The organism is Pseudomonas sp. PvP100 (assembly GCF_017833055.1).
In the GTDB taxonomy this organism is placed as follows: domain Bacteria; phylum Pseudomonadota; class Gammaproteobacteria; order Pseudomonadales; family Pseudomonadaceae; genus Aquipseudomonas; species Aquipseudomonas syringae.
Genome location: NZ_JAFIBO010000001.1, coordinates 1,833,366 through 1,888,727, shown reverse-complemented (window position 1 = coordinate 1,888,727; position 55,362 = coordinate 1,833,366). Strand labels below are relative to the sequence as shown.

The 55,362-nt window shown below is 60.6% G+C and carries 54 protein-coding genes and 1 tRNA gene (2 of these 55 running past the window's edge); 37 read left to right on the top strand and 18 right to left on the bottom strand.

The annotated features are described in order from the left end of the window. Positions 1–616: the 5' portion of a hypothetical protein gene (locus tag JOE39_RS07710; RefSeq protein WP_210077567.1), read on the bottom strand. It extends 50 nt beyond the left edge of the window; only the first 616 of its 666 coding nucleotides appear in the window; the start codon lies at positions 614–616; its stop codon lies beyond the left edge, outside the window. After that, positions 591–1,844, bottom strand: a complete 1,254-nt coding sequence (locus JOE39_RS07705; RefSeq protein ID WP_210077569.1) for an AAA family ATPase — start codon at positions 1,842–1,844, stop codon at positions 591–593. The genes JOE39_RS07710 and JOE39_RS07705 overlap by 26 nt, the downstream gene beginning before the upstream one ends. A gap of 240 nt (positions 1,845–2,084) precedes the next feature. On the opposite strand from JOE39_RS07705, the gene JOE39_RS07700 reads away from it, so the two are divergent. Genes JOE39_RS07700 through JOE39_RS07685 form a run of 4 tightly spaced genes read left to right on the top strand, consistent with a single transcriptional unit; the run spans position 2,085 to position 4,608 of the window. Beyond that, the gene (locus JOE39_RS07700) at positions 2,085–2,618 is read left to right on the top strand and encodes a glycoside hydrolase family 19 protein (protein ID WP_210077571.1); all 534 of its coding nucleotides are present in this window, start codon (positions 2,085–2,087) and stop codon (positions 2,616–2,618) included. Next, entirely contained in the window at positions 2,615–3,142 is a 528-nt protein-coding gene (locus JOE39_RS07695) for a DUF2514 domain-containing protein (RefSeq protein WP_210077573.1), read from the top strand. The genes JOE39_RS07700 and JOE39_RS07695 overlap by 4 nt, the downstream gene beginning before the upstream one ends. Positions 3,143–3,154: 12 nt before the next feature. Then, on the top strand, positions 3,155–3,367 hold the full coding sequence (locus JOE39_RS07690) for a hypothetical protein (protein ID WP_010439676.1): 213 nt from the start codon (positions 3,155–3,157) through the stop codon (positions 3,365–3,367). Beyond that, positions 3,364–4,608 carry an SGNH/GDSL hydrolase family protein gene (locus JOE39_RS07685; RefSeq protein WP_210077575.1) on the top strand — a complete coding sequence of 415 codons (1,245 nt, stop codon included), beginning with the start codon at positions 3,364–3,366 and terminating at the stop codon, positions 4,606–4,608. The genes JOE39_RS07690 and JOE39_RS07685 overlap by 4 nt, the downstream gene beginning before the upstream one ends. Positions 4,609–4,622: 14 nt before the next feature. Here JOE39_RS07685 and JOE39_RS07680 read toward each other — a convergent pair whose 3' ends face one another. From JOE39_RS07680 to JOE39_RS07650, 7 genes are all read right to left on the bottom strand, one after another. After that, positions 4,623–4,967, bottom strand: a complete 345-nt coding sequence (locus JOE39_RS07680) for a hypothetical protein (protein ID WP_029573082.1) — start codon at positions 4,965–4,967, stop codon at positions 4,623–4,625. A 185-nt stretch (positions 4,968–5,152) separates the two neighbouring features. Then, positions 5,153–5,238: transfer RNA gene (locus JOE39_RS07675), tRNA-Leu, on the bottom strand. A gap of 167 nt (positions 5,239–5,405) precedes the next feature. Further along, a complete protein-coding gene (locus JOE39_RS07670) occupies positions 5,406–6,476 on the bottom strand; it encodes a DNA topoisomerase IB (protein WP_210077577.1) in 1,071 nt (356 codons plus the stop codon). A gap of 89 nt (positions 6,477–6,565) precedes the next feature. Continuing rightward, a complete protein-coding gene (gene modC / locus JOE39_RS07665) occupies positions 6,566–7,654 on the bottom strand; it encodes a molybdenum ABC transporter ATP-binding protein (protein WP_024665319.1) in 1,089 nt (362 codons plus the stop codon). Positions 7,655–7,657: 3 nt separating this feature from the next. Next, positions 7,658–8,338, bottom strand: a complete 681-nt coding sequence (gene modB / locus JOE39_RS07660; protein WP_003314826.1) for a molybdate ABC transporter permease subunit — start codon at positions 8,336–8,338, stop codon at positions 7,658–7,660. Then, positions 8,339–9,106: a molybdate ABC transporter substrate-binding protein gene (gene modA / locus JOE39_RS07655; RefSeq protein WP_032661937.1), complete on the bottom strand. Its 768-nt coding sequence runs from the start codon at positions 9,104–9,106 to the stop codon at positions 8,339–8,341. A 101-nt stretch (positions 9,107–9,207) separates the two neighbouring features. Continuing rightward, complete coding sequence (locus JOE39_RS07650) at positions 9,208–10,287, bottom strand: nitronate monooxygenase (protein ID WP_210077579.1); 1,080 nt, start codon at positions 10,285–10,287, stop codon at positions 9,208–9,210. A gap of 135 nt (positions 10,288–10,422) precedes the next feature. Here JOE39_RS07650 and JOE39_RS07645 point away from each other — a divergent pair, with 135 nt between their 5' ends. Further along, positions 10,423–11,082 carry a TetR/AcrR family transcriptional regulator gene (locus JOE39_RS07645; RefSeq protein ID WP_210077581.1) on the top strand — a complete coding sequence of 220 codons (660 nt, stop codon included), beginning with the start codon at positions 10,423–10,425 and terminating at the stop codon, positions 11,080–11,082. A 49-nt stretch (positions 11,083–11,131) separates the two neighbouring features. Next, positions 11,132–12,115, top strand: a complete 984-nt coding sequence (locus tag JOE39_RS07640; RefSeq protein WP_210077582.1) for an MDR family oxidoreductase — start codon at positions 11,132–11,134, stop codon at positions 12,113–12,115. Between the two features lie 5 nt (positions 12,116–12,120). Here JOE39_RS07640 and JOE39_RS07635 read toward each other — a convergent pair whose 3' ends face one another. Next, the gene (locus JOE39_RS07635) at positions 12,121–12,585 is read right to left on the bottom strand and encodes an antitoxin Xre/MbcA/ParS toxin-binding domain-containing protein (protein WP_024663626.1); all 465 of its coding nucleotides are present in this window, start codon (positions 12,583–12,585) and stop codon (positions 12,121–12,123) included. Between the two features lie 223 nt (positions 12,586–12,808). Between JOE39_RS07635 and JOE39_RS07630 the strand changes: the two genes are divergently transcribed. From JOE39_RS07630 to JOE39_RS07580, 11 genes are all read left to right on the top strand, one after another. Next, positions 12,809–13,774, top strand: a complete 966-nt coding sequence (locus JOE39_RS07630; protein ID WP_065087758.1) for a tyrosine-type recombinase/integrase — start codon at positions 12,809–12,811, stop codon at positions 13,772–13,774. Between the two features lie 334 nt (positions 13,775–14,108). Continuing rightward, complete coding sequence (locus JOE39_RS07625) at positions 14,109–14,501, top strand: cupin domain-containing protein (protein WP_198705894.1); 393 nt, start codon at positions 14,109–14,111, stop codon at positions 14,499–14,501. Further along, positions 14,494–15,993: a methionine--tRNA ligase gene (locus tag JOE39_RS07620; protein ID WP_210077584.1), complete on the top strand. Its 1,500-nt coding sequence runs from the start codon at positions 14,494–14,496 to the stop codon at positions 15,991–15,993. The genes JOE39_RS07625 and JOE39_RS07620 overlap by 8 nt, the downstream gene beginning before the upstream one ends. Before the next feature lie 14 nt (positions 15,994–16,007). Then, on the top strand, positions 16,008–17,162 hold the full coding sequence (locus tag JOE39_RS07615; protein ID WP_198710815.1) for an FAD-dependent oxidoreductase: 1,155 nt from the start codon (positions 16,008–16,010) through the stop codon (positions 17,160–17,162). Further along, positions 17,159–18,139: an ABC transporter substrate-binding protein gene (locus JOE39_RS07610; protein WP_210077586.1), complete on the top strand. Its 981-nt coding sequence runs from the start codon at positions 17,159–17,161 to the stop codon at positions 18,137–18,139. The genes JOE39_RS07615 and JOE39_RS07610 overlap by 4 nt, the downstream gene beginning before the upstream one ends. A gap of 44 nt (positions 18,140–18,183) precedes the next feature. Further along, the gene (locus JOE39_RS07605) at positions 18,184–19,503 is read left to right on the top strand and encodes a SidA/IucD/PvdA family monooxygenase (protein ID WP_210077588.1); all 1,320 of its coding nucleotides are present in this window, start codon (positions 18,184–18,186) and stop codon (positions 19,501–19,503) included. Between the two features lie 5 nt (positions 19,504–19,508). After that, a complete protein-coding gene (gene sbnB / locus JOE39_RS07600; RefSeq protein ID WP_210077590.1) occupies positions 19,509–21,569 on the top strand; it encodes a 2,3-diaminopropionate biosynthesis protein SbnB in 2,061 nt (686 codons plus the stop codon). Beyond that, complete coding sequence (locus JOE39_RS07595) at positions 21,569–23,317, top strand: FAD/NAD(P)-binding domain-containing protein (RefSeq protein ID WP_210077592.1); 1,749 nt, start codon at positions 21,569–21,571, stop codon at positions 23,315–23,317. Before sbnB ends, JOE39_RS07595 begins: the two co-directional genes overlap by 1 nt. A 15-nt stretch (positions 23,318–23,332) precedes the next feature. After that, complete coding sequence (locus JOE39_RS07590; RefSeq protein ID WP_210077595.1) at positions 23,333–23,977, top strand: LysE family transporter; 645 nt, start codon at positions 23,333–23,335, stop codon at positions 23,975–23,977. Between the two features lie 23 nt (positions 23,978–24,000). Then, complete coding sequence (locus JOE39_RS07585; RefSeq protein ID WP_198701742.1) at positions 24,001–25,155, top strand: iron-containing alcohol dehydrogenase; 1,155 nt, start codon at positions 24,001–24,003, stop codon at positions 25,153–25,155. Positions 25,156–25,158: 3 nt separating this feature from the next. Beyond that, complete coding sequence (locus JOE39_RS07580) at positions 25,159–26,352, top strand: serine hydrolase domain-containing protein (RefSeq protein ID WP_210077596.1); 1,194 nt, start codon at positions 25,159–25,161, stop codon at positions 26,350–26,352. Here the strand turns inward: JOE39_RS07580 and ftrA are convergent. After that, a complete protein-coding gene (gene ftrA / locus JOE39_RS07575) occupies positions 26,312–27,265 on the bottom strand; it encodes a transcriptional regulator FtrA (protein WP_003314848.1) in 954 nt (317 codons plus the stop codon). The two genes, JOE39_RS07580 and ftrA, sit on opposite strands and share 41 nt — an antisense overlap. Before the next feature lie 142 nt (positions 27,266–27,407). Here ftrA and JOE39_RS07570 point away from each other — a divergent pair, with 142 nt between their 5' ends. From JOE39_RS07570 to treS, 4 genes are all read left to right on the top strand, one after another. Then, a complete protein-coding gene (locus tag JOE39_RS07570) occupies positions 27,408–28,013 on the top strand; it encodes a DJ-1/PfpI family protein (protein ID WP_003314850.1) in 606 nt (201 codons plus the stop codon). 229 nt (positions 28,014–28,242) lie between these two features. Continuing rightward, positions 28,243–28,542 (top strand): LysR family transcriptional regulator, encoded by a 300-nt coding sequence (locus JOE39_RS07565; RefSeq protein WP_003314851.1) that lies wholly within the window; start codon positions 28,243–28,245, stop codon positions 28,540–28,542. Further along, the gene (locus JOE39_RS07560; RefSeq protein WP_229621122.1) at positions 28,539–29,108 is read left to right on the top strand and encodes a LysR substrate-binding domain-containing protein; all 570 of its coding nucleotides are present in this window, start codon (positions 28,539–28,541) and stop codon (positions 29,106–29,108) included. The genes JOE39_RS07565 and JOE39_RS07560 overlap by 4 nt, the downstream gene beginning before the upstream one ends. Positions 29,109–29,272: 164 nt before the next feature. Next, positions 29,273–31,336 (top strand): maltose alpha-D-glucosyltransferase, encoded by a 2,064-nt coding sequence (gene treS / locus JOE39_RS07555; protein WP_198705902.1) that lies wholly within the window; start codon positions 29,273–29,275, stop codon positions 31,334–31,336. 50 nt (positions 31,337–31,386) lie between these two features. Here treS and JOE39_RS07550 read toward each other — a convergent pair whose 3' ends face one another. Beyond that, a complete protein-coding gene (locus JOE39_RS07550; protein WP_198705903.1) occupies positions 31,387–33,150 on the bottom strand; it encodes a sigma-54-dependent Fis family transcriptional regulator in 1,764 nt (587 codons plus the stop codon). A gap of 279 nt (positions 33,151–33,429) precedes the next feature. Here JOE39_RS07550 and JOE39_RS07545 point away from each other — a divergent pair, with 279 nt between their 5' ends. From JOE39_RS07545 to JOE39_RS07535, 3 genes are all read left to right on the top strand, one after another. Beyond that, on the top strand, positions 33,430–34,911 hold the full coding sequence (locus JOE39_RS07545) for a benzaldehyde dehydrogenase (RefSeq protein ID WP_024682651.1): 1,482 nt from the start codon (positions 33,430–33,432) through the stop codon (positions 34,909–34,911). Positions 34,912–34,997: 86 nt separating this feature from the next. Beyond that, entirely contained in the window at positions 34,998–35,765 is a 768-nt protein-coding gene (locus JOE39_RS07540) for a coniferyl-alcohol dehydrogenase (protein ID WP_003426464.1), read from the top strand. An 84-nt stretch (positions 35,766–35,849) separates the two neighbouring features. Beyond that, positions 35,850–36,797, top strand: coding sequence for a transporter (locus JOE39_RS07535; RefSeq protein WP_016568247.1), 948 nt, complete (start codon positions 35,850–35,852; stop codon positions 36,795–36,797). A gap of 449 nt (positions 36,798–37,246) precedes the next feature. Here JOE39_RS07535 and mhpT read toward each other — a convergent pair whose 3' ends face one another. Next, positions 37,247–38,467: a 3-(3-hydroxy-phenyl)propionate transporter MhpT gene (gene mhpT, locus JOE39_RS07530; RefSeq protein ID WP_017279161.1), complete on the bottom strand. Its 1,221-nt coding sequence runs from the start codon at positions 38,465–38,467 to the stop codon at positions 37,247–37,249. 328 nt (positions 38,468–38,795) lie between these two features. Here mhpT and JOE39_RS07525 point away from each other — a divergent pair, with 328 nt between their 5' ends. Continuing rightward, positions 38,796–40,118 (top strand): OprD family porin, encoded by a 1,323-nt coding sequence (locus JOE39_RS07525; RefSeq protein WP_032661898.1) that lies wholly within the window; start codon positions 38,796–38,798, stop codon positions 40,116–40,118. Between the two features lie 30 nt (positions 40,119–40,148). Here JOE39_RS07525 and JOE39_RS07520 read toward each other — a convergent pair whose 3' ends face one another. Next, positions 40,149–40,637 (bottom strand): MarR family transcriptional regulator, encoded by a 489-nt coding sequence (locus JOE39_RS07520; protein WP_003314860.1) that lies wholly within the window; start codon positions 40,635–40,637, stop codon positions 40,149–40,151. Between the two features lie 212 nt (positions 40,638–40,849). Between JOE39_RS07520 and JOE39_RS07515 the strand changes: the two genes are divergently transcribed. The 5 genes from JOE39_RS07515 to JOE39_RS07495 all read left to right on the top strand — a co-directional run bounded on the left by JOE39_RS07515 (position 40,850) and on the right by JOE39_RS07495 (position 46,972). After that, on the top strand, positions 40,850–41,680 hold the full coding sequence (locus JOE39_RS07515; RefSeq protein WP_003394128.1) for a p-hydroxycinnamoyl CoA hydratase/lyase: 831 nt from the start codon (positions 40,850–40,852) through the stop codon (positions 41,678–41,680). Positions 41,681–41,746: 66 nt separating this feature from the next. Next, complete coding sequence (locus JOE39_RS07510) at positions 41,747–43,195, top strand: aldehyde dehydrogenase (RefSeq protein ID WP_017279159.1); 1,449 nt, start codon at positions 41,747–41,749, stop codon at positions 43,193–43,195. A gap of 169 nt (positions 43,196–43,364) precedes the next feature. Further along, positions 43,365–45,251 (top strand): feruloyl-CoA synthase, encoded by a 1,887-nt coding sequence (locus tag JOE39_RS07505; protein WP_210077598.1) that lies wholly within the window; start codon positions 43,365–43,367, stop codon positions 45,249–45,251. Further along, positions 45,248–46,498, top strand: coding sequence for a thiolase family protein (locus JOE39_RS07500; RefSeq protein ID WP_210077600.1), 1,251 nt, complete (start codon positions 45,248–45,250; stop codon positions 46,496–46,498). Before JOE39_RS07505 ends, JOE39_RS07500 begins: the two co-directional genes overlap by 4 nt. 132 nt (positions 46,499–46,630) lie before the next feature. Continuing rightward, the gene (locus tag JOE39_RS07495) at positions 46,631–46,972 is read left to right on the top strand and encodes a hypothetical protein (RefSeq protein WP_210077602.1); all 342 of its coding nucleotides are present in this window, start codon (positions 46,631–46,633) and stop codon (positions 46,970–46,972) included. A 19-nt stretch (positions 46,973–46,991) separates the two neighbouring features. Here the strand turns inward: JOE39_RS07495 and JOE39_RS07490 are convergent, their stop codons facing one another. Beyond that, positions 46,992–47,396: a RidA family protein gene (locus tag JOE39_RS07490; RefSeq protein WP_003394156.1), complete on the bottom strand. Its 405-nt coding sequence runs from the start codon at positions 47,394–47,396 to the stop codon at positions 46,992–46,994. A 157-nt stretch (positions 47,397–47,553) separates the two neighbouring features. On the opposite strand from JOE39_RS07490, the gene JOE39_RS07485 reads away from it, so the two are divergent. After that, entirely contained in the window at positions 47,554–48,489 is a 936-nt protein-coding gene (locus JOE39_RS07485; RefSeq protein ID WP_017279154.1) for a LysR family transcriptional regulator, read from the top strand. 12 nt (positions 48,490–48,501) lie between these two features. Here JOE39_RS07485 and JOE39_RS07480 read toward each other — a convergent pair whose 3' ends face one another. Further along, a complete protein-coding gene (locus JOE39_RS07480) occupies positions 48,502–49,419 on the bottom strand; it encodes a LysR family transcriptional regulator (RefSeq protein ID WP_003346362.1) in 918 nt (305 codons plus the stop codon). Positions 49,420–49,574: 155 nt separating this feature from the next. Here JOE39_RS07480 and JOE39_RS07475 point away from each other — a divergent pair, with 155 nt between their 5' ends. The 3 genes from JOE39_RS07475 to JOE39_RS07465 all read left to right on the top strand — a co-directional run bounded on the left by JOE39_RS07475 (position 49,575) and on the right by JOE39_RS07465 (position 52,261). Beyond that, positions 49,575–50,330 carry a 5-oxoprolinase subunit PxpA gene (locus JOE39_RS07475; protein ID WP_003426487.1) on the top strand — a complete coding sequence of 252 codons (756 nt, stop codon included), beginning with the start codon at positions 49,575–49,577 and terminating at the stop codon, positions 50,328–50,330. An 87-nt stretch (positions 50,331–50,417) separates the two neighbouring features. Further along, positions 50,418–51,290 (top strand): allophanate hydrolase subunit 1, encoded by an 873-nt coding sequence (locus JOE39_RS07470; protein ID WP_210077604.1) that lies wholly within the window; start codon positions 50,418–50,420, stop codon positions 51,288–51,290. Then, positions 51,287–52,261, top strand: a complete 975-nt coding sequence (locus JOE39_RS07465; RefSeq protein ID WP_016568240.1) for a biotin-dependent carboxyltransferase family protein — start codon at positions 51,287–51,289, stop codon at positions 52,259–52,261. The genes JOE39_RS07470 and JOE39_RS07465 overlap by 4 nt, the downstream gene beginning before the upstream one ends. Positions 52,262–52,266: 5 nt before the next feature. Here the strand turns inward: JOE39_RS07465 and JOE39_RS07460 are convergent, their stop codons facing one another. Further along, the gene (locus JOE39_RS07460) at positions 52,267–52,848 is read right to left on the bottom strand and encodes a TetR family transcriptional regulator (RefSeq protein ID WP_210077606.1); all 582 of its coding nucleotides are present in this window, start codon (positions 52,846–52,848) and stop codon (positions 52,267–52,269) included. A gap of 66 nt (positions 52,849–52,914) precedes the next feature. Between JOE39_RS07460 and JOE39_RS07455 the strand changes: the two genes are divergently transcribed. The 3 genes from JOE39_RS07455 to JOE39_RS07445 are packed head-to-tail and all read left to right on the top strand — an operon-like array spanning position 52,915 to position 54,646. Further along, entirely contained in the window at positions 52,915–53,163 is a 249-nt protein-coding gene (locus JOE39_RS07455; protein ID WP_010404844.1) for a hypothetical protein, read from the top strand. Beyond that, entirely contained in the window at positions 53,127–54,311 is a 1,185-nt protein-coding gene (locus JOE39_RS07450) for an L-dopachrome tautomerase-related protein (RefSeq protein ID WP_096113737.1), read from the top strand. The genes JOE39_RS07455 and JOE39_RS07450 overlap by 37 nt, the downstream gene beginning before the upstream one ends. Positions 54,312–54,337: 26 nt before the next feature. Next, on the top strand, positions 54,338–54,646 hold the full coding sequence (locus JOE39_RS07445) for a putative quinol monooxygenase (RefSeq protein ID WP_024665393.1): 309 nt from the start codon (positions 54,338–54,340) through the stop codon (positions 54,644–54,646). Positions 54,647–54,697: 51 nt separating this feature from the next. Here the strand turns inward: JOE39_RS07445 and JOE39_RS07440 are convergent, their stop codons facing one another. Continuing rightward, positions 54,698–55,362 carry the end of an OprD family porin gene (locus JOE39_RS07440; RefSeq protein ID WP_024665394.1) on the bottom strand. The gene runs 667 nt beyond the window's last position, so only the last 665 of its 1,332 coding nucleotides appear in the window; the start codon falls outside the window, past its right edge — the gene reads right to left on this strand; the stop codon is at positions 54,698–54,700.

Sequence of the window (55,362 nt, the reverse complement as noted above, 5' to 3'; positions counted from 1 at the left end):
CAAGAACATGCCACCGCCAAAATACCGAGTATGGGAAGCCTATTTGCAGCATGGGCTCTATTTTATCCATGGCTTGCGCAATTTCATTAGTGCCGGAACTTTTGCTTACAATTATTTTGCGATATGTCAGCCAGTCTGTCCAAAGGTCAAACAGCTGATTGATCATATTTGATCTTGTTATTCCCCTCAGCCCTGTGTTGCTGGAGTTGTAGCACTCATTCAATAGCGCGATAGTATTAGTTGTTTGCTTTGTAGGAGCACTACTACCTGGTGTGACAGATATTTCGCCAGATGTGGTTGCTGTCATCAAACACTTAATTTCACTAAATACATTGATTGATGCGTCACAGCAGTCAAGAAGATCTACGTGGTGTGCTCCTTTTATGCTATTGCAGCGACTGCATGAGTAGTATAAGTTCAACCAGTCGTATTTCTTTATCGGATCATCTTTGTGAGGGTTGAAATGCTCGATTTCTGGGTCTGTCAGGTCAGCTCTTTCACACAGGTAGCACTTCCCATGAAATATCTCGTTGAGCGCATCTACTATTTCCTGTGTGTTATAATTTTTCGAGTGTGCACTTTTTGGTGCGCTAGTCGGTCGAGTTGCTTTGAACATCAGACTGTTCCTTGTCTTGTAAGATGTTGAGTCCCAGTTCGTGTATGGCTTTGACCTGCTTGTCGAGCATTAATCTTGAGTGTTGCATCTGTTTTAAAAGAAATCTGAGTTTGTCTTCGTTTAAATCGGGCTCGTTTAATAGACCTACTATTTCTGACAGCCGGTTGTCGGAAATTAATGAGCGGGGAGGTGTGCCTAATAGTCCCTCTAGTATAGATGTGTAGGAGTAAAGTGATACGTCCTCCTGAATGCATGTGTTACTTGTTAGGTCATAGATGACGCTGTCGGTTGTAGAGGTAATAACAAATGGGGAGTGCGTGGTTATTATGAACTGAATACTTGGGAAAGATCGCTCAAAAAATGGCAGTATGAGCCTTTGAAGAGATACGTGAAGATGTGACTCTATTTCATCTATAAAAACCACGCCTCTTAGCTCGTTAGGTGTGATATCAAAGTATTCGGTACGCATAAGCAATTCGCTGAATATGCTAAAGATTGCAGAGTATCCTGAAGAAAGCGATTGAAAGTCTGTAGTTGGTTTATTATCTCTTTTTATTGTGTATTTCAAAGTGTCTGGATTGAAGGATAGCGCTGTGCTTTCGTCCTCCATTAGTAATTTTAAGTTGCTATCGAAGTTTGCTAGCCAGGTGTCGATGGAGTTTGCAATATCGCTCTTTTCACTATTGGCCACAGCGTACGAGCGCCTGTTTATCATATTGACTAAATGTTGCTCTAGATCGTTGCCAAATCTGCTTTCAAATCCAAATCCTTGGTTTGCATTTTTAGTGCTTTCCAGACCTTTGGCGCCATCGGCATGAGAGATATTGGCAACTCTCTCAGCTTCAAATAAAATTAGAACTGCTTTCTTTTCGTGTATCAGGCTCCATTCCTCATTGCTTAGGTTGTTGTATATGTTGAGCTTTCCTAGTCTTGCCTGTAGCTCTGATTCGATGGAGGCTATTTCCGATGTGGTGGAAGAGCGTGGAGGAAAATGAGAGTTATGTAACTGCTCCTGAAGCATGTTGAGTCTCCACGTTAACTTATCTATCGAGGATGCTCCAAAGGTTTTTTTTAGCGCGTCTAGCTCTGTAAAAATTTTTTTTAAAAAGTAAGTTTTTCCAGATCCGTTTCTTCCGGTTATTATGAGATTTTTACCTTGGAGTTTTATATGTATAGGCTCTTTTACAGATTCTATGTTGCCTATTATTGATTCAATAAAGTTACCCAATTTTAGATTCCTATTCTGTGGGCTATCTTAACGGTTTTCTAATCCTACGCTTATGGCTATGCAATCCGTGAGAGTAGTCAAACCCTGCGTTCATGTCTACGTCTGCATACGATAGCCCAAAGCCTAGGTCATAGCCTGCTGCAAAAAAAGACTTAAAAAATGGGTGGTCCGTAGATCTACTCTTTATAAGCAGCTTGGTCCATGAGCTTTCATCAAGTTAACTATTTTTTGGAGAAAAATATGTCGATCACCGTACATCAGCTGCTGCAGACCCTCCCGAACGCCGGCCAGAGAGCCGGCGTTTTTGCACCTGTCCTGAACACCGCTATGAGCAAGTACCAGATCGTGACACCGCTGCGCATCGCGGCATTCATTGCCCAGGTCGGCCATGAGTCTGGTCAGCTGCGTTACGTGCGCGAGATATGGGGGCCGACTACGCAGCAGCTGGGGTACGAGGGACGCAAGGACCTTGGCAACACCTTTGCGGGTGACGGCTCAAAATACCGTGGCCGTGGCCTGATCCAGGTGACGGGCAGGGCCAATTACGAAGAGTGCGGCGAAGCGCTCGGCCTGGACCTGATCGACTACCCCGAATTGCTCGAGCTACCGCAGCACGCAGCGATGTCGGCGGCGTGGTTCTGGCACCGTGCCGCGCTCAATACGCTGGCCGACAAGGGTGACTTCCTGACCATCACCAAGCGGATCAATGGCGGTACGAACGGGCTGGCTGATCGGCAGGCGCTGTACGCCCGAGCGCTTGAGGTGCTGGCGTGAAGGCCCTGCCGTGGAAGGCAGCCGGCCTGCTACTGATCCTGTTGGCGCTGGCCGGTGCGTTGTACAGGGCATACCTGCACGGCGTGACCGTCACCGATCTGGCCTGGAAGGCAAAGTGGGCGGAGGAAGTCAGCACCCAATTCGAAGCGGTGGCCACCACGACCACCGAGTACCGAACCGAAGAGCAACGCCGCCAGAAAGCGGCCAACCAGGTGGCGAACGATGCAAGACAAGAACAGACCGCTGCGCTTACTGATGCTGCTGTCGCTGATGCTGCTGGCGACCGGCTGCGCGTCGAAGCCAGAAAGCTGGCAGCCGCCACCAGTTGCGCCCCCGGCGATACCGGCGCTGCCGAACGAGGCAAGGCAGCCAGCCGCGCCGCCATGGTGCTCTCCGACCTGCTCGGCCGGGCTGACGCGCGAGCGGGAGAGTTGGCAAAGGCTTATGACGAATCCCGAATAGCCGGCCTGGCGTGTAACCGCTTTGTTGATGCGCTCCCCAAGCCCCTGATTACCTCCGAGTGACGGAACAATAAAATGGCAAATACCCAGCTGATTCAAAAATACATGGGCCAGACGATGCTGATCGTCAAGGCGAACGGCGGCAGCGTGACTGTCGAAAAGCAGGCCGGCGGTAGCTGGGTTGTGACTGACACCTTCACCAAAGATGGCGGGTACCTGCTGCAGCTCGGCAATTCTTCGACGCGCATTACACCCAATGGTGGCGCTGTCTTCGAGGTGACTCGATGAGCCTTCTGGTCAACCCGATCCTACGCCGCCAACCGATTCGGCGTGGCTTGGGCCTGCTCGGCGATAGCTTCTCGGGCAACTGCCATACCATCGCCGCGACAGCGTTCGGCACGGAGGCCTACGGCTATGCGGGCTGGATCGCGGCGCGCACCGGTCTATTCCCCAGCTACCTCGACAACCAGGGCAAGCTCGGCGACCACACCGGGCAGTTTCTGGCCAGGCTGCCGGCCTGCATTGCGTCATCCACTGCCGACCTGTGGCTGCTGCTGTCGCGCACCAACGACAGCACCACGGCAGGTATGAGCCTGGCCGACACGAAAGCCAACGTGATGAAGATCGTCACCGCGTTCATGAACACGCCCGGCAAGTACCTGATCGTCGGCACCGGCACGCCGCGCTTCGGCAACAGGGCAGTGACCGGGCAGGCGCTAACCGATGCGATCGCTTACAAAGACTGGGTGTTGAACTATGTCAGCCAGTTCGTGCCGGTGGTGAACATCTGGGACGGCTTCACCGAAGCCATGACCGTGGAAGGCCTGCACCCGAACATCCTGGGTGCCGAGTTCATCAGTTCGCGGGTGGTGCCGATCATCACCGCCAACTTCGAGTTTCCCGGAATCCCGCTGCCCACGGACTCTGGCGACGTTTACTCGGCCATCCGCCCGTTCGGCTGCCTCAATGCCAACCCGCTGCTGGCGGGCACCAGCGGTTCTCTACCTGCTGGCGTGAATGCTGTGGCCGGGTCTGTGCTGGCGGACGGCTACAAGGCTGTGGGCTCTGGTCTGGCCGGGATCACCACGCGCTGGTTCAAGGAGACTGCCGCCTATGGCGAGGCGCAGTGCATCGAGCTGCGTGGCAACATGGCTGCGGCGGGCGGTTACATCTACATGCAACCGACGGCCAACGTGGTACAGACCAACCTGGCGGCCGGCGACGTTATCGAAATGGTGTCGGCGGTGGAAATCATGGGGTCGTCGCGCGGCATTTTGGCTTGGGAGGCTGAGTTGACCATCACCAAGACGGTCAACGGTGCGTCGTCCACGTTCTACTATCGGTCGATGGACAAGTACCAAGAGGCGTTCACCATGCCGGCCAGCTTTGCCGGGGCGTTGGAAACGCAGCGCGGCACGATTGACCTGAGTGAAACCGTGATCACCTCGCGCATGGGCCTGTACCTGGCTGCAGGCGTGCCGCAGGACTCGACGGTCAAAGCCGCGCAGTTCGGGATACGCAAAATGTAGGCCCGCTTCGAGCGCTACTCCTTTTCACCCCATCTTTCCGGGCTGATTCCTTCGAGCCTCATGACCTCACGATGCTGTTCGATCACGTACTTCTGTGAGTTGATTGTCGCCCAGGAATCGCAGGCATCGCGTAGCAGGTCAGATATCCGGCTGTCCGCATCCCTCAGCTTTATCCTGAGCTTGTCACGCTCGAGCGCCGCATCGTTGTGCATATCGATGAGCTTGGTGACGTGCTTGCGATATCGGTCGACCTCGTCGCGCAGCAGTCTGTTTTCTTCCGCCACCAGGTGCGCGTGCTGCTTAAGCATCTGCTCTTCAGTGGGGCAAAACGGCCAGTCTTCGGCGTAGTCGATGTTCATGATGAGTGATTCTCAATTGCTGTATGTGCATACAGTAGTTGAGTCTTTCAGATTTGGGGAGTGGTGTTCGTCGGCAGGACGCCGGAGGTGGGCGCTAACAATAATTGCGGCAAGAATATAAAATTGCGGCAATTTAAACAAAAAGGGCCTACGCACATAACGCGCGTAAGCCCTTGATTTATATGTGGTGCCCCGAGCCGGGGTCGAACCGGCACGTCCAAAGGACGAGGGATTTTAAGTCCCTTGCGTCTACCAATTTCGCCATCGGGGCGGTAGCGCCAAGAGCAGGGAATATATACACCCGGCCCCCATGAAGCAAGCTTGAAAGCGTCCCGAAGAGGGCAAGACGCTGCTTTTTTGTCTGTCAGAAATGCTTGGCAAATCATGAAGCTACGAAATTTCTTTGGCGCAAAGGCTGACGTGCCGCGGTCAGGCGGCTCAGGCCTTGCTGTCTTTCACCACCGCATCCTTAACCACAGCCTCGACCTTGTCAGCCAGTATTCGCAGGTAGCTCGCCAGGGCGACTTCTTCCAGGCGCAGGCCTTTGCGTTGTCGGGAGCGGGGGAGTTTGGCGAGGTTGCCGAGCAGGAAGCCTTCCAGAACCGCCGGGTGGATGTAGCATTTTCGGCAGATGGCGGGGGTGTTGCCCAGTTGTTTCGAGACTGCCTTGACCATGTCGACGATGTGCCGTTTGGCGTCGGCTTCAGGCTCCCAGTGCAGTTTTTGCAGTGTTGCCAGCGCCAGCGCGCTGGCCGCCCAGGTTCGGTAGTCCTTGGCGGTGAAGTCCGAGCCGGTGAGGCTTTGCAGGTAGGCATTGATATCCGATGAGGTCACCGCGTGGCGCACGCCGTCTTCGTCCAGGTACTGGAAGAGGTTTTGTCCGGGCAACTCCATGCAGCGCTTGATCACGTTGGCCAGACGTCGATCCTTGACGCTGACCTTGTGCTCGACGCCACTCTTGCCGCGGAACTCGAAGAGGATCTGGCCGCCTTTGACTTCGACGTGCTTGTTGCGAAGGGTGGTCAGGCCGTAAGAGCGGTTTTCCTTGGCGTACTGTCTGTTACCGATGCGGATCAAGGTCGCGTCCAGCAATGAGATGACCGTCGCCATGACTTTTTCCCGGCCCATGCCAGGCTGAGCAAGCTGTGCTTCGATCTGCTTGCGCACTTTGGGCAGCGCATGGCCGAACTCGATCAGCCGCGAGTATTTGTCCTGATCACGTATTTCGCGCCAGCGCGGATGGTAGCGATACTGCTTGCGCCCGCGGGCGTCGCGGCCGGTGGCCTGCAGGTGACCCAGCGGGTCGGCACATATCCACACATCGGTGTAGGCGGGCGGGACTGCCAGAGCATTAATGCGCTTGATCTCCGACTCGTCCTTGATGCGCTGACCCTGAGTGTCGAAGTACGCGAATTTGCCGCGCAGTACCTTGCGCGTAAGGCCCGGTTGAGTGTCGTCTACGTAATGCAGTTCACTGGCGGGCTGGCTGATGGCAGTCGAGTCAGGCATGGCTAAGTTCCAAAGGCAGTTAAAAACACTGACCTCGGCCTTTTACGGTGGTGCCGTTTATTTGCTGCGTGGCGTTTTTTTTCGAAACGTCAGGCCAGCACCGCGACTGCCTTGATCTGCGCCCAGAGCGACTGACCTCTGTGCAGGTTCAGTTGGTCGCTGGAATAGCGAGTGATGCGCGCGAGCAACGGCGTGCCGCCAGCGTCCAGCTTGACCAGCACGTGTGCCGAATTGTCGGCCAGTGCTTCTTCTATCACCGTGACCGGCAAGCGGTTGAGGATGCTGCTCTGGTAATCGGGTTGCAGGTTGAGGCTGACGTCACGGGCCTGGACCTTGATGCGCAGCAGGGTGCCGACCTGCATCTGCGCGTGAGCGACGCGCATGCTCAGCTTGCTGTCGGGCAGGGTCACGGTGAGCAATTGGTAATGCTGATCATAGGCGCTGACCGTGCCTTCGATGACCACCCCCGCATTACTGCCCATCGCCAGCGGAAGGTCCAGCCGCGCCAGGGTTTCTTGGATCGGACCGCTGGCCAGCACGTTGCCTGCGTCGAGCAGCACCAGGTGGTCCGCCAGGCGTGCGACTTCATCCTGAGCATGGCTGACATACAGCATGGGGATGTCCAGTTCCCGGTGCAGGCGCTCCAGGTACGGCAGGATTTCACTTTTGCGCCGGGTGTCCAGCGCCGCCAACGGCTCATCGAGCAGCATCAGCCGCGGGCTGGTCAGCAGGGCGCGGGCGATGCCCACGCGCTGGCGCTCTCCACCGGACAGCTTGTCAGGGTTGCGCTGCAGCAGGTGATCGATGCCGAGCAGTTCGCAGGCCTGCGGCAGTTGAATGCGGCGCTGCTGGCGCGGGATACGTTTCATCCCGAACTCCAGGTTGTCCCGCACCGACAGATGCGCGAACAGGCTGGCTTCCTGAAACACGTAGCCGATCGCCCGCTTGTGCGGAGCCAGGAAAATACCTTTTTCGGTGTCCTGCCAGACTTCATCGTGAACGCGGATGAAGCCCTGATCGGCTTTTTCCAGGCCGGCGATGCAGCGCAGGCAGGTCGTCTTGCCCGAGCCGGAAGGCCCGAACAGCGCGGTAATGCCCGACCCCGGGAGGCTCAGGTCGGTACGGACGGTGAAATCCGGGTAGGCCATCTGCAGGCGAACTTCTATAGGCGACGCCATGGCTCAGCTCCATCCCGTTCTGGATTTGCCGCTGGAATACAACGCCAGCAGCACCAGAAAGGAAAAGACCAGCATCGCGCCGGCCAGCCAGTGCGCTTGCAGGTACTCCATGGATTCGACGTGATCGAAAATCTGCACCGACACCACACGGGTTTTCTCGGGAATATTGCCGCCGATCATCAGGACCACACCGAACTCGCCGACCGTGTGCGCGAACCCGAGGATGGCCGCAGTGATAAACCCCGGCTTGGCCAAGGGCAGAATCACGTGAAAAAAGGTGTCCCAAGGCCCCGCCCGCAAGGTGGCCGCGACCTCCAGAGGGCGGGTGCCGATCGCTGCGAACGCGTTCTGCAGCGGCTGCACGACAAAAGGCATCGAATACAGAACCGAGCCGATCACCAGCCCGGCAAAGCTGAAAGTCAGCGTACCCAGCCCCAGGCTTTGTGTGAGCTGACCCACCGCGCCGTTGGGGCCGAGCAGCAGCAACAGGTAAAAACCGATAACGGTTGGCGGCAGCACCAGGGGCAGGGCGACCACTGCGCCAATCGGCCCCTTCAGCCATGAATCAGTGCGCGCCAGCCACAGCGCGATGGGCGTGCCGATAATCAGCAGGATGACGGTGGTCAGCGACGCGAGTTTCAGCGTCAGCCAGATCGCCGCGATGTCGGCACTCCCCAGCGGCATTTACAGCTGATATCCGAAGGACTTGATGATCTCGGCGGCTTTCGGACCTTTGAGGTACTCGACCAGCGCCTTGGCAGCGGCGCTGTCCTTGCCTTTGTTGAGGATGACCGCGTCCTGCTTGATCGGGTCATGCAGGTCATCCGGTACGATCCAGGCCGAGCCGCTGGTCAGCTTGCCATCCTTGTAGACCTGCGACAGGGCCACGAAACCCAGCTCGGCATTGCCGGTGGAGACGAACTGGTAGGCCTGGGTAATGCTCTGACCTTCGACGATCTTGGCTTTGGTGGCCTCGGTCAGGCCCAGTTTGCTCAGCACTTGAGTCGCCGCGAGGCCGTACGGCGCAGTTTTGGGGTTGGCGATGGACAAGTGTTGATACTGATTGGTCTTGAGCACTTGGCCCTTGCTGTCGACATAACCATCCTTGGCCGACCACAACGCCAGTGTTCCGACCGCGTAGGTGAAGCGCGAACCCTTGACGGTGTCGCCTTCCTGCTCGAGTTTTGCCGGCGTGGTGTCGTCAGCCGAGAGGAAGACCTCAAACGGCGCGCCATTCTTGATCTGCGTATAGATCTGACCGGTAGCGCCAAATGCGGCGACGAGTTTGTGGCCGGTGTCCTTCTCGAAGTCAGTGGCTATCGCCTGGATCGGCGCGGTGAAATTGGCCGCCACGGCGACTTGCACTTCGTCGGCAGACGCATGGGCTGCGGCAGAGGCGGTAAAGGCCAGCACGGAGAACTTGAGAAGGGCGCGTAGCGTGGTCGTTCGCATGAAACAGCTCCTTGATGATGAAAACGCACGCCATCGGGGTAAGGGCGTTTCGCTATATAGATAAATATATAGCGTCAGCCTGTTGTTCTGAAAGCACTGTTTTATCGCGGAGACAGAATTTTCAGCGCATTTTCAGCCAGTTGCCGCGTCAGTTCGGTGGCTCCCAGCCGATGTTTGATGCCGACTGCCTGGCCTGCCCAGAGGTTCACGAAGTCACTGCTGCCCAGTTTTTCCGCCTGGGCGCGCAGCGGCATCAAGGCACCGCCTGCCAGCGGAAACGCCGGGGCGAGCGGGCTGATGGGGCCGGCTTCGCGCATGAGCCGGTTGACGATGCCTCGCGCCGGACGCCCGGTGAAGAGGTTGGTCAGCGCGGTCTGGCTGCCCGAGGCATCGTGCAGCGCCTGGCGATGCAGGGCGCTGACGCTGGCTTCCGGGCAGAACAGATATGCGGTTCCGATCTGTACCGCCGAAGCGCCCAGGACAAATGCCGCCGCTACACCGCGACCGTCCGCGATACCACCTGCGGCGATGACCGGGATGCTTGTCGCGTCAGCGATTTGCGGGACCAATGCAAAGGTGCCGACCTGGGTGTGCAGGTGATCGCTGAGGAACAGCCCCCGATGGCCGCCTGCTTCGTAGCCCATGGCAATCACCGAGTCGCAGCCGTGTTGCTCCAGCCAGATAGCTTCCTCGACCGTGGTGGCTGACGAGATGATCTTTGCACCCGTGGCCCGGACCCGATCCAGTAACGATGGCTGCGGAAGGCCGAAATGGAAACTCACCACTTCCGGCCTCAAGCGCTCGATCAATACGCAGCTGTCGCTGTCGAAGGGCGCGCGGTTAGAGACCGGTGTCGGCGCATCGAAATCGGCACCTAATTCCTCGTAATAGGGCTTGAGCGACTGCTTCCAGCGTTCGGCGCGCTCGGCATCGTAGGCAGGAGGCTGATGGCAGAAGAAATTCAGGTTCAACGGGGCGTTGCCGGTCTGCTGCCTGAAAGTCGCGACTTCCTGGTCGATTTTCTCAGGGGTGAGCATGGCGCAGGGCAATGCCCCCAAGCCGCCAGCCTGAGCCACAGCAATGGCCATCTGCGATCCGCTGGCGCCCGCCATGGGAGCTTGCAACAGCGGCAGTTCGATGGCGAACAGTTCAGTGATGCGGCTATCTGGCCATTGGCTCATGTGGTTCTCCGGCAGGCATTCGGCAGACGCTCATTGAGCGCGAGAATGGCGTGAATGGCAAACGCCACGTCGAGCGTCGACAAGCCGGGAGGGTCGCTTGGTTGACATAAAAAACGATCGGTCTACTATTCGGGGATGACTCAGCCAACTATCCCGCTACCGACTCCCTCACTCGCCAGGCCCCGGCGTCCCGGCCGGCCGCCGAAGGTTGATCGCGATAACCTCGAGACCCGCGAGGCGCTGCTGCGTCGCGGTCTGGAAGTGCTCACCGAACAGAGTTTTTCGGCAACAGGGCTGGATTACATCCTCAAGGAAGTCGGCATTCCCAAAGGGTCGTTCTATCACTACTTCCCCAGCAAGGAAGCCTTTGGCCGGGCGGTGCTGGATGAGTACGCGCGCTATTTCGCGCAGCGGCTCGACCACTGGCTGCTGGATGAAGCGCTTTCGCCACTGGAACGACTGGTCGGCTTTGTGCAGAGCGCCAAGGGCGGTATGGCGCGACACGACTATCGACGCGGTTGCATGGTCGGCAATTTGGGCCAGGAAATCAGTCTGTTACCGGACGGATTTCGAGAGGTACTGGAACAGACGCTGCGAGACTGGCAGTCAAAGCTGGCGGGCTGTCTGAGGTCTGCGCAATCAATGGGCGAATTGGCCGCAGACGCTGATTGCGATGAGCTGGCCGCGTTTTTCTGGGTCGGCTGGGAAGGCGCAGTGCTGCGTGCCCGACTGGTTAAAAGCGCTACACCATTGAACACGTTCATTGCCGGCTACCTTCGCGGTTTACCGCAATGATTTCTTGTCAGAGTTATTTAAAGACGATCAGTCTAAATTGGAGGCGCATATGTTCAAGGGCATCTTGATCGACAAGGATGAGGCGGGATATCACGTCAATCTGACCGACATCGACGAAGCGCGGCTGCCCTCGGGCGACGTGACGATCAACGTGTCGCACAGCACGCTCAACTATAAGGACGCACTGGCGATCACCGGTCAGAGCCCGATCGTGCGCAGCTTCCCGATGGTGCCGGGTATTGACCTGGCCGGTACGGTCGAAGCCAGCGATACCCCTGAGTTCAAGGTCGGGGACAAGGTTCTGCTCAATGGCTGGGGCGTAGGCGAAGGACATTGGGGCGGGCTGGCGCAAAAGGCCCGGCTCAAGAGCGAGTGGCTCATTCCTTTGCCACAGGCCTTCACGCCGGCGCAGGCGATGGCCATCGGCACGGCGGGCTACACCGCGATGCTCAGTGTCCTGGCATTGGAAAAGCACGGCTTGACGCCTGACCACGGCGATGTGCTGGTCACCGGCGCCAATGGTGGGGTCGGCAGCTTTGCCATCGCCATCCTGGCCAGGCTCGGCTATCGGGTCATTGCATCCACCGGGCGGGCCTCGGAAAGCGACTACCTGCAGCAACTCGGCGCGGCACAGATCATTGACCGGCAAACCCTCTCGCAGCCTGGGCGACCGCTGGCCAAGGAGCAATGGGCGGCGGCAGTCGACTCTGTCGGCAGCCATACACTGGCCAATGTGTGCGCCGGTATTCGTTATCGCGGCGTGGTGGCGGCCTGTGGTCTGGCGCAGGGCATGAAGTTTCCGGGGTCGGTTGCGCCGTTCATTCTGCGCGGTGTCACGCTGGCGGGTATCGACAGCGTGACCCGCCCGCGCGCGGATCGGCTGGAAGCCTGGTCGAGGCTGGCGAGCGACCTGGACATGTCTTTGCTGCCACTGATCAGCCGTGAAGTCGGCTTGAGCGAGGTGATCGACCTCGCGCCGCAATTGATCGGAGGTCATGTTCGTGGGCGGATCGTGGTGGATACTGCACGCTGAGTGAATCACAGCGCGTTCGCACTGGCACACTCGAGTTCGACCAGTGCGCGATGCACTTGCGTCGTGCCGAGCCCGGTTTCGCATAATTGCAACGGCGTGCGACCGCCGAATGAGGTGTTGCGGGCAACCAGCCATTGGCCGGCACGCTCGGGCGTTGCAAACACCTGCAGGGCGTGGCTGGCAATCATCGCCACACGGTCCAGGCGTTCGGAGGCCACCAGGTCCAGTGACTGCTGCTGGCGCTGACGCCGTTCGAGGGTTGAAATCGATGCGTTGAACAGCGCTTCCATTTGCCGGGGGCCAAGGGCCAGCGCTTCCCGCACTGCACGGATCCAGCGAGGCGCAAAGCCCGCCTGAATATTCGTCAGGCGTTCGGCTTCGCTGCGCTGACTGAGCTGATGGGTCAGCAACCAGAAACTGGCCGCCGCTTCACGACGGCCAGTTGTTTTGCTGGCAGAGGAAGGAATCAAGGTGCGTGCCGGCCTTCGATGGCGGAAAGGACGGCCAAGGCTATCTCAGGCGACGCGTCGTTCAAGCAGCAGGATGTTACCGGGCGTTGCCTGACGGTAAAGGTGGTGCGCTGCAGCGCAGGTGTCGCACCAGAGCCCTCGTGCTAAAGTCGGTCGCCTGAATACGAATGAAAGGCGCCGTGGCTGTTGGCACGCGCTTGCACCAGAAAAGGCGTCGCTTTCTATGCCGCACGACCCTCACACTGATAAGGACGCACGCGTCGTCAGCCAGCCTTCGCTGCCCGACGTCAACAAGCCGCTGCGCCTCTACCTCGACCGCCTGGCACCTTCAAGCCGCCTGACCATGACCTACGTTCTGCAGGATGCGGCAGACCGGCTGGGCATGGCTGACGTCGATATTCATGATATTCCCTGGCATACCCTGCAACCTGGCCACGTTACCGCGCTGGTCGCAACGCTGCGTCAGGATGACTACGCGCCCAATACCACCTCGCTGTATGTGAACGCCATTCGTGGGGTGATGAACGAAGCCTGGCGACACGACCTGATCAGCCACGATCAATTGCTGAAAATCCGCTCCATCAAGCCGGTCAGCGGCACGCGATTGGTCAAGGGCCGCAACATCCGTCGCACGCTGATTCGTGAGTTGATGGAAGCCTGTGCTGCCGACCCCAGGCCGCAAGGGCGTCGCGATGCCGCGATCATTGCCATTCTGTATGGCTCGGGGATGCGCAAGTCCGAGTCGGTCAACCTCGACCTTTCCCAGATCGATTTCGCCGAGCGCAGCCTGCGGGTGCTGGGCAAAGGCAACAAGCAACTGATCAAGTACGCCCCCGAATGGGCCTTCAAGGCGCTGACCGACTGGCTGGAGTTGCGCCGCTCATGCCTCCAGCCGGGGCAGGGCGATGACCCCTTCCTGTTCAACCGGATCCGCCGTGGCAGCCATATCACCCGCGACAGAATCACCAAGCATGCGATTTACTTCATCGCCAAGCAGCGCGGGCGCCAGGTGGGCGTGAACATCATGCCCCACGATTTTCGACGTTCGTTCATCACCCGGGTGATCGAAGAGTTCGATCTGTCGATTGCCCAGAAGCTCGCGCATCACACGCACATCTCGACCACCGCCAGTTACGACATGCGCAGTGACAACGAGCGGCGCAACGTTGTGGACCGGTTTGATCTTTAAGCAAAAAAAAAGCCACCTCGCGTAAACGGGGTGGCTTAAAAGATCTAACCAAAGGAGTGATGAAGCAGAGCAGAGATTCACCGGCATCGCGATGCGGATTCGCGGGGCCGGGAGAAATGTTCGTTCATCGCCGGCAACGTTAACACCGCCGTCCCCGATTCAGTTATCAGCGTTATCGATAGCCGTCATTGTCAAAAAAAATAGGACGGCGGGCCTGCCTGCGGATCGCCATCCAAAAACTGGATAGTTCGACCCTGAGCTATCCGGCAATCGGATAGCCAACAATTGGCAACAATTCCATGCTTTGCCGCACTTGAAACGTACGGGACTGAGCATGGAAAAGTTCGAGATACACCGTAAAACCCGATTCGACTCGTTGGTACATGAGTACGGTCTGGATGGCAGCCGCCTGCTGCCGTGGGAAGGCTACCCGATGCCGTTTGCTGGCGGCTGGTGCGTGGTCCGTCCGGGCACCTGCAGCGAAGCACATACCCAGATCGATCAGGAAATCTTCATTGCCATTAAGGGCAGTGCGCGTCTGGTTGTCGGTGACCAGAAGATGGAATTCACCGTTGGCGATATCGCCGCCATTCCAAAACACACCAACCATTACGTCATCAACGATTCCGCCGAGGACTTCCACTTTTATGTGGTCTGGTGGGACATGAACTACGTCAACGCGTTCGTGGCGCAGCACAGCGAGACCACGGGGTGCCTCGATGAGTAAGTTCATTGTCACCATCACGCCACCGACCCCCAACGGCGATTTGCACATAGGCCATATCGCCGGGCCGTTTCTGGCCGCTGATGTCTTCACCCGCGTGCAGCGTCAGCGTGGCCACGAGTGTGTGCTGGTGTCCTACTCCGACGACTACCAGTCCTACATGCTGCGCAAAGGACTGGAGCAGGGCGTCGACCCGGTGGAGCTGGCCAGGCGCAATTCCGACCGCATCGAGGCCTCGCTGGCGGCCATCAACATACAGCCCGACAACTGGATGCGCCCGCACGACAACCCGTGGTTCGCCGAAGCGGTGGGTGAGGTGTTCGGTACGTTGCGTGATGCCGGCGCGATCGAGTGTCGGGATTCCAGTGAGCCGTATTGCCCTGATTGCGATGTCTGGGGTTACGAGGCGTTTGCCCGGGGCAACTGCAATTACTGCGGTGCCGAGTCCGACGCCAGTCAGTGCGAGAACTGCGCCCAGGCCCCTGACGCCGAGCTGATGACGGACTTGCGCTGCAAGCTCTGCGGTCAGCCCTCGCAATGGAAAAACGTCCATCGCGCGTTTCTGAAACTGGCCGGGTTCAAGCCGCAGTTGCGTGACCGCCTGCTGGGCCAGTCATGGCGCAAGCCGCTCGACAGCTGGTTGCGCGACAGCCTGGAGCACCTGCATGACTGGGGCGTCACACGCCCGGGCGACGGCGGGCTCGACCTGCAGGCCGACGGCTCGTGCCGGGTGCACACCTGGTTCATGGGTCTGGCGGGCTATATGGCGGCATTTCGGGAGTATGCCGACCGCGTCGGGCGTCCGGAGCTGTTTCGTCAGTACTGGCAGTCAGGGCAGGGCACGCTGGTGCATTTTCTCGGCTTTGACTGCGTGTTCAGCCACGCCATCGTCTATCCGGCGCAACTGACGGCGCTACGCGACATCAAGGTCCGCCAGCGCTTCATGCCCAATCAGTTTCTCAAGCTGGATGGCCTGAACCTGTCGACCAGCCGCAACCATGCGATCTGGGTCGGCGACCTGGCCCGTGAAGCCTGCGCCGACAGTGCGCGCCTGTATCTGGCGAGTATCGCGCCGGAGGAAAGCGAAGGTGATTTCCGCCTGGCGCAGTTCCTGGCATGGCGGACAGAGGTGTTCGACGAGTTTTTTCCGGCCTTGCTGGAGGCCGCCAGCAACCGCGACGACCACTGGTGGAGCAGCCTCTGCGGGGCGGACGCCGGACTCTTGGAAGCGTTGCGCGTGCAGTGGAGCAAAGCCTCGGAGCCTGCGCAGTTTTCGATGAAACGCATGGCCCAGGTGCTGCTCGACGTGATCGCCATTACTCGCGCGCGTCTGGCCGAAGGTCGCCCGGTCAGCCATCTGGCGGCTTTCATCGCAGTGGTTGGCAAGGCGCTGATGCCGGACATGTCAACGCAGATCATCAGCGCGTACGGACTGCCTGAAGCCCGCGTCCACGCGACGCTGATGAACGGCCCGGCCGCTGAATACTCCATCTGAACGGATTCACGACAATGCTCATCGATTATGAGATAGCGGTCATTGGCGCCGGGATCACCGGCGCCAGTATCGCGGCGAAGCTGTGCAGCGCCGGTGTGTCGGTCGCGTTGATCGACAAGGGCGCAGCCGGCAGCCTGGGCGCAAGCGGCTATTCCGGCGGCCTGGTTCGCCTGTATGACAGCGATCCGCTGCTGATGGAGCTGGCGGCCTATTCCATCAGCCTGATGGACGACGGCGTTTTTGCGACCACTTACGCCAGTGCGTTGCGGCGTACCGGGGTGATTTACCGGGCGGCTACGGACCAGCTGGATAACCTGCACCGCGCCATCGACCAGTACGGCAGCGAACGCTACCCGATGCGCCTGCTGTCAGGTCACGAGCTCGACGGCCGGCGCTACCCGCATTGCCCGACGCTGGAACGGGTCAACCTGTTCGAGCCGCGCGCCTGCGTCGGCAATGTGCGCCAGGCCGTTGCTGCGCTGTGTCAGTCAGTACGCCAGCAGGGCTTGCTGCTCGAGCATCGCGAGATCAAGTCCATTGACTGCCGGGCACCCGACCTTGTGCACATCAACCTGGGCAGCGCCACGCTGCGTTGCCGGGCCGTGGTGGTCGCGGCCGGTGCCTGGAGCCAGCACCTGGTGCCGCACCCGGGGCTGGAAGCACGCTCGATTCCCCTGGCCCGGGTGCTGACCGAAGGCGACTGGTCAATGCCGGTGATCGATGCGGTCACCCAGAGCTACGGCATACCGCTGACTCGGCATATCGTGCAGACCGGTTGTGGCGCGCGTGACAGCGGCCTGTGGCCTGAGCACCTTGCGCAGCCCGATGCACGGCATAGCGAAGACGCCTGCAAGCGCGTCGCCCAGTTGTGCGCCTCGGCCGGCAAGCCGCAGGTGCTCGATGTGTTGCCCGGTTTCGACAGTTACAGCGCCGACGGTCGGCCGATGCTGGGGTTCTGCGCCGAGCTCAGCCCGGTGTATCTGGCCGCAGGCATGTCCGGGCTGGGCTTCAAGTTCGCGCCCGGCGTGGCGCACATTGCTGTCGAGCAACTGCGCAGGCATCTGGCCGGAACGGATCGCGCTTGCCCCGGCTGGTCGGCATTGTCGCCAGGCAGGTCGATGCCGGGCTTTTCGGTACAAAGCCTCGCGCTGGCGAGCGTGCAGCCATGATGCCCTCGGTCGACTCGCGCCTGCCGGGCTTGCGGGTCGGGGTCAGCGCTCTGTTCGACCCCGACGACACGCCGCACGCACGGACTTTCATGAGGGCGCTGGCGGTGGCGCGCAATTGCATGCCGGGGCTTGAGCGAGTGCAGTGGCGCTTTCTCGACGACGCTGCCAATGCCGTTCGCGGGGCCGATGTGGCTCGGCAAATGATCGACTGGAAGGCCGACCTGGTCATCGGTCATTTCTCTTCGGATGCAGCCGTCGCTGCCGCGCCGTTGTATCGACACGCCGGTATTGCCCTGCTAACCCCCGCTGCGACGATTGATTGCCTGACTCTGGAGCACCGTAATGTCTTTCGTTTCTGCCCCTCGGACCGGCAACTGGCGGCGGATCTGGTCAGCTGGCTGGCGACTCGTCAGTGGCCGCGCGTGCATGTTCAGGCCGACGACAGTGCTCACGGTCGGGCCTTGTGCGTTGCCATCAGCGCGGCGCTGGCTAGTGCTGGTTTGCAACGTGTCGACGAGCTCGAGCAGGCCGATGTCGAGGTGTTTGCCGGACGCCTCAAACCCAGTCGCGAGCACTGGCAAGCGCGGCGGCAAGCCGGCAGTACCCGACCGCTGGTGCTGACCGACGACGCTGCCTCGCCGTATCTGGGGCGCGCCGCAGCGCACGACGGCAATACCCTCGTGATCGGCTTCGGAGCCCCCGACAGCGCCGGACATCGCTGTCAGGCCCAGGCACTGCACCGGTCAATGTTCGCTGCCGAGCCACAGACCTACTTTCGCGAAAGCCTGTTGATGCTTTACGTGCTGGCCGAGGTGGCCCGCGGCGGTCTTCGCGCCGGGCAACTGCCGGATGCGTTTCGGCACAGCACCTTCAACACACCGCTGGGCACGGTCAGCTTCGATCAGGGCGAGCTGCACAGCGCGACGACCTGCCTCTGGACGCCAGGCCCCACCGGGCTGAGCCGCATCACCCGATAGCCCCCAAAACACCGCTTTACACCAACTCTAAGGACAGGAACTTCATGGGTAACTCGACACCACACACCTTACATTCGGACGCCGTCTGTATCGGCTTCGGTCCGGCCGGTATCGCGCTGGCCTGCGCGTTTGCCGATGCGCGGGAGGCCAATGACCCGCTGGGCACGCTGTTCGTTCGCTATCTGGAAGCTGCGCAGGACAGCCAATGGCATCGCGAACTGCTGCTGGCCGGAACGGACATCAATCATCACGTATTTCGCGATCTGGTGACCCCGCGCAACCCGCGCAGCCGCTTCTCATTCGCCATGTACCTCAAGGAACACAGGCGAATGTTCGATTTCGGCCTGCTGGGCCGACCGGCCAGTCGTCATGAATGGTCGGATTATCTGGCCTGGGTCGCCGCGCAGGTGGACAGCCAGACCAGCTTCAACACGCCGGTCACAGGCATTGACCCGGTGCTGCGTCATGGGCGCCTGCATGAACTACGCGTGTGCACGGCGGATACCTGCTTCACGACGCGCAATGTCGTGCTGTCCAACGGCAGCGCGCCGCGTATTCCCCACGCGTTCGAGTCGCTGATCGGCCCGACGCTGTTTCATACGTCGCAGTTTTTGAGCCGTCTGCAAGCCTTCGGCGAGCAGTTGCCCAAGCGCTGGCTGGTGCTCGGTTCGGGGCAGAGCGCCAGTGAATCGGTGCTGGAGCTGGTCAGCCGCGACGCCGGCATCGAAGTGCATTCAGTGCATCGCTCGGCCGGTTTCAAACTCACCCAGCTTGGCCAGTTCCCCAACCGGGTATTCGCCCCGGATCACGTCGATTATTTCCATAGCCTGGACCCGGCAGCGCGGCAGCGTTTTCTCGACTGGAGCCGCTCGACCAATTACGCAGGGATCGATCCGGACGAAAGCCAGAAGCTGTTTTCGCTGATCTACGAAGACTCCATCTCTGGTCGCAAGCGCCTGCAGACCTACGCCTACAGCGTGATCAGCGCCATCGAGCCCGTCGCCGAGGGCTACCGGGTCGAGCTGACCGACACCTTTAGCCAGCGCACCCAAGTGCTGGAGGTCGACGCCGTGGTACTCGGCACCGGGTATCAGCAGTACCTGATACCGCCGTTGTTGAGTGGTTTGCAGCCATGGCTGCGGGCCGATGTCGACGGGGGGCTGCTCATCGATCGGGATTATCAGGTCGCCACCCAAGGCGAGTGCGACGTGAATATCTGGGTCAACGGTCTTTCCGAACGCAGCCACGGAATCAGTGACAGTCAGTCGTTTTCACTGATGGCACTGCGCGCCGAGCGTATCGCCACGGCCCTTCAGCAGGCCGTAGCACCGGCCGCCGAACCCTTGCTGGCACAGTGGAAGTGAAGCCCATGTACAACTCTCTTTGCGAAATCGTTCACGATCAGGCCTTCCTCAAGGTGACTGGCCTGGGGGCCGATTTTTTCCTGAAAATGGAATCGCTCAACCCGGCAGGCTCGATCAAGCTCAAGACTGCTGTGGGGTTGATCAATGACCTTCAGGCGCGGGGGCTGCTGGGCCCGGACACGATTCTGATCGAGTCCTCGTCGGGCAATCTCGGGGTGGCGCTGGCGATGATCTGCGCTGAGCGGGGCATCCCGTTTACCTGCGTGGTCGACCCCAACAGCTCCAGCCATAACATCCGCATGATGCGCAGCTACGGCGCAGAGGTCATCCAGGTCGAAATCCCGGACGCCAACGGCGGGTTTCTGGGGACGCGCATCGAGCTGATTCGCCAAAAAGTGGCCAGCGACCCGCGCTATGTCTGGCTCAATCAATACGAAAATGCAGCCAACCCGCGTGCCCATGCGCGAACCACGGCGCGTTCGATCAGCCAGCATTTCGGCCATGTGGATTATGTGTTCGTCGGTGCCGGGACCACTGGCACCTTGATGGGCTGCATTCAGCATTTTCAGCGCCATCATCCGACCACCCGAATCATTGCTGTGGACAGCGTCGGCTCGGTGACCTTCGACACCCCGGCCAGCCGGCGCTTCATTCCTGGGCTGGGCACCAGCCAGCGCCCGCCGATCTTCAACGCCGACGGCATTTATGCGCTGGAAATGGTCCCGGAATCACACACCGTCGCCATGTGCCGCATCCTCGCGCGCAGCAAGGGCTTGCTGGTCGGCGGGTCGACCGCAACGGTGATCGCTGCGGTGCATGCCTGGCGCGAGCGCATCGAGCCCGGTTCGGTGGTCGTGGCGTTGTCGCCGGACTGGGGCGAGCGCTACCTGGACACGCTTTACGATGATCAGTGGGTCGAACAGCGGTTTGGCCGCGAAGTGCTGAGCATGACCCTGGCAGACTTGTCCTCACCAGTGGCCGAGACATCTCCGGAGAGCATGGAAGCGCCTGCGCTTTCCCGGCATTCAAGCTGGACGGTCTGGCTGGCCGCCGAGCGGCTGAAGAAGGCGGCGTTCCATGTGGTCGATGGTGAGGTGGTTGCGCGCCTGCTGGCGGCAGACCCGCTGGCCTGTATCGGTGATGTGCAGGCGGCTTATCTGGATCATGAGGCTGGCCGCACGATCAACCCCGACAGTCACTTTCTGCGCTTTGCGCAGGCGCCGGCCAATCGCATCATTGCCTTGCCCGCCAGCCTGTCGGGCAAGCAGCCGGTCAGTGGCATCAAATGGATTTCCAGCTTTCCGGGCAATATCGACACGGGTCTGCAGCGCGCCTCGGCGGTGCTGATCCTCAACGATCCGCTGACCGGCTATGCCTTTGCCTGCCTGGAAGCCTCGCGCATCAGTGCCATGCGCACGGCAGCCTCGGCGGTGCTCGCTGCGCGTTGGATGAACCGCCAGCAGCGTCATGTCGGGCGAATGTCGTTCATCGGTGCCGGTTTCATTGCCCGCACCATCCTCGACATGTTCGTCAGCGATGGCTGGACGATGGACGCGGTCAGCGTCTTCGATCAGCACCAGGATTCGGCGCTGGCGCTGGTCGGGCATGCTGCCAGTCACCATGGACTGCACAGCGAGCCAAGCGACCTGGCGACGTGCTTGCAAGCCGATGTGGTGGTGTTCGCCACTACTGCGCCGAGCCCCTATGTACTGGAGCCGGTGTTTCAACCGGGGCAACTGGTGCTGAACATCTCGTTGCGCGATCTGGGGCCGGAGGTCATTGCCCAGGCCAACAACATCCTCGATGACGTCGAACACTGCCTCAAGGCTCAGACCTCGCCTGACCTCGCCGTGCAGCAGTATCAGCATCGCTCGTTCATTACCGGGACGCTGGCACAGCTGATGACCGGGCAAGTGGAGCTGAGCCCGGACAAGGCTTCGATCTTTTCGCCGTTCGGGCTCGGCGTGCTGGACCTCGCCGTGGGGCAGCGGGTGTATCGCCAGGCGGTGGCCGAGGGTAGCGCTTTGCCGGTGCCGCAGTTCTTCTTTGAATCGGCGCGCTGGTGATGGCCATGCACACGCATACCGTCGCCATTATTGGCATGGGCTCACGCGGGTTGAGCATTCTGGAGCAGTTGATCGGCATGAGTCGTCACGCCGTGCAGCAACCGGTGCGTATCGAGGTGTTCGATCCGCAGTCGCCGGGCAGCGGGTTGCACCTTGCGCAGCAGCCGGATTACCTGATGCTCAACACCATGGCCGGTCAGTTGTCGGCGTTTTCCTCGGCATTCCCGGCGTGTGAACCGCCAGGCCCGACCTTTTTGCAATGGTGCAGCCGTGAGGATATACGCCTGGACGAGCGCGGCCATGTCAGCCCGGATGGGCAGGGCAGAGCGGTGGCATTTGGCGACTTCGTGCCGCGTGCATTGCTCGGGCGCTATTTGCAGGACAGTTACCGTTTCCTGCTGCAACGCTGCCCGGCGCATGTGCAGGTGCGTCACCACGCCGAGCAGGTGCTGAGCTGCCAGCCAACGTTGCGAACGCCGGGTTTCCGGCTGCGCACCGGCAGTCTGGCAATGGACGTAGACGGCGTGTTCCTCACCAGCGGACATGCGCCTGATCCCCACGTGCAGCAGGACGTCGGCGAGTGCGTGGTCATCGAAGGCCTTGGGCTGACGGCCATGGACACGCTAGCGCATCTGACTCAGGGGCGTGGCGGGCGCTACGTGCGTGATGGCGGCTTCGCCGGCTGGCGTTACCTGCCGTCCGGACGCGAGCCCAGGGTGTTGATGTATTCGCGTAGCGGATTGCCGTTTCATGCCAGGCCGCAATGGCATGCCTGCCGTCACGCACCGTTGCCAAGGCTGTTTTTCACGGCCGACGCCCTAGCGCGTCTGCGCGAGCAGAAGAAAGGCGGGCGGCTCGACTTTCGCACCGATGTGCTGCCCCTGATCAAGGATGAGATGCGTGCCGTGTTTTATCAGGCCAGGGTCCGGATGGAGGCGCCTGGGCGGTTGGACTCTGTCCAGCGCCTACTGCGCGAGTCAATCTCCAGACCGGCAGTTTTTGCCCGTCTGGCAGAACAAGGGGGTGCATTCGAGCTTGAGCACTGGCTGAGCACCCAGCCTTGGTCTGGCGCCGAAGGCTCGTATGGGCCGTGGTTCGTCGACTGGATCAAACGTGACCTGGCCCTGAGTCGGCTGGGCACCGCGCACAGCCCGATCTGTCAGGCGCTGGAGGTCTGGCGCGATTATCGCGACCTGTTGCGTCTGGTCGCCGATCGCAACGGCCTGACCGAATCCTCGACGCTGGAGTTCTATGGCACCTGGGCGGGATTGAGCAACCGTCTGGTCGGCGGGCCGCAGAAGGAACGCCATGAAGACCTGCTGGCGCTGATCGAGGCCGGGGTCGTGACGGTTCTGCCGCCGATGAGTGACGTGCAGGAGCCGCACAACCGCCTGTCTGCCCGTGTCGCCCACAGCGGTGTGTCGGGCAGTCGTCAGGGGTTGATCAACGATCTGCGCGAGCGCGGGCTGATTCGTGCCGCCCATGCCTGGCCTGCCGATGGCATCGACACCGACGCCGTGGGCCGCGCAATCGACCGCGACGGTGAGGTGCAGCAGCGGCTCTGGGTTCTCGGGCCTGCCGTGGAAGGCTGCACGTTCTACAACCACTACGTACCGACACCTGACCCGAGCTGTCGCGCGCTGATCGAGGCGCGTCGGGCGGTCGAGTCCTGCCTGGATACGCTGACAAACACAACTTCAAGTGGCATCACATTTCAGTTGAGAAAAGCCACTCAAGCTATTAATTAAAAAGGAATTATTGCTATGTACGAAATCACTTTGCTGACCGCCCTTGCTGGCGCGTTCATCGTGCTGATCATCAGCCCCGGTCCGAATTTTCTGGTCATCACCCAACTCTCGTTCAGCCAGTCACGGCAGCAGGGCATCTGTGCCGGGCTGGGCGTTGCCTCGGGCAGCATTCTCTGGGCCTTGCTGGCCGCCACCGGGTTGGGGCTGATGTTTCAGCAGTTGCCATGGCTGCAACCGACGCTGCAATTGCTCGGCGGTGCCTACCTGACCTTGCTCGGCAGCAAAAGCCTGCGCAGTGCCGGCAGCCAGCCCAAACCCAGGGATATCGCTGCGCTGGGCATTGGCAGTCTGCGCCGCGCCTATCGGTTCGGCCTGCTGACCAACCTGACCAATCCCAAGGCGCTGGCGTTCTACACCAGCGTGTTCACCACCGTGACCACGCCAGGCATGCCGATGTGGGTGCGCACTGCGGGGGTATCGATCATCGCGGTACTGGCGATTTCCTGGTTCGTGCTGCTCGCCACGCTGTTTTCGATACCTGCGGTACAGGCGCGTTATCAGCGCATGAAAAAGGCCATCGACATCGTCACCGGCCTGTTCATGATCGCCTTTGGTCTGCGCCTGCTGATCGGTTTGCTGCCGGCTGCCTTCATTCACTGAAACATCTGTAAAGGAATACCTGCATGCATCGCAACGACTGGCACTACCCGACTTCCATCCGCGCAGGCGCAGGACGCGTCAATGAACTGGCCGACGCCTGCAGGGTGACCGGCATACAGCGTCCGCTGCTGATCACCGACAGCTTTCTCGGCAGCACCGACATGATCGCCAGCGCCGTAGAGGACTGCCGCAGCCAATTGGGTCACTGCGGCCTGTTTGACCGGGTCAAGGGCAACCCGACCGGCACCAACGTCGCCGAGGGGCTGCACGCTTACAGAACCGGTGGCTACGACGGTGTGATTGCGTTTGGCGGCGGCTCGGCGCTGGACGCTGCCAAGGCAGTCGCACTGATGTCGGGCCAGACCCGCCCGTTATGGGATTTCGAAGACATCAACGACAACCATCTGCGCGCCGATCCGGATGGCATTGCGCCGGTGATTGCGCTGCCGACGACGGCCGGGACCGGCTCTGAAGTCGGGCGTGCGTCGGTGATTACCGATGAACAGGCGCAGGTCAAACGCACCATCCTGCACATTCGCATGATGCCGCGCATCGCGATTCTGGATGCCACGCTGACACTCGACCTGCCCAGGCACTTGACCGCCGCCACCGGGGCCGATGCCTTGACCCACTGCATGGAATCCTGGTGTTCGCCGGCCTGGCACCCGATGGCCGAGGCGGTTTCGGTCAAGGGCATGCAGATGATCAAAGCGTTTTTACCGCGCGTTGTTGCCGATGGGCAGGATCTGGAGGCGCGACAGCAGATGCTGGTGGCCTCCAGCCTTGGCGCGGCCGCGTTTCAGCGTGGTCTGGGCGGCGTACACGCAATCGCGCAGAGCCTGGGGGCGCTCTACGATCAGCATCATGGCTTGCTCAACGCGATCCTGCTGCCCTATGTGCTGGAGGCCAATAGATCGGTGCTGCAGACGCAAATGGACGATCTGGCGGTTTACCTGCGGTTGCCGTCGCCCGGGTTTTCCGGGGTGATGGACTGGCTGCTGACGCTGCGCGAGCAGATTGGCATTGCGCATACGCTGAGCGAGATCGGCATTGATGATCGCGAAGCCGAGCGGGTCGGACGGATGGCCTTTGCCGATGGATGCTCGCACACCAACCCGATTCGCCATTCGGCGCAGGTCTACGCGCAGATTTTCAGCCGTGCAGTGAGGGGCGAGTGAACCATGGCTGCCCTGAACGAGGTGGGCCTACAGCGTCTTGACCAAGTCTGGCGGAGTTTCGTCGAGCAGGGCCGGATCGTCGGCGGCTTGCTGTTGCTGGCTCGCCAGGGCCGCCTGGCATACGCCAGTGCGCGCGGCTGGGCCGATCGCGAGCAGCAGATTCCGGTCACCCGCCGCACGCGTTTTCGCCTGGCCTCATTGACCAAGCTGTTGACCTCGGTTGCGGTGTTGCGGCTCTGCGAGCGGGGTGTACTGGATCTGCACGCTTCGGTGACTCACTGGTTGCCAGCCTTTCGACCGCGTCTGGCCAACGGCCGCGAGCCACTCATCACGCTGCAGCACCTGCTGTCACACACGTCCGGTTTGAGCTATGGCTTTGAGCAGGCGCCCGATAATGCCTATCAGCGAGCCGGGGTGTCGGACGGGCTGGACCGGGTAGCGTTCGACCTGCAGGAAAACCTGACGCGTTTGGCGCGTGTGCCCTTGCTGTTCGAGCCCGGCAGCACCTGGGGGTACTCGCTGGCCACGGATGTATTGGGTGCAGTGGTCGAACAGGCCACGGGGCTGGCGTTGTCAGAAGCCATCGATAAATGGGTCACCGCGCCTCTGCGCATGCATGCGACCTCATTCAGGCACCTGCCGGGATATCCGCCGCTGGCCAGCGCCTACAAGGACGGGGACGGCGGCCCGCAGCGTATCGGCGATGACGATGAGGTGCTGCTCGCCAGCGGCAAGGCGCAGCTTTCCGCAGCCCGCGCCTTTGACACCGATGCGTATCAGTCAGGCGGGGCGGGAATGCTGGGCACGGCGGATGACTACCTTCGATTGCTCGAATGCCTGCGCCTCGGCGGCGCGCCGCTATTGGGTGAGGCCAGTACCGCGCGCTTGCTGGGCAATGCGATCGGCCAGACGGGCATCGCCAGCCGCGGGCCCGGCTGGAGGTTCGGGCTGGGGCCGATGATCCTCACCGATCCAGCGCTCGCCGGGCAGCGGCAGGGCGCGGGAACCTGGTCATGGTGCGGGCTGTATGGCAGCCATTACTGGGTCGATCCGCGTGCTGCGCTGAGCATGGTGGTCCTGACCAACACGGCGGTTGCCGGCGCGTGGGGCGAATTTGCCGACGCAATCGTCGATGCGCTTTACCCCAGGCTGGGGGTCAGGCCCGGGCAAATTGCTTGCGGTAACTGCTCGGGCTGATGCCTACCAGATTGCGGAAGTGCCGGCGAAACGACTCTTCGGAGCCGAAGCCGGCGCGGTCCACCACTTCGTTCAGGCGTAATTTCGACGATTCCAGCAGTTCCTTGGCGTAGGCAATGCGCTCACCGAGCAGCCAGTCGTAAGGCGTCAGCCCGGTGCTTTCCATGAAGCTGCGGTGCAAGGTACGTGTACTGAGCGCCGCGCGTGAGGCCATCTCCTTGATGGTATGCGGGCGCTGCAAGTCGCTGCGAATCCAGTCCATGAGGTTGGAAATCGGCCCGTCGCTGGCCGATACCAGTTGCCGGGATGCGTATTGCGATTGTCCACCTTCGCGATGCGGCGGGATGACCATGCGCTGCGCAACCATGTTGGCGACGCGCGAGCCGTGATCGTTGCGCACCAGGTGCAGCATCATGTCCAGCCCGGCGGCCGAGCCTGCTGCGGTCACGATGCTGCCCTGATCCACATACAGTTCGTTGGGCTGAATGGTCAGGCCCGGGTACATGGTGGCCAGCAGGTCGGTGTAGCGCCAGTGGGTAGTCACTTTGTGCCCGTCGAGCAGACCGGCCGCCGCCAGTACGAAAGCCCCGGTACAGATCGAGCAGATTCGCGCGCCGCGTGCATGAGCCGCCTGGAGCTGTTCGATGAGCCGTTGCGGGACCTCGGATTCCACCCCGCGCCAGCCCGGCACGATGATCGTGTCGGCGTTTTCCAGCAGCACCTCGCCGGGTGTCGGCACGATGGTGATGCCCCCGGCAGCGGTGATCGGGCCGTCGTCGACCGGGAAGGTCGCAAACTCGTACCAGCTGACGCCCAACTCTGGTCTTTTCAGCGCAAAGACTTCAACCGTGCAGCCAAATTCGAAGGTGCACAGCTGGTTGTAGATGAGTGCGACAACGAGATGATTTTTCATGGCGCGATGTTACCGGATATTGGCATTTCAGCCAGTAGTTTGGCGTGATGCTACTGAGTAATCTGCTCTGTGTCACCGCTGAAACCCGCTTAACCCTCAATATGATGCAAGTGGTCTGCCATGCAGGCCCTGGAGCCAACTCGTGCCACTCAATATCGGTATCTACGTTTATGACGACGTCGAGGTTCTCGACTTCGCTGGCCCCTATGAAGTGTTCACCACCGCAACCCGCATGCACGCCCGCAATAGCCGTGATGACCGGCAGTTGTTCAACGTGTTCACCATCGGCCGCAGCACGGCGCCGGTGCGTGCCCGCGCCGGGCTCAAGGTCGATCCGGATTTCTCGATCAACGACCATCCGCCCGTCGACTGCCTGATCGTCCCGGGTGGCGTGGTGACCGCCGAGCTGGAAAAACCCGACGTGATCCACTGGATCAGCGATCAGTCGGAGCCCGGTCGCGTGGTCGCTGCCGTGTGCACCGGCGCCTTCCTGCTGGCCAGGACCGGCAAGCTGGCCGGCAAGCAGGTGACCACGCACTGGGAAGACATCGACGACCTCAAGGAAATGTTCCCGTCGGTGGACGTGCTCAGCACGCTGCGCTGGGTCGATGAAGGCTCGTTCGTGACCTCGGCAGGCATTTCTGCCGGCATCGACATGAGCCTGCACCTGGTCGAGCGCCTGCACAGCCGTGAACTGGCCGAACGCACCGCGCTGCAGATGGATTTCGACTGGACCGAGAACGACTGAGTCATCCAGTCGCGCTGCGGATACCCCTGAAGAGGCTATGTGCCCGAAATGTGCATAGCCAGCGCTTCAACGCTATAGCCAGCGTCCGCCTTACCCCCGCTTGAGACACTCATTCGAACGACCGATAACCCGGCCAACTCGGTGTTTCGGCGGGGGTTTCCTGTATTCCCGAGCCTTTGGCTCAGCGGCAGGACCGCACCCACCTTTGCAAAACCAGAGTGCAGGACACATGAAAACCCACTTCTTCAAAGTCGTTCAAACCGTTGCACAGCACGGTTCGTTCTCCGAGGCCGCCGCCATTCTGGGCTGCAGCCAGTCGAACATCAGCTATGCGATCAAGGAGGTCGAAGATTTTTTCGAAAAACGCCTGTTCATTCGCAGCCGCACGGGTTGCACGCTCACCCCTGAAGGCAAGGTCATCAACCAGACCCTGGGAAATATCATGGCCACGCTCGAACAACTAAAAAAAATGGGGTCAGTGGCAGCGTCACCATTCATTACCACTCGCACATCCGCGAAACCGGCCTGAGCGCCTCGCTGGACTTTCTCGCCCATCATTACCCCGATATCCACCTGAATGTGCTGCACCGCAGCGAACAGAATCCGTCGCTGGACGCATTGATAAAGGGCGTGGCCGATATTCTCATCCTGCCGGGTACTGTGCTGGACGAGCATTACCTCGAACACCATTGCTGGTCGGACCACTACCTACTGGTGGCGGCGCGAAGCAAGCAGGGCAAAGCGCAATGTTTCGCCGAGCTTGCGCAGGTGTCGCGCTATGTTGCCTGGCGGCATCCGGGCGTGGAACGCCTGCACCAGCAACTGGCATCGGCACAGGTACGGCTCAGCCATCGCGGCGAACTCAGTTGCCTGGACACGCTGCTGGACCTGGTTGGCAAACGCCATTGCATCTCGATTGTGCCCAGCGCGCTGTTGAGCGGGCGGCTTCGCGAGCTGGAATCGATCCCGTTGCCGCTGACCGTGAGGCGTCAGATCAGCGTCGTGGCGCGGCCTGCTTCATTGCTGTCCAACGCCGCCAATGCCGTGGTTCAGGCACTGAAAAAACCACCGGCCTCTAACACTCGGCCTGATTGACCGAGGTGTCACAAAACACTGTCACAGTGCCCTCAACGAACGTTTGAACGCGATACGAATGCAACGAATCGGGCCGGCAAGGCTCATATCCGTAAGCAATACATTCAGGACGCTCCGCACGCGGGGCGTCTCAGGTCGCCGATTCGAGAGGAAGACTGAACGCTATGACGATACCGGACAAGCAGTACGTGGACTGGCTGGTCGAGCAATCGATGCTGAACGCCGCAAGACAGCGCGCCAAGACCTATTCGGGGCAGGGCAGGCTCTGGCAGCGTCCTTTCGCCCTTGCACGTCCCAGAGACGCCTCCGCTATCGCCTCGGTCTGGTTTACCGCCTACCCGGCCTCCATCGTCACCCGCGAAGGCGGCTCGGTGCTCGAAGCGCTGGGTGATGAGACCCTCTGGCATGCACTGTCGGAAATCGGCATTCAGGGCATTCACAACGGGCCGCTGAAGCTTTCCGGCGGCTTGCACGGCCGCGAGCGCACGCCAAGTATCGATGGCAACTTCGACCGCATCAGTTTCGGCATCGACCCGGACCTGGGTACCGAGGCGCAGTTGTTGAGCCTGACGCGCATTGCCGCAGCGCACAACGCGGTGATCATCGACGACATCATCCCGTCGCACACCGGCAAGGGCGCTGACTTCCGCCTGGCCGAGATGGCGTACGAGGATTACCCCGGTCTGTTCCACATGGTCGAGATCCGTGAGGAAGACTGGCAACTGTTGCCTGAAGTGCCTGCGGGCCGCGATGCTGTCAACCTGATGCCCGATGTGGTGGATCAGCTGCGCGACAAGCATTACATCGTCGGCCAGTTGCAGCGGGTAATTTTCTTCGAGCCCGGGGTCAAGGAAACCGACTGGAGCGCCACTGACGTGGTACAGGGCGTTGATGGCAAGGCCCGCCGTTGGGTTTACCTGCATTATTTCAAGGACGGCCAGCCCTCCCTGAACTGGCTGGACCCCAGCTTTGCCGCGCAGCAGATGATCATCGGTGACGCGCTGCACGCCATCGATGTCATGGGCGCCCGCGTATTGCGTCTGGACGCCAACGGCTTCCTTGGTGTCGAGCGTCGCGCCGAGGGTACCGCCTGGTCGGAAAGCCATCCGCTGTCGATCACCGGCAACCAGCTTTTGGCCGGTGCGATCCGCAAGGCGGGCGGCTTCAGCTTCCAGGAGCTGAACCTGACCATCGATGACATTGCCTCCATGGGGCAGGGTGGCGCGGATCTGTCTTACGATTTCATTACCCGGCCGGCCTATCAGCACGCGCTGCTGACCGGCACCACCGAGTTCCTGCGCCTGATGCTGCGTCAGGTACATGCCTATGGCATCGATCCGGCGTCGTTGATCCATGCCTTGCAGAACCACGATGAACTGACTCTGGAACTGGTGCACTTCTGGACGCTGCACGCCCACGATACTTTCCATTACCAGGGCCAGACGTTCCCGGGCAACATCCTGCGCGAGCACATCCGTGAGGAGATGTACGAAAAGCTGTCCGGCGAACATGCGCCGTACAACCTCAAATTCGTCACCAACGGCGTCTCTTGCACCACGGCGAGCATCATCACTGCAGCGCTGGGCATTCGTGACCTGAACACCATCACCGATGCCGACATTCAGCAGATCCAGCACATCCACTTGCTGCTGGTGATGTACAACGCCATGCAGCCGGGCGTGTTTGCTCTGTCGGGTTGGGACCTTGTGGGTGCCCTGACACTGCCGGCCGAGCAGGTCGACCATCTGATGCAGGATGGCGACACACGCTGGGTTCACCGCGGCGCCTACGATCTGGTCGATCTGGACCCGGAAGCCGAGTTTTCTGCGGGTGACATGCCGCGTCCCAAGACGCTGTACGGCAGCCTGGTCACTCAGCTCCAGCGTCCCGATTCGTTTGCCTCGCAGCTCAAGAAAATTCTCGCTGTGCGCCGCGCTTATGACATCGCCGCAAGCCGTCAGATTCTGATTCCGGATGTCGAGCATCCAGGGCTGCTGGTCATGGTCCATGAATTGCCGGCCGGCAAGGGCACGCAGATCACTGCGCTCAATTTCAGCGCGGAGACCATCGTCGAAACGCTGCAACTGCCCGGTATCGCGCCGGGTCCGGTGGTCGACATCATCAACGAGCGTGTTGAAGGCGATCTGACCGAGCAGGGCGAGTTCACTATCACCCTGGACGCCTACGAAGGGCTGGCCCTACGCGTGGTCAGCGCCTTGCCACTGTAAGGTGTAATGCGCAGCGGGATCGGCTGCGCGTTACCGCTGAGTCAGGCTGCTCAGGGCTGATGCTTTTTCAGGCGATACGCAAATTGGGCGCGGCTCAGGCCCAGCAAGCGCGAGGCGGCCGCCAGGTTGCCTTCGCTCTTGTCCAGCGCCTCCTGGATCAGGCGCTGTTCGAGGCCGTCGATGGAGAACGCCTGATCCGGCTGATTCAGGGAGTCCAGCAGCGAGGCAGCAGGTGCCTGCTGTGCACCCGCAGCCGATGCCTGACGCAGCGCGCCGTGGTGATTCAGCGAGTAGGCGTCCCGTGGTAACGATTCGTTGCGGAAAATATGCACCAGATCGATGGCCTGGCCTTCATCGCTGGCAATCAGGCCGCGCTCAATCAGGTTCTGTAATTCACGTACATTCCCGGCAAAGTCATAACCCAGCAGGGTTTTCAGCGCGCGCATGGTCAATCCGGCCGGCGTCCTGCCGTACTCCTGACAGAAGCGCTTGAGAAAGAAATTGATCAGCAGTGGAATGTCATCGCGGCGCTCGCGCAATGGCGGCAGGGCGATCGGGTAGACGTTGAGGCGATAGAACAGGTCTTCACGGAAATCGCCAGCGGCCACCGCCTTGCGCAGATCGACGTTGGTCGCCGCCACCACTCGAACGTTGACCTTGATGCCGTGTACACCCCCGACGCGCTCGATTTCCCGTTCCTGCAAGGCGCGCAGCAGCTTGCTTTGCCCGGCAAGGCTTAGCGAGGTGATCTCATCGAGAAACAGCGTGCCACCGTTGGCGCGCTCGAAACGCCCGGGTCTGGAGTGCGTGGCCCCGGTATAAGCCCCTCGTTCCACCCCGAACAACTCGGCCTCGATAAGGTTGTCCGGGATAGCTGCGCAGTTGAGCGCAACGAACGGGCCTTCGCGGTTGCGGCTGAGCTGGTGCAACTGGCGGGCGAACATTTCCTTGCCGACTCCGGACTCACCGCTGATCAATACGGTTGCCGGGGTCATCGCCACTCGTTGCAACGCCTGGCTGGCCGCATTGAAGGCAGCACTTGCGCCGACCAGTGGCTGGTCAGTGGCGGTCGGCGGGCTTGCCTCATAGCTCGCTGCTGGCGTCGGGGCGCTGTGCACTGGAGCAGGTGAGGTGACCGCTCTCAGGTAGCTCAGGTCGCGTTCGACATCGCCCCATTGTTCCGAGGTTTTGCCGACCACACGGCAGCTCGCATGCCCCATGCCCCGGCATTCGACTTCGCGGAAAACCACCATCTGTCCGAACAGGCCGCTGACAAACCCGGTGGCGTAGCCGATTTCGGTCCAGCACACCGGGTCCTGGCCGATACCATAGGCTGCGACATGCTCGTCGGCTTCGCACGAGTGATGCCAGAGAAACTCCCCCTCGTAGAACCCTGACTCGGCGTCGAATTTGAAGTGCAACGGTTCGACCTTGGTCATGCCTTCCAGGGTATGCAAGTGCGTACCTGCCCGAAACGCCGAAGAGGCGTCAGCCTGTGGCCAGCGTTCGCGAATCAATCGGGCGTCACGCGCGCCAGACAGATACCCGGCACGGGTGAACATTCCGCGTGCCTGCTCCTGGCCCAGCCGCTCGATGATCTCGCGGCGCAGGGTGCCGAACGATGAGGTGTGCAGCAGCAACATGCGCTGGTCGTTGAGCCAGATGCGCCCATCGTCAGGCGAAAAGAACAGGCAACTGGTCAATTCCTCGGCGGTTGGCGAGCCGCCTGCGTGCGTTTGACTGCTGTCGCCGCGAGGCGAGAAATGCTCGGTGGGAACGCTGTGATCGGGCAGCTCGCAGTGAGGGTTGTTCATGGGTGTACCTCGGCCGGGCGATGGTCGAAATGATCAAATCGAGGCTTGATTAATAAACATAACTTCATCAAATGAACAAGCGCGTCCGCGTAGAGTTTCCGAGTGAGGGGCACGAAGTTTCAGCAAGGTCGTCGCAAACCCTCGTTCCAAAGCGGTTGAGTGATGACATGATGGTCGGATTACAATCCCGGCACAGGCTTTGCTCTGACGTAAGTACGGCGCATGCTTCCCACGACAAAAGGGGCAGGCGATTACAACCATAAAAGCCGGAGTCTTAATATGTCAGCGTCTGATGGCACCCCTCTGTTGCAACGCGCGATTGAAGCCGAATGCGTTTTCAATGGCGACTGGATTCCTTCCTCTTCTCCTTCATTGCCCGTCATCGAGCCTGCGACCGGCGAGCTGCTGATGAACACTGCCATGGCCGATGCTGCGGACATTGCCGTTGCCTGCCGTGAGGCCGCGCTGGCTCAACCTGCCTGGGCGGCGCTGGGGCCGCGTGAAAAGGCCGACATATTTCTTCTGGCCGCCGATCATGCGGTCTGTGCGTTCGATGAACTGGCCCTGTATGTCGCCCGCGAGACCGGCGGCAGCTTGCAAAAGGGCCAGCACGAAGTGAACGAGACCATCGTGTTGTTGCGTCAGGCTGCGGGGATGCTGTCGCAGGCCCATGGTCATGGCCTGATACTGCCGAGTCAGGCAGGTCGTCTGTCCTATGCGCGGCGTGTTGCGCACGGTGTGGTGGGGGTGATATCGCCGTTCAATTTTCCTTTGGTACTGTCCCTGCGCTCGGTCGCTCCGGCGCTGGCTGCCGGCAATGCCGTGGTGCTCAAGCCCGATCCACAGACGCCGATCAGCGGCGGTTTCCTGATCGCCCGGCTGTTCGAGGAAGCCGGCCTGCCCAAGGGGCTGTTGCACGTGCTGCCGGGTTTGGTCGATGCCGGCGAGGCGTTGTGCCGCGACACCAACGTGCAGATGATCACCTTTACCGGCTCGACTGGCGCCGGACGCAAGGTTGCCGAGGCTGCGGGTCGCAATCTGAAGAAAGTGTCGCTGGAGCTGGGCGGCAAGAATCCACTGGTGATTCTTGAAGACGCCGACCTTGATCTGGCCGCCAGCAATGCGGCGTTTGGTGCTTGGCTGCACCAGGGGCAGATCTGCATGGCCACCGGGCTGATTCTGGTGCATGAGTCCATTGTCGCCGACCTGACCCGCAAGCTGGCGGACAAGGCGCGGGCGCTGACGGTGGGTAACGCGGCACGCGGTGAGGCTGCTCTGGGGCCGCTGATCAACAAACGGCAATTGCAGCACGTGCATCAGGTGGTCAGTGACAGCCTGCAGGCCGGCGCGCAACTGGAAACCGGTGGCGAGTATGAAGGCCTGTTCTATCGACCGACCGTGCTCAGCGGCGTGAAACCCGGCATGCGCGCATTCGACGAAGAGATATTTGGCCCGGTGGCGGTTGTGGTCAGTTTTTCCACGGACGAGGAAGCCATCGAGCTGGCCAATCGTTCCGAGTATGGCCTGGCGGCTGCGGTGATTTCCCCTGACATCGGCCGCGCGACGGCGCTTGGCGACCGACTCAGGTGCGGCATGCTGCACATCAACGATCAGACAGTGGCTGATGAGTGTGTCAACTCGTTCGGCGGGCGCGGTGCGTCTGGCAACGGCAGCAGCGCTGGCAGCCCCTCGGACTGGGATGAATACAGCCAATGGCAGTGGGTGACAGTTAAGAACCAGGCGCCGGCCTATCCATTCTGAGTCTGACTGATATTCCATGCTTCACTGCAACAAGTGATTTGATTCAACGGCAAAACGTGATCCAACAACAATAAGAGCGCGTGACTATGAACCTGAATAACAAAACACTGATCGTCACTGGCGTGTCATCCGGCATCGGCGCTGAGCTGGCACGTGTGGCGCGCTTCCAGGGTGCCCGAGTGATCGGCATCGATCGTCATGAACCGCAACTGACCGTGGACAGTTTCTTCCAGGCGGACCTCGCCGACCCAGGCAGTATCGACGCGTTGATCGAGCGTTTGCCCAAGCAGATCGACGGCCTGTGCAATATCGCCGGTGTACCCGGCACTGCCCCCGTTCAGGCGGTCGCCCAGGTCAATTACCTCGGGCTGCGTCACCTGACCCAACGCGTGTTGCCGCGCATCGTGTCGGGCGGCAGTATCGTCAACGTGGCGTCGATACTCGGTTCGCAGTGGCCGGAAAGGCTGGAGTTGCACAAGGCGCTGGCTGCCACCGAAAGCTACGGCGAAGGGCAGGAGTGGCTGGCGGCCAATCCGGTCGCCCATGAAACCTGCTACCAGTATTTCAAGGAAGCGCTGATCGTCTGGAGCTTCAAGCAGTCGCAGGAATGGTTTCGCGATCATTCGGTACGCGTCAACTGCGTCGCACCGGGGCCGGTGTTCACGCCGATTCTGGGAGACTTTGTCAGCATGGTTGGCCAAGAGCGGGTCGCCCGTGATGGCCTGCACATGAAGCGCCCTGCGCTGGCCGATGAGGTGGCCGAGGTGATTGCGTTTCTGTGTTCCGACGCCTCGCGCTGGATCAACGGTGTCAACTTGCCGGTGGATGGAGGGTTGGCCGCTTCCTACGTGTAATGGCTGCACGTGTTGCAACCCCGGCGACGCGTTCGTGGCGTCGGGGCTCTTGAAAACAACAACAATAAGTACAGGAATCACAAGATGCCCAAGTCAGTCTTGCGTACCGTTGCGACCGTATCATTCATCGCCTTGTCATCGACTGCATACGCCTATGACTTGCCCGGCCTCAATCTGGGCAACACCAGCTTCTACGACGGATCCCCGGCGCCTGCAGGCCCGGGCTGGTATCTGGAGGAGTATCTGAACTATGCCAAGGCCAATCGCTTCAATGACGTGAATGGCGACAAACTGCAACTTCCCAAACAGGATGTGGATGTCCTGGCGGTGACCACGCAGATCATCTATGTCGGTCAGCCGCTGGCCAACGGTGCCATGCCGGGTATTACCGCGATCAACACGTCGCTGGCGCATGTCGACGTGGATGACGGCCTGGGCAACACCGCCCTGAGTTCGCGTGCCGGTTTCGGTGATCTGGTTATCGGTCCGTTTCTGCAACTGCCGACAATCACCCGTGCCGATGGCAGCCCGCTGCTAACCCAGCGTGTCGAGGCGGACATTGCGATTCCGGTCGGCGCTTATGATCGCAATCGCTCGATCAACCCGGGCAGTAATTTCTGGTCGTTCAACCCGTACTACGCCGCGACTTACTGGTTCTCGCCGAAATGGTCGGCCAGCGGGCGTTTCATGTATTTATGGAACGGTAAGAACGATGACCCGCAAGCCGGGTTTGGCAATGTTTCCGATACGCAGGCAGGGCAGGCTTTGCATGCCAACCTGACTTTGCAATATGCGGTTAACGAGCAACTCTCGCTGGGGCTCAACGGTTACTGGCTCAAGCAGTTCACGGATACCCAGGTGGACGGCCATGATGTCAGTGGTCGCAAGGAAAAGGTCTGGGCCATTGGCCCCGGCTTCCTGTATGCCTTCAACAAGGAGAACGTGCTGACGGTCAATAGCTACTTTGAACAGGGCGCGGAAAACCGCACCGAAGGCAACAAGGTGGTGCTGAATTTTCTGCACAAGCTGTAAGGCATGAGATTGTTTTGACTATCGTTCCAACGCTCCGCGTTGGAATGCAGTTCGTGACGCTCTGCGTCACACCTCTCAGATGCGGCGCAACAGCATGACTTGCCGTTAGCCGCTGCCATAGAAGCGCTTTTCGATCGCGATGGCGCTGACGACGCAGATTGCGACGTAAGTGACGGCTGAGTCCTGGCGCTGATCCGGGGGTAGCCTGGCAGGACGCCAGGCTAGACGCACCGGGCCATGGATGGCCCGTTGCGGCGACCCCCGGATCAGCTTCAGGACGAAGGAACCCGACGAAGTCGGGCCGGAAACGGAGCCAGGGGATTTGGTTACTTTGGCCCCATCAAAGTAACTCGCCGAGGGGCGAAAAGGTGACCTGAGTCGAACCCTGATCTACCTGACAAAGAAAAACCGCTGTGTGCAGAGCGTGGGGACGATGGCATAGCGTCTGATCAGCTCGACTCTGCAGCCTTGAGCTCACGCTTCTCGACGGTGATTGATCTGGACAGCACGGTGATCGCCGCCAGTGCCGCAATCACCAGACCTGGCGAGGTGGCCAGCAGTACGCCGGCGGTTCCGGCGCCAGCGCCCAGCAGTTGCCCGGCCGCCAGCGGACCTGCGACCGAACCGAGACGGCCGATGGCCACCGCAGCTCCCACACCGGTGGCGCGTACCGAGGTCGGGTAGGAGGGTGGGGCCAGTGCATACAGCACCAACTGCGCGGCGATGACAAACACCCCGGCTGCAAACCCGGCAATGGCCATCGGGACGATACCAACCGACAAACCCACGCCTGCCAGCGCCGCGAGCAAACCGGCATAGACGAACAGCACGACCTTGATGCCATTGCAGCGATCGAGCAACAGCCCGCCCAACAGCGATCCCAGTGCGCCGCCGATGTTGAACAACATCTGCACCATGCCCGCCTGCGGCTTGCTGAAACCCTGACCGATCAGCAGTGAAGGCAGCCAGTTGAGCAGCATGTACATCACGGTCAGGGTAAAGAAGTAACCGAGCCACAAGGCCAGCGTCGTGCGCGCCCGGCCTTCGCCGAACAACGCAGTGACGCTTGAATGCCGAACGCTGTCAGCAGTGGTCTGCTGTTTGAAAGCGCTGGACTCGGGCAGCAACAGGATCATCAGCGGAGCTACCAGCAGCGGCACCAGACCGCCGATGATGAACGTGGTCTGCCAGTGCTCGCTGGTGAACATGGTCACGACCGCCGCCAGGGCACCACCCAATGGCACTCCTGCATACATGACGCTGATGGCCACCCCGCGGTGACGTTCGCTGACGGCTTCGGCGCACAATGCAATCAGGTTGGGCAGCGCTGCTCCCAGACCCAGGCCGGTCATGAAGCGCACCAGCAACAGGCCGGAAAAGCTCTCGACATACGCAGTGCTCAGCGAAAAGACCCCGAACAGCAGTACTGCGCTCACCAGGATCTTCTTGCGGCCGATGCGATCGGCAATCCATCCGCCAAAGAACGCGCCAGGCAGCAGCCCAATGATCCCTGCGCTGAACACCCAGCCCATCATTTTCGGCTCAAGGGCGAAGGTCTGACGCAACCCGGCGGCCGCCGTTCCGGCAGCTTGCAGGTCGAAACCTTCGATGAGCGCAACGATAAAACACAAGACAATGGTCAGCGTCGATCGACGTAACGGACTGTTCATGGCAAGCCTCATTGTTGTTTTTGTTGTGGAGAAAAGCCTGTTCCCTAGCGCCAATCGAGGCGTTGTGACAGGTAGTTATCAAGGTAACAAAAATAACTAAAAATTGAATCTGGTCGAAATACTCGTAAAAAACGGATCTTAGTCTTTTAAAAACATTGAGTTAGAAGATGAATGTCGAGCGGCCGATAAAGTAGTTAATGATATTAATGTTCGATTATCGGTCACTTTGGATTGACGTGGCTGCGGAATCTTTCAATTCTCTGCTCACGGACCTGCAATCAAGCGCCGGACCGACTCCCAAAACAACAACAATAAGTGGACACCGAACATGTCGAAGCTCGCTCATGATGCAGCAAGCGCTGTGTCAGCTCCCTTTTTTCGTAGAAAACGTTGTGGCCTCGCGCTGGGCCTGCTGGGTATCAGTGCCATTCCCGACCCTGCACAGGCGCAGGGCTTTCTGGATGACAGCCATGGCACCCTGACCCTGCGCAACTATTATATGGACCGCGATTACAAGGATGATGGCGCCAAGACAGCAACTCGGGAGTGGGCGCAGGGCTTCATCATGAATGCGGAATCCGGCTTTACCCAGGGGCCGGTGGGGTTCGGCCTGGACGCCCGGGCGCTGGTCGGCGTGAAGCTGGATTCTTCGCCAGACCGCAGCGGCACCGAGCTGTTGCCGGTATCTGCCAGTGATGGCCGTGCGGCCGACGAGTATTCGCGGCTGGCCCTGACCGGCAAGCTGAAATTCCATGAAACCACGGTCAAGACCGGTGATGTGTCGATTTTCCTGCCGTTCGCTTTCGCCAGTCCCTCGCGACTGTTACCGCAGACCTTTCGTGGCACCACGCTGACTTCCAGGGACATCGATGACCTGACCCTCAACGCGGGCTACATCGACCGGGTCAACAAGCGTGACTCCAGCAACTACCAGGCCATCAGCATCGCTTCACCGAACCGCCGTTTCAATGGGGCGGCAACGTCGTCGCACATGGCTTATGCCGGTGGCGATTATCAGGTCGACAAGGACCTGAGCCTGCGTGCGTATCATGCCGAAGTAGACGATCTTTATACCCAGAACACCCTGGCCCTGCTGCACAAGCTGGCGATTGGCGACGGCGTGCTGAGCACCGATCTGCGCAGCTTTTTCAGCCGCGATACCGGCAGTGCGAAGGCCGGCGAAGTAGACAACCAGAACCTGTCCGCGCTGCTTGGCTACAAGTGGGGAGGGCACAGCGTGAGCCTTGGCTACATGCATTCCAGTGGCGACACGGCGACGCCTTATGTCTCGGGCACCGAGCTGATGGGGTTGAGCGAGATGACCATGAGCTCGGACTTCCTCAACGCCAAGGAGCGCACTTGGCAAGCCATCTACGACTATGACTTCACGGCCATCGGGCTGGTCGGGCTGCGCAGTCGCCTGCGTTATGTGCGCGGCGACAACATCGAGCTGGCCGCTTTCAATGCCGATGATCGCAAGGAGCGTGAGTTTCAGATGGAGCTGGGCTACGTTGTACAAAGCGGTCCGCTGAAGAACGTCGGGCTGCTGGCGCGCAAGTCGATCTATCGCAACGACTTCCCGGCAGGTGCAGCGTTTCGGGACGAGAACCAGACACGCTTTATCGTGCAATACAGCTTGCCGCTCTGGTAGCGACCCCCGCCTTGACGGCAGGGAAGCCGTTTAGGATTGATACACTTTTTTCAGCAACCTGAGCAGGTCCTGACGTTCCTTTTGATCCAGCGCTGCGGTGGATTCGAGGTCGCTGTCTACGGCGATCTGTTTCAGCTCGCGCAGCAGTGTTTCGCCGCTTTTGCTGAGAAAGATGCCGTACGAGCGTTTGTCCGGCTTGCAACGTACCCGGACGGCCAGCGCGCGTTCTTCGAGCTTGTTGAGTAATGGAACGACCTGAGGCGGTTCGATCGCCAGTGCTTTGGCCAGGTCTGCCTGCATGAGCCCCGGGTTCTGCTCGATGATCGCCAGGGCCGAGAACTGCGCCGGACGCAGGTCGTGTGTGGAAAGACGTCCGATCAGGTTCTGGAACAGCTTGAGCTGCGCACGGCGCATGGCATAACCGATCAGATCATCCAGCGCAGAATCCGTTGGTAAAGGTGCCTCGGCAGCCTGTACGGGAGCCTGGCAAACGTCGGCGATGTCAGATGGCTTGGCCATTGAAAATGCGGTCCTTATGGTTTGATGGGTCAATCAGCCGATCAGTTTGCCGAGGTTGGCGAATGATAGCTATGGGGTGTTACTTCACTGTGACCCACGGGTTCGGACGGAGTGCCGAGATTTTGATTAATATGGATAACAGTTAATTGACATAACTATATTTGCGGTTTAGCTTTGAGTCATCTTCAAGCCAAGAACAAGAGAGCATCGCCATGAGCAAATATGAAGGCCGCTGGTCAACCATCAAGGTCGAGATCGAGCACGGTATCGCATGGGTCATCCTCAATCGGCCGGAAAAACGCAACGCGATGAGCCCGACCTTGAACCGCGAAATGATCGATGTGCTGGAAACCCTCGAGCAGGATCCCGATGCGGGCGTTCTGGTGCTGACTGGTGCGGGCGAGGCGTGGACCGCTGGCATGGACCTCAAGGAGTACTTCCGCGAGGTAGATGCCGGACCGGAAATTCTTCAGGAAAAAATCCGTCGGGAAGCCTCCCAGTGGCAGTGGAAGATGTTGCGCATGTACGCCAAGCCGACCATCGCCATGGTCAACGGCTGGTGCTTCGGTGGTGGTTTCAGCCCGCTGGTGGCCTGTGATCTGGCGATCTGCGCTGATGAAGCGACCTTCGGCCTTTCGGAAATCAACTGGGGTATTCCGCCCGGCAACCTGGTGAGCAAGGCTATGGCTGACACCGTGGGCCACCGCCAGTCGCTGTACTACATCATGACCGGCAAAACCTTCAACGGTCAGAAGGCCGCTGAAATGGGCCTAGTCAATGAAAGCGTGCCGCTGGCGCAACTGCGTCAGGTGACCATCGATCTGGCCAACAATCTGCTGGAAAAAAATCCGGTGGTACTGCGCGCCGCGAAGCACGGCTTCAAACGCTGCCGCGAACTGACCTGGGAGCAGAACGAAGACTACCTGTACGCCAAACTCGACCAGTCACGTCTGCTGGACAAGGAAGGCGGGCGCGAGCAGGGCATGAAGCAGTTCCTCGATGACAAGAGCATCAAGCCTGGTCTGGAAGCTTACAAACGCTAGTCGGGTATCCAGAAGTTTTAAAACCGAGTCTGTAGTTCCTGATAAAGATAATAAAGAGGAATCACCATGCTGGACGTGCCCCTGCTGATCGGCGGCCAGTCGTGCCCCGCGAGTGACGGACGTACATTTGAACGCTGCAACCCGGTGACTGGCGAGGTGGTTTCGCGGGTGGCCGCGGCGACTCTGGAAGATGCCGATGCGGCGGTCGCAGCCGCTCAGGCTGCGTTCCCCGGCTGGGCGGCGATGGTGCCCGGCGAGCGTCGGGCGCGTCTGCTCGAAGCTGCCGCGCAGTTGCAGGCCCGCAGCGCTGAATTCATTGCCGCTGCCGGTGAAACCGGAGCAATGGCCAACTGGTACGGCTTCAACGTACAGCTGGCCGCCAACATGCTGCGCGAAGCGGCATCCATGACGACGCAGATTACCGGCGATGTCATCCCCTCCAATGTTCCCGGCAATTTTGCCATGGCGCTGCGCCAGCCCTGCGGTGTGGTCCTCGGTATCGCGCCGTGGAATGCGCCGGTGATTCTTGCCACGCGTGCTATCGCCATGCCACTCGCCTGCGGCAATACCGTGGTGCTCAAGGCTTCGGAGCTCAGCCCAGCCGTGCATCGGCTGATCGGCCAGGTGCTGCAGGATGCCGGGCTGGGTGACGGTGTGGTGAACGTGATCAGCAACGCGCCGGCCGATGCGCCGGCGATTGTCGAGCGCCTGATTGCCAACCCGGCAGTACGGCGGGTCAATTTCACCGGTTCCACTCATGTAGGCCGCATCGTCGGTGAACTGTCGGCGCGGTATCTGAAACCGGCACTGCTTGAACTGGGTGGCAAGGCACCGTTTCTGGTGCTCGACGACGCCGATCTCGACGCGGCAGTAGAGGCCGCCGCCTTTGGCGCTTATTTCAATCAGGGCCAGATCTGCATGTCCACCGAGCGGCTGATCGTGGATCACAAGGTCGCCGACGCCTTCGTTGCCAAGCTGACGACCAAGATCAAAACCTTGCGCGCTGGCAATCCGGATGACAGTGAATCGGTCCTCGGGTCGCTGGTCGACGTGGGTGCCGGGACGCGCATCAAAGGCTTGATCGATGACGCCGTGGCGCTTGGCGCAACGCTGGTGATTGGCGGGCAGTTGCAGGGCAGCATTTTGCAACCGACGCTGCTCGACGGTGTGACAGATGCCATGCGCTTGTACCGCGAGGAGTCCTTCGGCCCGGTGGCCGTGGTGCTGCGCGGCGACGGTGACGAAGCGCTATTGCGACTGGCCAACGATTCGGAGTTCGGTCTCTCGGCGGCGATTTTCAGTCGTGATACCAGCCGGGCCCTGGCGCTTGCGCAACGGGTCGAGTCCGGGATCTGCCATATCAACGGCCCCACCGTTCACGACGAGGCGCAAATGCCCTTCGGCGGGGTGAAGTCCAGTGGCTATGGCAGTTTCGGCGGCAAGGCCTCGATCGAGCACTTTACCCAGTTGCGCTGGGTGACGTTGCAAAACGGGCCACGGCACTATCCCATTTGAACCACCCGATCTGAAACCTTCCAGGCCGGCGGTAACGCTCTTTTACACAAGACCGTGTCGCCGGTGACTCAGGCACAACAATAACAAGGCTGCAGCCTGGTGCTGCAACGCTTGGCCCGAACCGCTGCGTAGCGTTTGGCGCCTGCGTACCTTGATGGAGAGAACGCACGTGAGTTCCGATATCAGATCATCAACGCTGCAAAGTGAAGATAATGCACCGCGCTACCGTCAGGTCTCGATCGGCCACCCGCCCATCGAGGTGCGGGAAGAGCAGGGCGTTCTGCACATGCGTTCCCTGGAGCCCCTGGCACGATTGCCCGACCGGCTGCTTGACCGGCTGGTGCACTGGGCTCAGTTGCGTCCGCAACAGACCTTTATTGCCGCCCGCGACAGCCGTGGCGGCTGGCGCAAGGTCAGTTATGCCGAGATGCTGACGGATGTGCGCGCTATCGCGCAGAGCCTGCTGGCGTACGACCTTTCCGCCGACCGGCCGCTGGCGTTGCTGTCAGGTAACGACATCGAGCACTTGCAGCTTGCTCTGGGTGCCATGTACGCCGGCATTCCATACTGCCCGGTATCACCGGCGTATTCGGTCATGTCTCAGGATTTCGCCAAGTTACGACACGTCTGCGACGTATTGCGGCCAGGATTGGTATTTGTCAGTGATGCCGCGCCGTTCCAGCGTGCCATCGATGCGATCATTCCTGCGGACACGCCCGTCATCACTGTACGCGGACAGCTCAATGGCAGGCCTCATCTGAGCTTCTCCAGCCTGCTCGAAGAGCCGGGTGGCAGCGAGGCCGATGCCGCTTTCCTGGCCAGCGGCCCTAACACCATCGCCAAGTTTTTGTTCACCTCGGGCTCGACCAAACTGCCCAAGGCGGTGGTTACTACCCAACGCATGCTGTGTGCCAATCAACAGATGCTGCTGCAGACGTTCCCGGTGTTCGGCGAAGAACCGCCCGTGCTGGTCGACTGGCTGCCCTGGAATCACACCTTCGGCGGCAGTCACAACATCGGTATCGTGCTGTACAACGGTGGCACGTTCTATCTGGACAACGGCAAGCCCACCGCACAAGGCTTCGCCGAGACTTTGCGCAACCTCAAGGAAATTTCGCCTACCGCCTACCTGACTGTGCCCAAGGGTTGGGAGGAGCTGGTCAACGCACTGGAGCAGGACGCCGAGCTGCGCGAGAGATTCTTCTCGCGCATCAAGCTGTTCTTCTTCGCCGCTGCCGGCCTGTCGCAAAGCATCTGGGATCGTCTTGACCGGGTGGCCGAGCAGCATTGCGGCGAGCGGATTCGCATGATGGCCGGGCTGGGCATGACCGAGGCTGCGCCGTCCTGCACCTTTACTACCGGGCCCTTGTCGATGGCCGGGTACATCGGCCTGCCGGCACCGGGATGCGAAGTGTGTCTGGTGCCGGTGGATGGCAAGCTCGAAGGGCGGTTTCGTGGTCCGCACATCATGCCGGGCTACTGGCGCTCGCCGCAGCAGACGGCCGAAGTGTTCGACGAGAACGGCTTCTATTGCTCCGGCGATGCAATCAAGCTTGCCGATCCTGCGGCACCCGAACTGGGCCTGATGTTCGACGGGCGTCTGGCCGAGGATTTCAAGCTGTCGTCGGGCGTATTCGTCAGCGTCGGACCGATGCGCAACCGCGCGGTGCTGGAAGGCTCGCCGTACGTGCAGGATGTGGTCATCACTGCGCCTGACCGCGAATGCCTCGGGGCGCTGGTGTTTCCCAGGGTGCACGAGTGTCGGCAACTGGCCGGGCTGGATGCACAGGCCACGGATGCACAGGTACTGGCCAGTGCGCCGGTACGCGAGTGGTTCGCCGACTGGCTGGCGCGCCTGAATCAGGGCGCGAACGGCAACGCCAGCCGGCTGGAGTGGATCGTGCTGCTTGATCAGCCCGCGTCCATTGATCGCGGCGAAATCACCGACAAGGGGTCAATCAACCAGCGCGCCGTCCTGCAGTGGCGCGCAGACAAGGTCGAAGCGCTGTACCGTGATCAGGACCCGGACAAGCTCAGAGCAGAGACCAAGGCATGAGTGGCGGCGGGCAGTATTCGGCATTCAGCGACGTGGCCATCTTCGATGCGGTGCGCACGCCCTGGGTGGATCTGGGCGGCGCTCTGGCGGCTGTCTCGCCCATCGACCTGGGTATCAAGGTCGGCCGCGAGGTGTTGGCACGCGCCGCCATCGAGCCGGATCAGATCGACAGCGTACTGGCCGGTTCGATGGCGCAGGCCAGTTTCGATGCGTACCTGCTGCCCCGGCATATCGGCCTTTACAGCGGCGTCGCGCAAAGCGTTCCGGCACTGGGTGTGCAGCGCATCTGCGCCACCGGTTTCGAATTGTTGCGCCAGGCCGCCATGCACGTGGGCGAAGGCGGGCAGATGGCGCTGTGCGTCGCCGCCGAGTCCATGTCGCGCAACCCGATCGCGGCCTATACCCACCGCAATGGCTTCTCGCTCGGCGCCGCTGTGCAGTTCAAGGATTTTCTCTGGGAAGCGCTGTATGACCCTGCACCGGCGATGGACATGATCGCCACGGCAGACCACCTCGCCAAACGGCATGGGTTGAGCCGTGAAGCAGTGGACCGCTATGCCTTGCTCAGCCATGAGCGGGCGCTGCAGTCGCAGGTTTCCGGCAAATGGACCGAGGAAATTGTCCCGGTCAGCAGCGAGCGCTTTGCGCTGGAAGGCTATCAGCCGCGCGGCATCGAGTTGCCGCGAGGGGTTGAAGTGGTGACGCAGGACAGCCATCCGCGTGCGACCCATCTGGCAGCGCTGTCGCGTCTGCGCGCCATTCACGCTAACGGGGTGCAGACCGCAGGCAATAGCTGTGCGGTGGTCGATGGCGCTGCGGCGGCCCTGGTGGGGAGTGCTTCGCAATCGACGAGTCCGGTGTTGGCGCATTTGCTGGCTAGCGCGGTGACGGGTGTCGCGCCAGAGTTCATGGGTATTGGCCCCGCACCTGCGATCCGCTTGCTGTTGCAGCGCAGCGGGCTGGCACTGTGGGATATCGGTCGACTGGAAATCAATGAAGCGCAGGCCGCTCAGGTTCTGGCAGTGGCACAAACGCTGGAGCTTGACCACGAGCGGCTCAACTGCCTGGGTGGATCACTGGGCCTGGGCCATCCATTGGCCGCCACCGGGCTGCGTCTGGTCATGACCCTGGCCCGTCAATTACGCGACACGGGCCTGCGCTACGGTATCGCTGCAGCCTGCGTCGGCGGCGGGCAGGGCATGGCGCTGCTGATCGAGAATCCCCACTATGCGTCCGAGCGTGTCTAGCCAGGAACATACCCGCAAATGCGACATTTTCCTGCTTTAAACGCTACGCCTCACGCAGGTCATCCTTTAGCGCTTGACCGAATCGTAGCGAACAGTGAATCTCGCACCTCTCGACCCCACGGAACCCCGTCTATGCGTGCCCTCGCTGAGCTTTCTTTCGATTTCGTCTGGCATTTGATGTTCACGGATGACAAGCAGCTCGACCAGGATCTGGCGGTGCGCTTGCTGGAAAATCTTTCCGATTACTTTTCGTTGATGTCCGACGAAGAGAAAAGGGCGTTCATCGCGGTGGCTCACGAACGCAAGGCGCGCCTTTTGGCTGTGCCTGATGCCGACGGCTACTCGCCGATACGTCTGGCCTCCGAAGAGCAGGCGCAGTTTCTCGATCATGTGGTGTCCGGGCAGTTCTTCCAGCAGTTCGAGGGCCCCCTGGCGGCGGATGCAAGCGACCGCGTGGTGCCGATTCGCCGCTGAGCGGACCCACGCCGCCCGGTTATTGCTCGACGGCTTCCGGCAGCCTGGCGATGACCTTGATCTCGAAATCGAAGCCATACAGCCAGGTCACACCGACGCCGGTCAGGGTCGGGTGCGGCGCGTCGCCCCAGAACTCTGGAATCACTTTCCATATCCGCTCGAACCTGGCCTCGGGATCGACAATGAACACCGTCACGTCGACCACATCGTCGAACGTGCAGCCGGCCGCCAGCAGGATGGCATTCAGGTTGTTGAACGCCAGGCGCACCTGCTTTTCCAGATCCGGCTCGGGTGAGCCGTCTTCGCGGCTGCCGACTTGTCCGGACACGAACAGAAAACCATTGGAGCGTAGGGCGGGCGAATAGCGATTGCGCTCGTAAAGCGCCTGCCGGCCAGCCGGGAAAACGACGTCACGTTGGGTCATGGGTGTCTCCATCAACACTTGGGTACGAAAGCTGAAATCAGCGTTGAAGCCAGACTAGGGACTTGCGTCTGTGCGATAAACCAGCAACCGTACTCAGCACTGTTTGGGAAACCCAAACAATCGACAGGCTGATGAGGCATGACAGGCGGGGGCGAGGATGGATCGTTTCGACGCAATGCAAGCGTTTGCCCGCGTGGTGGAAACCGGCAGTTTCACCAAGGCCGCGGCTACGCTGCACATGAGCAAGACCAGCGTGACGCAACTGGTGCAGCAGCTGGAGGCCCGTTTGCGGGTCAAGCTTCTCAATCGCACCACGCGCCGGGTCAACGTGACTGCCGACGGTGCGGTGTTTTACGAGCGCGTGGTCAGGCTGCTGGCCGACATGGATGACGCCGAGACCAGCCTGTCCAGTGCAGCGTCGCTGCCCAGAGGACGATTGCGCGTGGACGTGCCCAGCCCGCTGGCCAGCATGCTGCTGATGCCCGCCTTGCCAGGCTTTCATGCGCGTTATCCGGACATTCAGATCGATATGGGCGTCAGCGACCGTATGGTCGATCTGATTGGCGAGAACGTCGACTGCGTGGTGCGGGGTGGCGAGATAGCCGATCAGTCGCTGATGGCACGGCGGGTGGGCGACCTGCAACTGGGCGTTTACGCCGCGCCGGACTACCTGCAGCGAATGGGCACGCCTGTTCATCCGCAAGAGCTCGAAGACTCGGCCCATCGCATCGTCGGCTATCTGTGGGCGCGCACCGGCAAGGCGCTGCCCTATGCCATGCAACGCAACGGGGAAAAGCTCCATGTGCAGGGGCGTTATACGCTGGCAGTGGATGATGGCAATGCCTACGTTGCCGCAGGTTTGGCCGGAATGGGCATTCTCTGGCTGCCGGACTATATGGCCAAGCCGTATCGGGAGCGCGGAGCCCTTGTCCCGTTGTTCGAAGACTGGCAGCTGGACAGCATGCCGATGTACGTGGCCTTCCCGCCGAACCGTCACATCAGCATCAAGGTCCGCGTGTTTATCGACTGGATCACCGAGCTGATGGCCGAGCATGCACCTGTCACTCGGCCACCGGCACACCCTGCGCAATAGTGCGCTGCAGGTTCAACGCCGTGCCGACAGTTGCTGCGGGGCCAGAAATGCGTCATGAAAATAGTTGCGGAAGGCCTGCATGGCCGGGCTCAATTCACGTTCGCGGTGCCAGGCCAGGCCGACGCTCATGGGCGTTACTGTATCGGTGACGGTGATCGTTTCGATACGCTTGCCTTCCAGCGACCAGGGGCGATGCACCAGATCGGAAAGGATCGCCACGCCGCTGCCGTTGGCGACCATACTGCGCACCGCTTCCACCGAACTGGTGCGGATTCTGACATTAGGCTGTTGCCCGGCCAGTTCCCAGTAGCGCATGGCGCTTTGTTCGGCTTCGTCGACGGTCAACAGGATATAGGGCTCCTGCGCGACGTCGGCGAGGCTGACAGAGGCGCGTTGGCATAGCGGGTGATGGCTGGACAGCCACAGGCGGCGCTCGGAGTTGAACAACGTTTCCGAGATGATATCCGGGTGAGTGATGTTTGCCGTCAGCACCACCGCCATGTCGAAGCGACCTTGCAGCAGGCCTTGTTCGATGGCTTGTCGTTCCTGCTCATGCACCTCGATGGCGACGTCCGGGTGCCAGTGTTCCAGGCGCTGCAAATGATGCGGCAGGAAGTAGCCGATGACCGTGTAGCTGGCGGCCAGGCGCAATACGCCGCTGGCGCGGATATCGGGCAGCGGGCTGTTCAGCGCATCATCGACGCTGCGCAGGATGACGTAAGCCCTGTTGAGAAAGTGGCGGCCTGCTTCAGTCAGGCTCATGCCCTGCGCCGAGCGCTGAAACAACAGGGTGCCGAGCATGCTCTCCAGCTCCTTTATCGCCGTGGTGACCGCCGATTGGGAAATATTCAGGTGAATGGCCGCCTGCGAAATCTGCCCGATCTCGGCAGTTGCCACGAAATAACGGACCTGGCGCAGGGTCAGGGACATAAGCACTCCAGACAGAGTTTGTACTGAGCGGGGTATCTGTTTTTCAGAAGATAGCGTATCTGTTAATAGATCTACCCAAGGGGGGCGACTGAATTTAACGTGCTTTGCATGAAGCCGGATAGCCCTTTGTCCGGACAGCCACAGGAGCAACAGCCATGCAGGTGGATTTCAACTCGGACATGGGTGAAAGCTTTGGCGCGTGGACTATTGGTGACGGCGTCGATACTGAATTGATGACCTTTATCAGCTCCGCCAATGTTGCGACCGGTTTTCACGCAGGTGACCCTGGCACCATGCGCCGCACGATCGAGCAGGCGAAACGCCTGGGCGTTGCCATCGGCGCACACCCGGGGTTTCGCGATCTGGTCGGCTTTGGCCGCCGTCATATCAACTCGACGCCCCAGGAGCTGGTCGACGACATGCTCTACCAACTGGGCGCCCTGCGCGAGCTGGCGCGGGTTCAGGGCGTGGCCTTGCAGCATTTCAAACCACACGGCGCCTTGTACATGCACCTGGCCAGGGACGAAGCCGCAGCCCGACTGCTGGTGGAAAACCTGCAGCGCCTGGAGCCTGATTTGCTGCTTTACTGCATGCCCGGTTCGGTTATCTGCAAGATCGCCGAGGAACTGGGCCAGCCGGTGATCCGCGAGTTCTACGCTGATCGGGATTACGACCTTAGCGGCTCCATCGTCTTCACCCGTCACGTACGTGCCCTGGACCCGACCGAAGTCGCAGCCCGCGTGGTGCGCGCGTGCCTGCAAGGTCTGGTGCGTACTGTCGAGGGTGAGGACCTGAGCATCGAATTCGATTCGATCTGCCTGCACAGCGACACGCCGGGCGCGCTGGACCTTGCAGAAGCGACACGTCTGGCGCTCGACGCAGCGGGCATCAAGGTGCGTGCACCGCGTTGAGTCCAAGGTATCGTGTGCACAGACGCACGAGCCGTGTTACTGATTTTTTGCCTGCCGTTCTACAACGATTTCAAGAAAGGAACAGACATGGCTGATCCGATTCGCTACAGCTTTGGCGCTGATGAACATCTGTTCGCCGAGGTCAGTGACAGTATGTCGCTGGAAGCATTTTTCAAGGGACTGGCGGTGACCCGTGCGGTCGAGCGTCTGGCGCTGGATGGTGTGCTGGACGTTTGCCTGGCCAACGCGTCATTCCAGATTCGTTTTGATCCGGACCGCATCGCACCACACGTCTTACTCGAAGCGGTAAGGGCGGCCGAGGCCGATGCGGTCGCCGAACGTACCCTGCAGACCCGGATCATCGAAATCCCGGTGCTGTACAACGATCCGTGGACCCACGAAACCCTGATGCGTTTTCGTGACCGTCATCAGGACCCCGGTTCCACCGACCTGGAATACGCTGCACGCATCAATAACCTGGCGGATGTCGATGCCTTCATCGCCGCGCACAGTGGCGCACCGTGGTTCGTTTCGATGGTCGGTTTTGTCGCCGGTCTGCCATTCATGTTCCAGATGGTGGAGCGCGAGCGTCAGCTGCAAGTGCCCAAATACCTGCGTCCGCGCACCGATACCCCCAAGCACACACTCGGCCACGGCGGCTGCTTCGGCTGCATCTATTCGGTACGCGGAGCGGGCGGTTATCAGATGTTTGGCGTCACTCCCGCGCCGATCTATGACCCGCAGCAGAAGCTGGCCTACCTGAAAGAGCACATGGTGTTCTTCCGGCCGGGCGATATCGTCCAGTTCAAACCGCTTGACCGGCAAGCCTATGACGAGGCTGTCGCAGAGGTGGAAGCGGGGCGCTTCGACCTGCTCATCCGTCCGGTCGAGTTTTCGCTGGATGCCTTTCTGGCCGATCCGGTGGGCTATCCCAAGTCGTTGCAGGAGGTGCTGGCATGATCAAGGTGCTCAAACCCGGTCTGGCCACCTCGGTTCAGGACCTCGGCCGTGAGGGCTATTACCACTTGGGCATTCCGCCCTCCGGTGCGCTCGACCAGTATGCCCTCAGCGCCGCCAATCAGTTGGTCGGCAATCCACCCGGCGCTGCGGCGCTTGAATGCACACTGCTGGGGCCGGAACTGGAGTTCCAGTGCGATACATTGGCTGCAGTCTGCGGCGCGCACATGGCGGCGCGTCTCGACGGCGTGGAAATGCACCACGACACCGCCTTTGCGGTGAAGGCCGGCCAAGTGCTGCGTTTCGACTTCCCCAAGGACGGTGCGCGCACCTACCTGGCCGTCGCCGGCGGCATTGATGTGCCGCTGGTGCTGGGCAGCCGTTCCACTTACACATTGGGTGCGCTTGGCGGTTTTCAGGGGCGCCGACTGGCCGCTGATGACCAGTTGCCGATAGGCACACCCAGCGGCAAGGGACGCGCCGGGGCCAGTCTGCCGATGGCCTTGCGCCAATCGCTGGGCGGGGAAGTGTATCTGCGGGTGGTGCCGGGTCTGTATTACGAGCGCCTGACCGAATTTGCCGCCACCAGTTTTTTCTCCGAACCCTGGAGCGTAGGGTCGGAAGCCGACCGCATCGGTTATCGCTTCAAAGGGGGCAGGGCGCTGACCTTCCAGCCCAGAGAGCAGCCCTTCGGCGCCGGTTCCGATCCGTCCAATATCGTCGACAGCTGCTACCCGATCGGCTCGATTCAGGTACCTGCCGGGCTGGAACCGATTGTGTTGCATCGTGATGCCGTGTCGGGCGGGGGCTATGCGATGATCGGCACGGTGATCAGCGCGGACCTGGATCTGATCGGTCAGATGCAACCCAATCAGACCGCCCGATTCGTGGCCGTCACGCTGGAGGAAGCGCTGGTGGCGCGCAAGTCCTACAAGAAGAAGCTGGCGTGCCTGAGCAAACTGTTTCCTTCCTGAGACGGTCAGTCGGCCTGACCGGACTCCAGTTGTGCCCGCATCTTCGCGCGGCACACCTCGAGTATTTCGTCCGCCAGCGGCGAGTCATTCGGGCAACTGCGTGACAGCAGCAACGCCCCCAGCGCATGGGCAAAGCGGTCGATGGTGTTTGCCCGCGCCTGTTTCCATTCTTCGTCGCCGGGCGCTGCCTGAGCGGGAGCAAGCGCTGCAAGCAGGCTTTCGATGCCGTCGGCGAAGGTCGCTTTGACCTCGTCCGACTGGCGCGCTGCATCGCCGCTCAGCGCGGCCATAGGGCAGCCCGTGCCAAGGTTGTCGCGGTGCTCTCGGGACAGGTAGTAATCGATGAACTGCGCTGGATCGATGCCGGTCGAGTTCGCCACCGTCTGCGAGAAGGCGCAGGTCGCCGATTCGGCCATCAGGTCGGATTTTGAACCGAAATGCTTGTAGAACCCGCCGTGGGTAAAGCCTGCGGCAGCCATCAGATCGGCCACCCCGACACCGTCATAGCCATGCTCGCGAAACTGGACGGACGCCGTCTCGACGATGTGTGCCCGGTTGGCCTGGGCCTGCGCCTTGGTAACTCTCATGCAGGTTGCCTCTTTGCCTGTCTGGTGGTGGCCATCTCGGCCTGGAAGAGGGTGAATATAGCATTGATGCTGACCGTCATCAAAACCGCCGATCGTCAGGATGCTGACTGCAAGTGGTGGCTGACGATTAATACCGATCTTCGCCTCCGCGTTGAAAGTGTTAGCGTATTCCCCGCGTTTTTCTTTGAAACAAGAAAGTTCAGACTAGTCGTCAACCTGTTTATGGCACACAAAGCCCCCAATGCTGATGGGCAGTTAGCCCCTCAGGAGAGAGCACTATGCATCGAACGAAAATTTCCGCCGCAATTGCCATGATTTCCGCAGCCACACTCGCCACTTCGCTGGCCTACGGCGCGACCGCCGTTCCATTGCCTGCCAGTGCGCCTGCTGACAAACCGATTGGCAAGCTTGAGCAGGTTCATGCTTTTTATGACGCGATGCCGACCGGGGTGACGGTGACTGAAACCGGGCGGATCTTCGTCAATTTCCCGCGTTGGGGTGACAAGGTGCCGTTTACCGTGGGCGAGATTCGTGACGGCAAAGTGGTTGCCTACCCCGATCTGGCGGTCAACAAGGAGAACCCCAAAGACCCTGGCGACGGGCTGATCAGCGTGCAGAGCGTGGTCGCCGACGGCAAGGGGCGTGTCTGGCTTCTGGACACGGCCGCACCGGGCTTTGCGTCCCCGCGTCGAGGCGGCGCCAAACTGGTTGCGGTGGACCTGGCCAGCAACCGAATCGTCAAGCGCCTGGTGTTTCCGGATAACGTCATATTGCCCGGCACCTATGTCAACGACATGCGCTTTGACTTTCGCAAGGGAGCGGAGGGGACGGTCTATGTAACGGACTCATCCTTGAGCGGGCCGGGTGCGATCATTGTCATGGACATTGCCAGCGGTCACGCCGTGCGGCGCTTGAACGGGGCGCAGTCAACATCTGTCGATCCGGCTTTCGTACCCGTCGTCGAGGGCGTGGCGGTGCTGGGCGATGGCCCGAACGGAACGCGCAAACCGGTCGGCGTCGCCTCGGACGGCATTGCGTTGTCGGCGGACGGCAAGACACTGTATTTCTCGCCGTTGTCCAGCCGTCATCTGTATGCCGTGGCCACCGAGCTGTTGAACGACAGCAAGGTCAGTGAGCAGCAGTTGGCAGCGGCGGTGCAGGACCTTGGAGAAAAAGGCGCTTCGGATGGCCTGGAGGCCGATGCCAAAGGCGCGGTATACGCAGGCGACTACGAGCATAATTCGATTCGCAAACGCCTGCCGGATGGTACCTGGCAAACAGTGGCACACGATCCGCGCATGCTGTGGCCTGACACCTTGTCGATCGGCCCGGATGGCTACCTGTACTTCATCGTCAACCAATTGCACCGCCAGGCCAACTTCAACGCCGGCCACGACAAGCGGGAAAAACCCTACAGCCTGCTGCGTTTGAAAATAGACGCTGCGCCCGCACCTACCCACTGATCGAATCGAATACCGGAGCATCGATAATGAACACACCTGCAAAGCCATTGGCCTTGATGGCAGTCCTGAAAGCCAGTGCCGGCAAAGAGTCGGCCCTGAAAACCGCATTATCGGCACTTGTGGAGCCGACCCGGGCGGAGCCAGGCAATATCGAGTACACACTGTTCGAAGCGCGTGATGAGCGCGGCACGTTCTACATGCGTGAATGCTTCAAGGATCAGGCAGCACTGGACGCCCATGTCGCCACGCCGCACTACCAACAGTTCGCGGCAGTCAGCGGCGAGTTGCTGGCAGAGCCGCCGCAGCTGATATTTCTCGATCAGGTATCGAACTGAGTGTTCTGAAGGGCCCGGTCAGTCCGGGCCCTATTGAGCACCGCCGATATCTCAGAAAATATTGATCGGGTAACTGACGATCACCCGGTGCTCATCGGAATCACGCTGGCTGGCGAATTCGGTGCGCAGTTGCGCGTGGCGTAGCGCGACGCTGAGGTTTTTTGCCGGACCCGACTGCACCACATAACTCAGGGTGACGTTGCGCTCCCATTCCTTCTTGTCGCCGTCGGACGTCTGGATGTTCGAGCCGCTTTCATACATTGCCAGGAAGTTGAGACCCGGTACGCCCAGTCTGGCGAAGTCATAGCCGTAGCGAACCTGCCAGGTACGTTCTCCGGCGCGCTGGAATTTACCGATCATTGACTCGGTCATGAAGTAGGCAGTCGAGCCGTCACCCTGATTCAGCCAGACCGCATCGCTGTCACCGGTCACGGCCTGGTAACCCGCAGCGAAGGTGTGGCCATTGATCAGGTAGGTGAACTGGGCGCTGGAAAGGCGGCTGTCGACTTCACCCTTGGTGACGCCGTTGCCGTAATAACCCACTGTGTAGAACGCCGGGTCGTGACCGTTGGCGCCGTCCGAGCGGTTGTCGAAATGGCGCAGGTCGGTGCGCAGGGTGCCTGGACCCAGTTGCATGTCGTATTTCAGGCCCAGAAAGTTCTGCTTGTAGAAGTTTTCCAGGTTGCCGTAGTAGTACTGCAAGGTCAGGTCTTTGG

What these genes read in the sequence shown, in the direction of transcription:
- JOE39_RS07700 (WP_210077571.1), top strand. Translation starts at nt 2,085, where the DNA reads ATGTCGATCACCGTACATCAGCTGCTGCAGACCCTCCCGAACGCCGGC.
- JOE39_RS07690 (WP_010439676.1), top strand. Translation starts at nt 3,155, where the DNA reads ATGGCAAATACCCAGCTGATTCAAAAATACATGGGCCAGACGATGCTG.
- JOE39_RS07685 (WP_210077575.1), top strand. Translation starts at nt 3,364, where the DNA reads ATGAGCCTTCTGGTCAACCCGATCCTACGCCGCCAACCGATTCGGCGT.
- JOE39_RS07680 (WP_029573082.1), bottom strand. Translation starts at nt 4,967, where the DNA reads ATGAACATCGACTACGCCGAAGACTGGCCGTTTTGCCCCACTGAAGAG.
- JOE39_RS07670 (WP_210077577.1), bottom strand. Translation starts at nt 6,476, where the DNA reads ATGCCTGACTCGACTGCCATCAGCCAGCCCGCCAGTGAACTGCATTAC.
- modC (WP_024665319.1), bottom strand. Translation starts at nt 7,654, where the DNA reads ATGGCGTCGCCTATAGAAGTTCGCCTGCAGATGGCCTACCCGGATTTC.
- modB (WP_003314826.1), bottom strand. Translation starts at nt 8,338, where the DNA reads ATGCCGCTGGGGAGTGCCGACATCGCGGCGATCTGGCTGACGCTGAAA.
- modA (WP_032661937.1), bottom strand. Translation starts at nt 9,106, where the DNA reads ATGCGAACGACCACGCTACGCGCCCTTCTCAAGTTCTCCGTGCTGGCC.
- JOE39_RS07650 (WP_210077579.1), bottom strand. Translation starts at nt 10,287, where the DNA reads ATGAGCCAATGGCCAGATAGCCGCATCACTGAACTGTTCGCCATCGAA.
- JOE39_RS07645 (WP_210077581.1), top strand. Translation starts at nt 10,423, where the DNA reads ATGACTCAGCCAACTATCCCGCTACCGACTCCCTCACTCGCCAGGCCC.
- JOE39_RS07640 (WP_210077582.1), top strand. Translation starts at nt 11,132, where the DNA reads ATGTTCAAGGGCATCTTGATCGACAAGGATGAGGCGGGATATCACGTC.
- JOE39_RS07630 (WP_065087758.1), top strand. Translation starts at nt 12,809, where the DNA reads ATGCCGCACGACCCTCACACTGATAAGGACGCACGCGTCGTCAGCCAG.
- JOE39_RS07625 (WP_198705894.1), top strand. Translation starts at nt 14,109, where the DNA reads ATGGAAAAGTTCGAGATACACCGTAAAACCCGATTCGACTCGTTGGTA.
- JOE39_RS07620 (WP_210077584.1), top strand. Translation starts at nt 14,494, where the DNA reads ATGAGTAAGTTCATTGTCACCATCACGCCACCGACCCCCAACGGCGAT.
- JOE39_RS07615 (WP_198710815.1), top strand. Translation starts at nt 16,008, where the DNA reads ATGCTCATCGATTATGAGATAGCGGTCATTGGCGCCGGGATCACCGGC.
- JOE39_RS07610 (WP_210077586.1), top strand. Translation starts at nt 17,159, where the DNA reads ATGATGCCCTCGGTCGACTCGCGCCTGCCGGGCTTGCGGGTCGGGGTC.
- JOE39_RS07605 (WP_210077588.1), top strand. Translation starts at nt 18,184, where the DNA reads ATGGGTAACTCGACACCACACACCTTACATTCGGACGCCGTCTGTATC.
- sbnB (WP_210077590.1), top strand. Translation starts at nt 19,509, where the DNA reads ATGTACAACTCTCTTTGCGAAATCGTTCACGATCAGGCCTTCCTCAAG.
- JOE39_RS07595 (WP_210077592.1), top strand. Translation starts at nt 21,569, where the DNA reads ATGGCCATGCACACGCATACCGTCGCCATTATTGGCATGGGCTCACGC.
- JOE39_RS07590 (WP_210077595.1), top strand. Translation starts at nt 23,333, where the DNA reads ATGTACGAAATCACTTTGCTGACCGCCCTTGCTGGCGCGTTCATCGTG.
- JOE39_RS07585 (WP_198701742.1), top strand. Translation starts at nt 24,001, where the DNA reads ATGCATCGCAACGACTGGCACTACCCGACTTCCATCCGCGCAGGCGCA.
- JOE39_RS07580 (WP_210077596.1), top strand. Translation starts at nt 25,159, where the DNA reads ATGGCTGCCCTGAACGAGGTGGGCCTACAGCGTCTTGACCAAGTCTGG.
- ftrA (WP_003314848.1), bottom strand. Translation starts at nt 27,265, where the DNA reads ATGAAAAATCATCTCGTTGTCGCACTCATCTACAACCAGCTGTGCACC.
- JOE39_RS07565 (WP_003314851.1), top strand. Translation starts at nt 28,243, where the DNA reads ATGAAAACCCACTTCTTCAAAGTCGTTCAAACCGTTGCACAGCACGGT.
- treS (WP_198705902.1), top strand. Translation starts at nt 29,273, where the DNA reads ATGACGATACCGGACAAGCAGTACGTGGACTGGCTGGTCGAGCAATCG.
- JOE39_RS07550 (WP_198705903.1), bottom strand. Translation starts at nt 33,150, where the DNA reads ATGAACAACCCTCACTGCGAGCTGCCCGATCACAGCGTTCCCACCGAG.
- JOE39_RS07545 (WP_024682651.1), top strand. Translation starts at nt 33,430, where the DNA reads ATGTCAGCGTCTGATGGCACCCCTCTGTTGCAACGCGCGATTGAAGCC.
- JOE39_RS07540 (WP_003426464.1), top strand. Translation starts at nt 34,998, where the DNA reads ATGAACCTGAATAACAAAACACTGATCGTCACTGGCGTGTCATCCGGC.
- JOE39_RS07535 (WP_016568247.1), top strand. Translation starts at nt 35,850, where the DNA reads ATGCCCAAGTCAGTCTTGCGTACCGTTGCGACCGTATCATTCATCGCC.
- mhpT (WP_017279161.1), bottom strand. Translation starts at nt 38,467, where the DNA reads ATGAACAGTCCGTTACGTCGATCGACGCTGACCATTGTCTTGTGTTTT.
- JOE39_RS07525 (WP_032661898.1), top strand. Translation starts at nt 38,796, where the DNA reads ATGTCGAAGCTCGCTCATGATGCAGCAAGCGCTGTGTCAGCTCCCTTT.
- JOE39_RS07520 (WP_003314860.1), bottom strand. Translation starts at nt 40,637, where the DNA reads ATGGCCAAGCCATCTGACATCGCCGACGTTTGCCAGGCTCCCGTACAG.
- JOE39_RS07515 (WP_003394128.1), top strand. Translation starts at nt 40,850, where the DNA reads ATGAGCAAATATGAAGGCCGCTGGTCAACCATCAAGGTCGAGATCGAG.
- JOE39_RS07510 (WP_017279159.1), top strand. Translation starts at nt 41,747, where the DNA reads ATGCTGGACGTGCCCCTGCTGATCGGCGGCCAGTCGTGCCCCGCGAGT.
- JOE39_RS07500 (WP_210077600.1), top strand. Translation starts at nt 45,248, where the DNA reads ATGAGTGGCGGCGGGCAGTATTCGGCATTCAGCGACGTGGCCATCTTC.
- JOE39_RS07495 (WP_210077602.1), top strand. Translation starts at nt 46,631, where the DNA reads ATGCGTGCCCTCGCTGAGCTTTCTTTCGATTTCGTCTGGCATTTGATG.
- JOE39_RS07490 (WP_003394156.1), bottom strand. Translation starts at nt 47,396, where the DNA reads ATGACCCAACGTGACGTCGTTTTCCCGGCTGGCCGGCAGGCGCTTTAC.
- JOE39_RS07485 (WP_017279154.1), top strand. Translation starts at nt 47,554, where the DNA reads ATGGATCGTTTCGACGCAATGCAAGCGTTTGCCCGCGTGGTGGAAACC.
- JOE39_RS07480 (WP_003346362.1), bottom strand. Translation starts at nt 49,419, where the DNA reads ATGTCCCTGACCCTGCGCCAGGTCCGTTATTTCGTGGCAACTGCCGAG.
- JOE39_RS07475 (WP_003426487.1), top strand. Translation starts at nt 49,575, where the DNA reads ATGCAGGTGGATTTCAACTCGGACATGGGTGAAAGCTTTGGCGCGTGG.
- JOE39_RS07470 (WP_210077604.1), top strand. Translation starts at nt 50,418, where the DNA reads ATGGCTGATCCGATTCGCTACAGCTTTGGCGCTGATGAACATCTGTTC.
- JOE39_RS07465 (WP_016568240.1), top strand. Translation starts at nt 51,287, where the DNA reads ATGATCAAGGTGCTCAAACCCGGTCTGGCCACCTCGGTTCAGGACCTC.
- JOE39_RS07460 (WP_210077606.1), bottom strand. Translation starts at nt 52,848, where the DNA reads ATGAGAGTTACCAAGGCGCAGGCCCAGGCCAACCGGGCACACATCGTC.
- JOE39_RS07455 (WP_010404844.1), top strand. Translation starts at nt 52,915, where the DNA reads ATGCTGACCGTCATCAAAACCGCCGATCGTCAGGATGCTGACTGCAAG.
- JOE39_RS07450 (WP_096113737.1), top strand. Translation starts at nt 53,127, where the DNA reads ATGCATCGAACGAAAATTTCCGCCGCAATTGCCATGATTTCCGCAGCC.
- JOE39_RS07445 (WP_024665393.1), top strand. Translation starts at nt 54,338, where the DNA reads ATGAACACACCTGCAAAGCCATTGGCCTTGATGGCAGTCCTGAAAGCC.